General features: G+C 70.2%; 56 protein-coding genes (1 of these 56 running past the window's edge). 16 read left to right on the top strand and 40 right to left on the bottom strand.

Annotated elements, in window-relative coordinates; all coding sequences use genetic code 11:
- A protein-coding gene (locus O9280_RS07940) for a bifunctional TVP38/TMEM64 family protein/FAD-dependent oxidoreductase (protein ID WP_298340944.1) crosses the window boundary here: on the bottom strand, window positions 1-1,415 show its 5' portion. The gene continues 739 nt to the left of window position 1, outside the view; 1,415 of the gene's 2,154 nt are visible here — the first part of the coding sequence; it begins with the start codon at window positions 1,413-1,415; the stop codon falls past the left edge of the window.
- A gap of 106 nt (window positions 1,416-1,521) precedes the next feature.
- Complete coding sequence (locus O9280_RS07935) at window positions 1,522-2,409, bottom strand: AraC family transcriptional regulator (RefSeq protein ID WP_298340942.1); 888 nt, start codon at window positions 2,407-2,409, stop codon at window positions 1,522-1,524.
- 77 nt (window positions 2,410-2,486) lie between these two features.
- Between O9280_RS07935 and O9280_RS07930 the strand changes: the two genes are divergently transcribed.
- The 6 genes from O9280_RS07930 to O9280_RS07905 are packed head-to-tail and all read left to right on the top strand — an operon-like array spanning window position 2,487 to window position 7,757.
- Complete coding sequence (locus O9280_RS07930; protein WP_298340940.1) at window positions 2,487-3,323, top strand: DUF547 domain-containing protein; 837 nt, start codon at window positions 2,487-2,489, stop codon at window positions 3,321-3,323.
- 3 nt (window positions 3,324-3,326) lie between these two features.
- Window positions 3,327-4,475 (top strand): hypothetical protein, encoded by a 1,149-nt coding sequence (locus O9280_RS07925; RefSeq protein WP_298340938.1) that lies wholly within the window; start codon window positions 3,327-3,329, stop codon window positions 4,473-4,475.
- Window positions 4,472-4,771 carry a hypothetical protein gene (locus O9280_RS07920; protein WP_298340936.1) on the top strand — a complete coding sequence of 100 codons (300 nt, stop codon included), beginning with the start codon at window positions 4,472-4,474 and terminating at the stop codon, window positions 4,769-4,771. The genes O9280_RS07925 and O9280_RS07920 overlap by 4 nt, the downstream gene beginning before the upstream one ends.
- An 11-nt stretch (window positions 4,772-4,782) precedes the next feature.
- Window positions 4,783-5,622 (top strand): transporter, encoded by an 840-nt coding sequence (locus tag O9280_RS07915; protein ID WP_298340934.1) that lies wholly within the window; start codon window positions 4,783-4,785, stop codon window positions 5,620-5,622.
- 4 nt (window positions 5,623-5,626) lie between these two features.
- Window positions 5,627-6,394: a glycosyltransferase family 2 protein gene (locus O9280_RS07910; protein WP_298340932.1), complete on the top strand. Its 768-nt coding sequence runs from the start codon at window positions 5,627-5,629 to the stop codon at window positions 6,392-6,394.
- A 37-nt stretch (window positions 6,395-6,431) separates the two neighbouring features.
- Window positions 6,432-7,757, top strand: coding sequence for a hypothetical protein (locus O9280_RS07905; RefSeq protein WP_298340930.1), 1,326 nt, complete (start codon window positions 6,432-6,434; stop codon window positions 7,755-7,757).
- On the opposite strand, the gene O9280_RS07900 is transcribed toward O9280_RS07905, so the two are convergent.
- Window positions 7,699-8,109 carry a hypothetical protein gene (locus O9280_RS07900; protein WP_298340928.1) on the bottom strand — a complete coding sequence of 137 codons (411 nt, stop codon included), beginning with the start codon at window positions 8,107-8,109 and terminating at the stop codon, window positions 7,699-7,701. The two genes, O9280_RS07905 and O9280_RS07900, sit on opposite strands and share 59 nt — an antisense overlap.
- On the opposite strand from O9280_RS07900, the gene O9280_RS07895 reads away from it, so the two are divergent.
- Window positions 8,108-9,022: a rhodanese-like domain-containing protein gene (locus tag O9280_RS07895; protein ID WP_298340926.1), complete on the top strand. Its 915-nt coding sequence runs from the start codon at window positions 8,108-8,110 to the stop codon at window positions 9,020-9,022. The genes O9280_RS07900 and O9280_RS07895 overlap by 2 nt on opposite strands.
- A 33-nt stretch (window positions 9,023-9,055) precedes the next feature.
- Here O9280_RS07895 and O9280_RS07890 read toward each other — a convergent pair whose 3' ends face one another.
- The 3 genes from O9280_RS07890 to O9280_RS07880 are packed head-to-tail and all read right to left on the bottom strand — an operon-like array spanning window position 9,056 to window position 10,498.
- Window positions 9,056-9,544, bottom strand: a complete 489-nt coding sequence (locus O9280_RS07890; RefSeq protein WP_298340924.1) for a YHS domain-containing (seleno)protein — start codon at window positions 9,542-9,544, stop codon at window positions 9,056-9,058.
- A 58-nt stretch (window positions 9,545-9,602) separates the two neighbouring features.
- Window positions 9,603-9,950: a thioredoxin gene (gene trxA, locus O9280_RS07885; protein WP_298340922.1), complete on the bottom strand. Its 348-nt coding sequence runs from the start codon at window positions 9,948-9,950 to the stop codon at window positions 9,603-9,605.
- 2 nt (window positions 9,951-9,952) lie between these two features.
- Entirely contained in the window at window positions 9,953-10,498 is a 546-nt protein-coding gene (locus O9280_RS07880) for a carboxymuconolactone decarboxylase family protein (RefSeq protein ID WP_298340920.1), read from the bottom strand.
- Window positions 10,499-10,584: 86 nt separating this feature from the next.
- Between O9280_RS07880 and O9280_RS07875 the strand changes: the two genes are divergently transcribed.
- Entirely contained in the window at window positions 10,585-11,436 is an 852-nt protein-coding gene (locus O9280_RS07875) for an AraC family transcriptional regulator (RefSeq protein ID WP_298340919.1), read from the top strand.
- Window positions 11,437-11,444: 8 nt separating this feature from the next.
- On the opposite strand, the gene O9280_RS07870 is transcribed toward O9280_RS07875, so the two are convergent.
- Genes O9280_RS07870 through O9280_RS07845 form a run of 6 tightly spaced genes read right to left on the bottom strand, consistent with a single transcriptional unit; the run spans window position 11,445 to window position 14,820 of the window.
- Complete coding sequence (locus tag O9280_RS07870; protein ID WP_297877299.1) at window positions 11,445-11,951, bottom strand: hypothetical protein; 507 nt, start codon at window positions 11,949-11,951, stop codon at window positions 11,445-11,447.
- Window positions 11,870-12,508, bottom strand: coding sequence for a hypothetical protein (locus O9280_RS07865; protein ID WP_298340918.1), 639 nt, complete (start codon window positions 12,506-12,508; stop codon window positions 11,870-11,872). The genes O9280_RS07870 and O9280_RS07865 overlap by 82 nt, the downstream gene beginning before the upstream one ends.
- Window positions 12,505-12,867, bottom strand: a complete 363-nt coding sequence (locus tag O9280_RS07860) for an EAL domain-containing protein (RefSeq protein WP_298340917.1) — start codon at window positions 12,865-12,867, stop codon at window positions 12,505-12,507. Before O9280_RS07860 ends, O9280_RS07865 begins: the two co-directional genes overlap by 4 nt.
- Entirely contained in the window at window positions 12,864-13,631 is a 768-nt protein-coding gene (locus O9280_RS07855) for a DNA-binding domain-containing protein (RefSeq protein ID WP_298340915.1), read from the bottom strand. The genes O9280_RS07860 and O9280_RS07855 overlap by 4 nt, the downstream gene beginning before the upstream one ends.
- The gene (locus O9280_RS07850) at window positions 13,628-14,485 is read right to left on the bottom strand and encodes a DUF692 domain-containing protein (protein ID WP_298340912.1); all 858 of its coding nucleotides are present in this window, start codon (window positions 14,483-14,485) and stop codon (window positions 13,628-13,630) included. Before O9280_RS07850 ends, O9280_RS07855 begins: the two co-directional genes overlap by 4 nt.
- Before the next feature lie 56 nt (window positions 14,486-14,541).
- Window positions 14,542-14,820, bottom strand: a complete 279-nt coding sequence (locus O9280_RS07845; protein WP_298340910.1) for a hypothetical protein — start codon at window positions 14,818-14,820, stop codon at window positions 14,542-14,544.
- 271 nt (window positions 14,821-15,091) lie between these two features.
- On the opposite strand from O9280_RS07845, the gene O9280_RS07840 reads away from it, so the two are divergent.
- Window positions 15,092-16,756 (top strand): NAD(P)/FAD-dependent oxidoreductase, encoded by a 1,665-nt coding sequence (locus O9280_RS07840; RefSeq protein ID WP_298340908.1) that lies wholly within the window; start codon window positions 15,092-15,094, stop codon window positions 16,754-16,756.
- A gap of 61 nt (window positions 16,757-16,817) precedes the next feature.
- Here O9280_RS07840 and O9280_RS07835 read toward each other — a convergent pair whose 3' ends face one another.
- The 5 genes from O9280_RS07835 to O9280_RS07815 form a co-directional block, all read right to left on the bottom strand.
- Window positions 16,818-18,851 (bottom strand): sodium-translocating pyrophosphatase, encoded by a 2,034-nt coding sequence (locus O9280_RS07835; RefSeq protein ID WP_298340906.1) that lies wholly within the window; start codon window positions 18,849-18,851, stop codon window positions 16,818-16,820.
- Between the two features lie 165 nt (window positions 18,852-19,016).
- Entirely contained in the window at window positions 19,017-19,658 is a 642-nt protein-coding gene (locus O9280_RS07830) for a DUF1109 domain-containing protein (protein ID WP_298340904.1), read from the bottom strand.
- The gene (locus O9280_RS07825) at window positions 19,655-20,260 is read right to left on the bottom strand and encodes a sigma-70 family RNA polymerase sigma factor (RefSeq protein ID WP_298340903.1); all 606 of its coding nucleotides are present in this window, start codon (window positions 20,258-20,260) and stop codon (window positions 19,655-19,657) included. The genes O9280_RS07830 and O9280_RS07825 overlap by 4 nt, the downstream gene beginning before the upstream one ends.
- Before the next feature lie 53 nt (window positions 20,261-20,313).
- Window positions 20,314-22,437, bottom strand: coding sequence for an EAL domain-containing protein (locus O9280_RS07820; RefSeq protein ID WP_298340901.1), 2,124 nt, complete (start codon window positions 22,435-22,437; stop codon window positions 20,314-20,316).
- Between the two features lie 80 nt (window positions 22,438-22,517).
- Window positions 22,518-23,771 carry a 6-phosphofructokinase gene (locus tag O9280_RS07815; protein WP_298340899.1) on the bottom strand — a complete coding sequence of 418 codons (1,254 nt, stop codon included), beginning with the start codon at window positions 23,769-23,771 and terminating at the stop codon, window positions 22,518-22,520.
- Between the two features lie 182 nt (window positions 23,772-23,953).
- On the opposite strand from O9280_RS07815, the gene O9280_RS07810 reads away from it, so the two are divergent.
- The 3 genes from O9280_RS07810 (at window position 23,954) to mpl (ending at window position 26,562) form a co-directional block, all read left to right on the top strand.
- Window positions 23,954-24,520 (top strand): adenylate kinase, encoded by a 567-nt coding sequence (locus tag O9280_RS07810; RefSeq protein ID WP_298340897.1) that lies wholly within the window; start codon window positions 23,954-23,956, stop codon window positions 24,518-24,520.
- 178 nt (window positions 24,521-24,698) lie between these two features.
- Window positions 24,699-25,160, top strand: a complete 462-nt coding sequence (locus tag O9280_RS07805; protein ID WP_298340895.1) for a hypothetical protein — start codon at window positions 24,699-24,701, stop codon at window positions 25,158-25,160.
- A gap of 4 nt (window positions 25,161-25,164) precedes the next feature.
- The gene (gene mpl, locus O9280_RS07800) at window positions 25,165-26,562 is read left to right on the top strand and encodes a UDP-N-acetylmuramate:L-alanyl-gamma-D-glutamyl-meso-diaminopimelate ligase (RefSeq protein WP_298340893.1); all 1,398 of its coding nucleotides are present in this window, start codon (window positions 25,165-25,167) and stop codon (window positions 26,560-26,562) included.
- Here mpl and lnt read toward each other — a convergent pair whose 3' ends face one another.
- The 13 genes from lnt to O9280_RS07735 form a co-directional block, all read right to left on the bottom strand.
- A complete protein-coding gene (gene lnt / locus O9280_RS07795; RefSeq protein WP_298340891.1) occupies window positions 26,563-28,995 on the bottom strand; it encodes an apolipoprotein N-acyltransferase in 2,433 nt (810 codons plus the stop codon).
- A complete protein-coding gene (locus tag O9280_RS07790; protein ID WP_298340889.1) occupies window positions 28,995-29,693 on the bottom strand; it encodes a hypothetical protein in 699 nt (232 codons plus the stop codon). The genes lnt and O9280_RS07790 overlap by 1 nt, the downstream gene beginning before the upstream one ends.
- Window positions 29,694-29,710: 17 nt before the next feature.
- Window positions 29,711-30,799, bottom strand: a complete 1,089-nt coding sequence (locus O9280_RS07785; protein WP_298340887.1) for a hypothetical protein — start codon at window positions 30,797-30,799, stop codon at window positions 29,711-29,713.
- 270 nt (window positions 30,800-31,069) lie between these two features.
- Window positions 31,070-32,200: a 3-isopropylmalate dehydrogenase gene (leuB, locus tag O9280_RS07780; protein ID WP_298340885.1), complete on the bottom strand. Its 1,131-nt coding sequence runs from the start codon at window positions 32,198-32,200 to the stop codon at window positions 31,070-31,072.
- Window positions 32,190-32,771: a 3-isopropylmalate dehydratase small subunit gene (gene leuD, locus O9280_RS07775; protein ID WP_298340883.1), complete on the bottom strand. Its 582-nt coding sequence runs from the start codon at window positions 32,769-32,771 to the stop codon at window positions 32,190-32,192. Before leuD ends, leuB begins: the two co-directional genes overlap by 11 nt.
- Window positions 32,768-34,198, bottom strand: coding sequence for a 3-isopropylmalate dehydratase large subunit (gene leuC, locus O9280_RS07770; protein WP_298340881.1), 1,431 nt, complete (start codon window positions 34,196-34,198; stop codon window positions 32,768-32,770). The genes leuD and leuC overlap by 4 nt, the downstream gene beginning before the upstream one ends.
- Window positions 34,195-35,769, bottom strand: a complete 1,575-nt coding sequence (locus O9280_RS07765; RefSeq protein WP_298340879.1) for a 2-isopropylmalate synthase — start codon at window positions 35,767-35,769, stop codon at window positions 34,195-34,197. The genes leuC and O9280_RS07765 overlap by 4 nt, the downstream gene beginning before the upstream one ends.
- A complete protein-coding gene (locus tag O9280_RS07760; protein WP_298340877.1) occupies window positions 35,766-36,908 on the bottom strand; it encodes a threonine dehydratase in 1,143 nt (380 codons plus the stop codon). The genes O9280_RS07765 and O9280_RS07760 overlap by 4 nt, the downstream gene beginning before the upstream one ends.
- Window positions 36,908-37,771, bottom strand: a complete 864-nt coding sequence (locus tag O9280_RS07755) for an aminotransferase class IV (protein ID WP_298340875.1) — start codon at window positions 37,769-37,771, stop codon at window positions 36,908-36,910. Before O9280_RS07755 ends, O9280_RS07760 begins: the two co-directional genes overlap by 1 nt.
- The gene (locus O9280_RS07750) at window positions 37,762-37,998 is read right to left on the bottom strand and encodes an ACT domain-containing protein (RefSeq protein ID WP_298340873.1); all 237 of its coding nucleotides are present in this window, start codon (window positions 37,996-37,998) and stop codon (window positions 37,762-37,764) included. The genes O9280_RS07755 and O9280_RS07750 overlap by 10 nt, the downstream gene beginning before the upstream one ends.
- Complete coding sequence (gene ilvG, locus O9280_RS07745) at window positions 37,982-39,673, bottom strand: acetolactate synthase 2 catalytic subunit (protein WP_298340871.1); 1,692 nt, start codon at window positions 39,671-39,673, stop codon at window positions 37,982-37,984. The genes O9280_RS07750 and ilvG overlap by 17 nt, the downstream gene beginning before the upstream one ends.
- Window positions 39,670-40,719, bottom strand: a complete 1,050-nt coding sequence (gene ilvC / locus O9280_RS07740; protein ID WP_298340869.1) for a ketol-acid reductoisomerase — start codon at window positions 40,717-40,719, stop codon at window positions 39,670-39,672. Before ilvC ends, ilvG begins: the two co-directional genes overlap by 4 nt.
- 75 nt (window positions 40,720-40,794) lie before the next feature.
- The gene (locus O9280_RS07735; protein ID WP_298340867.1) at window positions 40,795-42,399 is read right to left on the bottom strand and encodes a dihydroxy-acid dehydratase; all 1,605 of its coding nucleotides are present in this window, start codon (window positions 42,397-42,399) and stop codon (window positions 40,795-40,797) included.
- A gap of 573 nt (window positions 42,400-42,972) precedes the next feature.
- Here O9280_RS07735 and O9280_RS07730 point away from each other — a divergent pair.
- Complete coding sequence (locus O9280_RS07730) at window positions 42,973-43,572, top strand: LON peptidase substrate-binding domain-containing protein (protein ID WP_298340865.1); 600 nt, start codon at window positions 42,973-42,975, stop codon at window positions 43,570-43,572.
- 4 nt (window positions 43,573-43,576) lie between these two features.
- Here O9280_RS07730 and O9280_RS07725 read toward each other — a convergent pair whose 3' ends face one another.
- Window positions 43,577-45,571, bottom strand: coding sequence for a bifunctional DedA family/phosphatase PAP2 family protein (locus O9280_RS07725; protein ID WP_298340863.1), 1,995 nt, complete (start codon window positions 45,569-45,571; stop codon window positions 43,577-43,579).
- A 122-nt stretch (window positions 45,572-45,693) separates the two neighbouring features.
- Here O9280_RS07725 and O9280_RS07720 point away from each other — a divergent pair, with 122 nt between their 5' ends.
- Together O9280_RS07720 and O9280_RS07715 are read left to right on the top strand one after the other, a co-directional pair.
- Window positions 45,694-46,509, top strand: a complete 816-nt coding sequence (locus O9280_RS07720; RefSeq protein WP_298340861.1) for an NAD(P)-dependent oxidoreductase — start codon at window positions 45,694-45,696, stop codon at window positions 46,507-46,509.
- Between the two features lie 27 nt (window positions 46,510-46,536).
- Window positions 46,537-47,172: an FMN-binding negative transcriptional regulator gene (locus O9280_RS07715; RefSeq protein WP_298340859.1), complete on the top strand. Its 636-nt coding sequence runs from the start codon at window positions 46,537-46,539 to the stop codon at window positions 47,170-47,172.
- A gap of 85 nt (window positions 47,173-47,257) precedes the next feature.
- Here the strand turns inward: O9280_RS07715 and O9280_RS07710 are convergent, their stop codons facing one another.
- The 8 genes from O9280_RS07710 to thiE form a co-directional block, all read right to left on the bottom strand.
- Complete coding sequence (locus O9280_RS07710; protein ID WP_298340857.1) at window positions 47,258-47,833, bottom strand: lipocalin family protein; 576 nt, start codon at window positions 47,831-47,833, stop codon at window positions 47,258-47,260.
- Between the two features lie 31 nt (window positions 47,834-47,864).
- A complete protein-coding gene (locus O9280_RS07705) occupies window positions 47,865-48,638 on the bottom strand; it encodes a hypothetical protein (protein ID WP_298340855.1) in 774 nt (257 codons plus the stop codon).
- A 28-nt stretch (window positions 48,639-48,666) separates the two neighbouring features.
- Entirely contained in the window at window positions 48,667-49,455 is a 789-nt protein-coding gene (locus O9280_RS07700) for a DUF1295 domain-containing protein (protein ID WP_298340853.1), read from the bottom strand.
- Window positions 49,452-50,024 (bottom strand): DUF2878 domain-containing protein, encoded by a 573-nt coding sequence (locus O9280_RS07695; RefSeq protein ID WP_298340851.1) that lies wholly within the window; start codon window positions 50,022-50,024, stop codon window positions 49,452-49,454. The genes O9280_RS07700 and O9280_RS07695 overlap by 4 nt, the downstream gene beginning before the upstream one ends.
- Window positions 50,025-50,243: 219 nt before the next feature.
- Window positions 50,244-51,383: a PLP-dependent aspartate aminotransferase family protein gene (locus O9280_RS07690; RefSeq protein ID WP_298340849.1), complete on the bottom strand. Its 1,140-nt coding sequence runs from the start codon at window positions 51,381-51,383 to the stop codon at window positions 50,244-50,246.
- A complete protein-coding gene (locus O9280_RS07685) occupies window positions 51,373-52,014 on the bottom strand; it encodes an HAD family phosphatase (protein ID WP_298340847.1) in 642 nt (213 codons plus the stop codon). The genes O9280_RS07690 and O9280_RS07685 overlap by 11 nt, the downstream gene beginning before the upstream one ends.
- Window positions 52,011-53,306, bottom strand: coding sequence for a glutamate-1-semialdehyde 2,1-aminomutase (gene hemL / locus O9280_RS07680; protein WP_298340846.1), 1,296 nt, complete (start codon window positions 53,304-53,306; stop codon window positions 52,011-52,013). Before hemL ends, O9280_RS07685 begins: the two co-directional genes overlap by 4 nt.
- 13 nt (window positions 53,307-53,319) lie before the next feature.
- Window positions 53,320-53,976 (bottom strand): thiamine phosphate synthase, encoded by a 657-nt coding sequence (thiE, locus tag O9280_RS07675; RefSeq protein WP_298340844.1) that lies wholly within the window; start codon window positions 53,974-53,976, stop codon window positions 53,320-53,322.
- Window positions 53,977-54,047: 71 nt separating this feature from the next.
- On the opposite strand from thiE, the gene O9280_RS07670 reads away from it, so the two are divergent.
- The gene (locus O9280_RS07670; protein WP_298340842.1) at window positions 54,048-54,230 is read left to right on the top strand and encodes a rubredoxin; all 183 of its coding nucleotides are present in this window, start codon (window positions 54,048-54,050) and stop codon (window positions 54,228-54,230) included.
- Between the two features lie 54 nt (window positions 54,231-54,284).
- On the opposite strand, the gene O9280_RS07665 is transcribed toward O9280_RS07670, so the two are convergent.
- Window positions 54,285-54,752 (bottom strand): DUF192 domain-containing protein, encoded by a 468-nt coding sequence (locus tag O9280_RS07665; protein WP_298340840.1) that lies wholly within the window; start codon window positions 54,750-54,752, stop codon window positions 54,285-54,287.
- Window positions 54,753-55,016 lie beyond the last annotated feature (264 nt).

The following is a 55,016-nucleotide window of genomic DNA, read 5'->3' as shown; positions in this document are numbered from 1 at the left end:
CGCAGGGCTTTGTGGCCGGTGGCGACGTGAAGGCCCTCGTGCGCGAGGCGCTCGGCCAACAGCGCGCCGACCTCGGCGTCCTCGCGCGGCAGCAAGGTCGGCGCCATCTCGACCACGCTCACCGCCGCCCCAAAGCGGGCGAAGCTTTGCGCCAGCTCGCAGCCGATCGGCCCACCGCCCAGCACCAGCAGGCGCTTCGGCAGTTCGTGCAAGGACCAGACGCTGTCGCTGGTCAGCGCCTCGATGCCGTCGAGGCCGAGGAGTTTCGGCACCAGCGGCCGTGCGCCCGTGGCGATGACGATGCTGCGGGCGCTGATGCGTCGGCCGTTGACTTCCACTTCCCACGGGCTGACGAGCTTGGCCTCGCCTTCGATCACGTCCACGCCCAAGCCGGTGTAGCGTTCGACGGAATCGTGCGGTTCCACCTTGGAAACCACGCGCTGCACGCGCTCCATCACCTTGGCGAAATCGAAGTCGGCGGTGAGCGAGTTCAGCCCGTACTTCTCGGCCTCGCGCGCTTCGGCCAGCAGCCGCGCCGAGCGGATCAGCGCCTTCGATGGCACGCAGCCGGTGTTGAGGCAGTCTCCACCCATCTTGTGCTTTTCGATCAGCGCGACCTTGGCCTTCACCGCCGCACCGATGTAGGTGGTGACGAGCCCGGCCGAACCGGCGCCGATGGCGATCAGGTTGTAGTCGAAGGATTTCGGCTTGCGGTGGCCGGCGTAGACGCGGCGGGCTTTGAGCCAGCCCAGAACCGCCTTCAGCAGCAGCGGCAGCGCACCGAGCGCCACCAGTGCGCCCAGCAGGCCGGGCGAGAGGACGTCGCCGAGCGAGCGGATCTGGGCCAGCTGAGTGCCCGCGAGCACGTAGACGATGGTCGCCGGAAGCATGCCGAGTTGGCTCACCCAGTAGAACGTGCGCGTGGGCAGCGAGGTGAGGCCCGAAAGCAGGTTCACCAAAAAGAACGGGAAGGCCGGCACGAGGCGCAGGGTGAGCAGGTAGAAGGCACCGTCGCGGGCGATGCCGGCGTCGATGTCGCGCAGCCGCTCGCCAAAGCGCGCCCGCAGCGCGTCGCGGAAGCCGAAACGCGCGACGAGGAAGGCCAGCGTCGCGCCGATCGAACTCGCGAAGGACACCAGCACGGTGCCTTCGATCAGCCCGAACAGTGCGCCGGACGCCAGCGTCATGACTGCCGCACCGGGGATCGACAGCGCGGCCACCAGTACGTAGGCCAAAAAGAACAGCCCCGCCGCCTGCCACGGGTTCGCGGCCACCGCCGCGCCCAGCGCGTCGGACTGCGTCTTCAGGGCATCGAGGGTGAGGAACTGGTGCGCGCCACTCCACCAAACGCCGAGGACGATCAGGGCGACGACGGCGAGGGCGATCAGCGGGCGGCGGTGGGCAGGCGCGGTCATGCAGGGGCCTTTCGAAAGGGGAGGCGGGCGAGCGTCACGCGGCGACCCGCACAGTCGTCACTGTCCGCATCAGGGCCCTGATCATGCACCACGCGCCGTCCGCAATTCAGCACCGATCGTCCACGGCGGTCGCGTCCGACCCGTCGGCAAAGCGTCGCAGCGCGCGGCGGAAGGCCGCTTCGTTCCGGTAGCCCACCAGCCCAGGCACGGCCGTGCGCGCGACGGCCGGGTCGGCCAGCAGCTGCTGCGCGCGGATCATCCGCAGTTGCATCACGTAGCCCATCGGGCTGTCGCCTACCAGCTGCCTGAATCGCTCCATCAGCGCGCTGCGCGACACCGGCGCGAGCTCGAGCATTGATTCAACGCTCCATGCGCGCCCCGGCTCGCGATGGAGGGCCGAGATCAGCGCACCCAGGCGCTTGTCGTGCGCCGCGGCCAGCACGCCGCGGGTCTCGGTGACGGGGGCGTGGCGGAAGTGCTCGCGCAGGGTCATCGTCACCAGCACGTTCGACAGGCCGTCGAGCAGCAGGCGCGAGCCGGCTTCGGCGGCGTTGGCTTCGTCGACGATCAGCCGCACCAGATGGCTGAAGCGCTCGTTGGCTTCGCTGGCGCGCACGATCAGCGCCGGCGGCAGCAGGCTGAAGAGCGCCTTGCGCCCGGCCTCGGGCACCGACAGCGCACCGCAGAGCAGGGCGGCATTGGCGCCGCTGGCGGGATGCGCGTCGGCCGCGGCCAGCGGGTCGGCGCTGAGGATGTGCCAGTCGCCGTTCGGCACCATCACCAGATCACCGGGCCGCATCGGCAGCGGGCGCGGCAGGTGGGCCATCTGGAGGAAGCAAGTGCCGCGCACCAGCAGGTGGAACTGCGTGGTGGCCACGCCATTGGTGTCGATGCGCCAGCCGCCGCAGACCAGCGGTTGGGCGAACACCTTGGCGGAGAGCTGGTAGGCCCCGAGCAGGTCGGAGAGCAAGTCGATCGGCGGACTTTCGGACATGGGTGCTGGACTTCCGGTGTGCGTTCACGGGGGGCGAGGGGCGGAACCTGAGCGCCTCGTCCGTCGAGGCCTCGTCCATGACCTTGCGTGTGATCCTGCTGGCGGTGGTTGCCGCCGTCTTTGCCCCGTTCGCACTCGGGCAGCCCGCGGTTACACCCGCCGCCACCGTCGACCACGCGCCGTGGACGGCCCTGCTTGCCAAGCACGTGCGCTGGGTGCCGGCGGGCCCGGCGGGCGTGGGCACGGTGGTCGACTACGCCGGCTTCCGTCGCGACCGCGCGGCGCTGCAGCGCTACACCGCGTCGCTGGCCCGCGTGCCGGAAGCCACGTATGCGCGCTGGAACAAGCGCGAGCGTTACGCCTTCCTGATCAACGCCTACAACGCCTACACCGTGGCCCTGATTACCGACGCGCCGGCCGACCTCGAGTCGATCAAGGACCTCGGCAGCCTGCTGCAGTCGCCGTGGAAAAAAGCGGCGTTTCCACTGCTGGGCCAGACCCGCAGCCTCGACGACATCGAGCACGGCCTGCTGCGCGGCGCGCCCGATTTCGACGAGCCGCGCATCCACTTCGCGGTGAACTGCGCCTCGATCGGCTGCCCGGCGCTGCGGCCCGAGGCGTTCACCGCCGCAAAGCTCGAGGCCCAGCTGCAGGACCAGACCCGGCGATTCCTGCGCGACCGCAGCCGCAACCGCTGGAACGCCGACGACGAAGTGCTCGAAGTCTCGTCGATCTTCGACTGGTACAGCGGCGACTTCGAGAAGGGCTTCCTCGGCGCTGATTCGGTCGAGGCCTTCCTTGTGCTGTACGTCGCCGACCTCGGCCTCGACGCGCGGGTGGCGAAGGCGCTCCGCGAAGGCGATGTCGACCTCGACTACACCGACTACGACTGGCGCCTCAACGGCGTGGAGTGACCCATGTCGATCGACGCCACCGTCGTCATCGCGCAGCGCGACGCTGCGCAGGAGCACGTGCTCAGCAGCGTGCTGCGCGCCGGTCCGTTCGGCGTGCGGCGCCTGCGCGGCGACGCTTCGGTGCTGACGCAGCTCGACCAGCTGGCCCCCGGCCTGCGTGGCCGGCTGGTGCTGATCGCCGATTTCGGGCGGCTGGCCGAGGACGGCCTGTGGTGGCCAACCTTCGCGACCGCGCTGCGTGCGCGCCTGCCTTCGGCGGTGGTGCTGCTCACCGACGCCGGCCAGCTCCAGCCCGGCTTCCGCCTGCGGCAGTGGGCGCGGAAGCACGGCGCCCACGACCTGATGGGAGCGATCTCGGTGCAGCGCCTGCACGCGGGCCTCGAGCCGATCCAGGCCCTGCTCACCGCGTGTGGCCTTCAGGTGCTCGACGTCGAACGCGCGCAGGACATGCTGCGCACGCTGGCACCCGCGGAATTCCGGGCCGATGCGCGCGTCGATGCGCGCGGCAGCGCGGCGGTGCACGCCATCTGGCGTCACCTCGAACAGTCGGGCATCGAGCCGCGCTCGCTGGCGCGCCACATGCAATCGCGCGGCGGCGTCGACATCGCCGACCGCACCTACCGCTTGAAGACCTACCCGCAGTGCTTCCGCGGCGACGAAGCCGTGGCTTGGCTGGCCGCGCAGCTCGGCGTCAGCCGCGCGCAGGCGGTCGACGTGGGCGAACTGCTGCGACGGCACGGCGCGTTCGAGCACGTGGCGCTCGACCACGGCTTTCTCGACGAGGGCAAGTTCTACCGCTTCACCGCCGAGCACCCCGAGCTCGACGCGATCGAGCTCGACCTGGTGGCGAAGGAGTGCCGGAACGGCGGTTTTGACGTGCGCGATCGCCTGTGGCGTGCGCAGGCCTACCCGGCGGTATTCCTCGGCAGCGAGGCGCATGCGTGGCTGATGCGCTTCTACGGCCTGAGCGCGGCCGGTGCGCAGGCACTGGGACAGCAGCTGCTGGACACGCACCTGTTCCGCCACGTCGTCGACGAGCACGGCTTCGCGGCGAAGCCGCTGTTCTATCGCTTCACCTCGGATCGCCATCACGCGAACCCGATCCCCACCCCCTCGGCCGAACCGGCCTTCTCCAGGAGTGTTGCGCCATGACTCGACTGTTCTTTTTTCCCCTTGTCCTCGCCGCGTTTGCGGGCCCCGTGCTCGCCTCCGGCACGGTGTCCCAACCCTCGATCCCGCGCGCGACGCCGGCGCAGGACAGCCACGAGCGCGGCCGCGCCGAGTACACGCGCAAGCTCGCCTGCAGCGATTGCCCCGTGCCCGGCGGCGCCACCGACGCCGCGACGGCGAAGCAGCTGGTGATGCGCATCGACGGCGGCGAGTTCGAGCTGTCGCGCGGCGAGCGCCGGCGCATCAAGGCCTTCCTCAACCAGCGCTTCGCGCTGTGAAGGGGCCGACCATGATCCGCCATACCCCCCGATTGAACCGCCTCGCGCTCGCCCTGCTGGTGATGGCGCCCGTTGGTGCACAGGCCGCGAACCCGTGGACGCTGCCCGAGGGCTCCGGCGAACTCACGCTCGGCGTCGGCAGCCAGACCGCCGACCGTTTCTACGCCGGTGACACCGAGCTCGACCTGCCCACCGACCTCGACCTCGATACCACGGCCCTGTCGTGGTCGTACGGCCTCACTGATCGCCTCACGCTCGACCTGCAAACCAGCTACGGCAGCAGCGATTTCCTCGTCGACCCCGGCCTCGCGCCGCAGGGCGGTTTGTCGGGCTTGAACGACACCCGCCTCGGCCTGCGTTGGGCGGCGTGGCGCGACGGTCCCGCCGCGGTGACGCTGCGCGTCGCGGCGATCATCGAGGGCGACTACGAGACCGGTGCGATCACGGCGATTGGCGATGGCGGCAGCGGCTTCGAGCTCGAAGGCCTGGCCGGCTACAGCTTCGACAACGGCTTCGCCATCGCCGGTGGCGCGGGCTATCGCGCGCGCGGCAACGACATCCCGGACGAGTGGTTCGCCGACCTCTCGGCGTCGTATGCGTTCACGGACTTCATGTCGGGCTATGCGGGTTTGCAGTCGGTGCGCTCCGATGGCGATCTGCAGATCGGCGGCCCGGGGTTCAGCCCGGCGCGCTTCCCGGAGGTGCAGGAGGAGTACGACCTCGGCCAAGCTGGGTTGGCCTTCCAGCTCGCGGAATCGTGGTCGCTGTCGGTAGGCGGTGGCGCGAAGTTCGAGGGCAGGAATACGGCGAGGAGCCGCTTCTGGTCGGTGCAGCTCGGCTACCGGTACTGAGCCGGTGGACGCACCGCTGCGCATCGGGGCGGTGCTGCCGGCCCGCGACGAAGCACTCGCCATCACCGGCGTGGTCGAGGGCTTGGCCCGCTGCCGTGACGCCGCGGGACGGCCGCTGTTTTCGGCGATCGCGGTCTGCGACAACGGCTCGAGCGACGACACCGGTGCACTCGCGCGCCGTGCCGGCGCCATCGTCGTGCGCGAGGAGCAGGCGGGCTACGGCATCGCCTGCCAGCGCGCGGTGCAGGCCCTCGGCGAGGTCGACGTGCTGGTGTTTGTGGATGCCGACGGCTCGGTGGTGGAAGCCCAGGCGCGCGCCTTGATTGCTGAAATCGAGGCCGGTGCCGATCTGGTGATCGGTTCGCGCACGTTGGGCCACGCCGAAACCGGCGCGCTGACCCTGCCCCAGCGTTTCGGCAATCGTCTCGCGGTGGCCTTGATCCGCGGAATCTGGGGCGTGCGCTACACCGACCTCGGGCCGTTCCGCGCCATCCGCATGGACGCGTATCGCCGGCTGGCGATGCGCGACGTCGCCTTCGGCTGGACGGTTGAGATGCAGGTGAAAGCCGCCCAGCGCCGGATGGCGGTGCGCGAGGTGGCGGTGGACACGCGCGTGCGCTTGGGGCGTTCGAAAATCAGCGGCACCGTGCGCGGCGTGATCGGCGCGGGCGTCGGCATCCTCGGCATGGTCGCGCGCTGCTGGTGGGAGGAACGCCGCGCGGGGTCAACGCTCACGACGGTGAAAGCGCCGCGCGCGCTGCCGCGCGGATGAGCGCACCCATCGGAGTCGAACGATGCCGGGACGACCGATGGACCACCGGTCTTTGATCGCTCGCGTCGCGCCCACCGCGGCGCTGCTGGCGTGGTGGCTGAGCGCCGTCGCGATGGTGGCGCTGTCGCGCGGCGCGTTGAGCGGCAGCGTGGTCGTGTTTCTCGGGCTGGTGATGGTGGGAAGCACGGCTGCGTGGGCGCTGTCGCGCTGCGTCGCGTGGTCGGCCCCGGCGGTGATGCTGTTCGCGCTGGCCGCGCACGCGCTCGGGGCGTTCGGCCTGCCGCTCTACGAGGACGACCATTTCCGCTACCTGTGGGACGGCTACCGCACCGCGGTGTCGGGCTCGCCGTACGGCGTGGCGCCTGCGGCGTTCTACGGCGACGCGACGCTGCCGCCGCAGATGGCCGCGGTCTTGAGCTCGGTGAACCACGCAGACGTGCCGACCATCTACGGCCCGGCGCTGCAGGCGCTGTTCTTTGCCGCCCATGTGCTTGGCGGCGCGAATGAGCTTCCGCTGCGCCTGCTGGTTGCGGCCCTGCACCTGCTGCTCGTGTGGCGCCTGCTCGCCGACGCGCGGCCGGCGCGCGTGCTGCTGTACGTGGCGCAGCCGCTGGTCTTCAAGGAAGTCGCGCTCACCGGCCACCCGGATGCGCTCGTCGCGCTGGCGCTGCTGCTGGCCTGGCAGTGGCGCGCGGTGGCGTCGCCGTGGGCGAGCGCGGCGGCCTACGCGGTGGCGCTGGCGGTGAAATCCAGCGCGCTGCCCGCGCTCGGCGCGTGGCTGCTGGTGCGGCAGTGGCGCGGCTTGCTGGCCGTGACCGCGCTGCTGGCGGCGATGTACGCACCCTTCCTCGTGGGCAGCGACGGCGGCAGCGACCTCGCCGGCCTGCGCGTGTTCGCCGAGTATTGGCAGTTCAATCCGGGCCTCGTTGCGCTGGTCGCGCCGCTGCTCGGCTGGCCCGCAGCGAAGCTGTGCATGGCCGTGCTCGCCACCGCGCTGATGCTTTGGATCTATCGGCGCGTCGGCGACGGCGCGCCGGAGAGCTGGGTGCCGGTGTTCGGCCTGCTGCTGATCGTCTCGCCGGTGATCAACCCGTGGTACCTGCTGTGGTTCCTGCCGTTCGCCGCGCTCACTCGCCACGCGTGGCCGTGGTGGGCCGCGCTCGGCGTGCTTTTCAGCTACGCCACCGGCTTGAACCTCGCACGCGACGACATGGCCGCCTTCGCCATCGCGCCGTGGGCCCTCGCGGCGCAGTGGGCGCTGGTGGCGGTCGGCCTCGCGCTGTCGTGGGCCGCGGGCGCGCGCGTCAGCGCGAGCGCATCAGCCGCAGCGCCACCGCGCAGCCCAGACCCCACGCGCCGTTGAGCAGCAGCGCGCCGATGATCAGCTTCGGGTCCCAGCCGCCGGCCATCGGCATGCCCTTGAGCGGGAAAACGATGAACAGTGCGACCGCGCTCGGGCCGATGGCACCGGCGACCATCCAGCCCAGCCCCCAGCGCGAGGCGGTGAGCTTTGCCAGCAGCGGCGCCAGCGCGACGGCCCACACGCCGCCCCAGAACGCCAGCGACAGCACTTCCGGGATGCCCAGCGGTGACGTGGCCGCCAGATTGAACGGCGCGCGCGGGCTGATGCCGGCCAGGTACAGCAGGCCGAGCAGGCCCTGGTGGAAGATGAGCGTGGCGATGAAGCCGGCGATGAACCACTTGACGATGCGCATGCCCAACCCCGAAGCGTGTAGGACCCCAGCGGCCCGCGATCGAGCATACGCGCTCGCGTTCGCGGGCTGCGTGCTCGCGCTTGCCGTGGCGGTCGATGCGGCCGCAGCGCCCTCGCGTTTTGTCGACGTCGAAACCGCCCGCGTTCTGGTGGAGGAGAACGCCGCGACCGTGCTCGACACCCGCGGCCTCATCGCCTTCGCCCGCGGCCACATCGACGGCGCCGCGCGCTTCGACTGGTACGACACGCGGGAGGGCGCGGCGACCGGTGGGCGTCTTCCCACCGATCTCGACGCCCTCGCACGGCGTTTCGCCGAAGCGGGCGTCGACGACGCGCGGCCCGTGCTGGTCTGCGGCGACGGCGGCCAGCGCTGGGGCGAAGAAGCGCGGGTGGCGTGGACGCTCGACGTGCTCGGCAAGAACAAAGTGCACTTGCTCGACGGCGGCTGCGCTGCCTGGCGCGAGGCCGGGCACGCATGGTCGGTCGGGCCGGACTTCGCCGCACGCTCGGGCGGGTTCACCGCGCGGCCGCAGTTCCACGCGCGGGCGACGAAAGCTGACGTGCGACGGGCGCTCGCCGACCCGAACATCACTCTCATCGACGTGCGCGCCCGCGATGAATTCGACGGCGCGACGCCCTACGGCGAAGCGCGCGGTGGGCATTTGCCGCGCGCCGTGCATCTGGACTGGCGCACCCTCTCCGATGCCGACGGCAGCGTGCTGCGCGGCGAGGCGCTGCGTTCGCGAATGAACGAGGCGGGCGTACCCGGGGGCCAGCCCGCCATCGTCTACTGCACCGGCGGCGTGCGCTCGGCCTTCGTCACCGAGCTGCTGCGCGAGCACGGCATCGACGCCCGCAACTACGACGGTTCGATGTGGGAGTGGGCCGCCGACGCGGCGCTGCCACTCGAGTGACGGACGCCGCGCCGGTTTCAGGACGTGTGCGGATCAGAGCGCGTTCGGCGCCGTGTCCTTGATGCCCGGCCAATTCTGGTTCGCGTTCTTGATGTTGGTCGGGATGTCTTTCTCCCAAGCCGTGAACACGTCGGCATTGACGTTGAGGTACAGGCGGCCGTCGACGACCTTGAACTGCGTCGGATCGATGTCGAGCTTTTTCTCGAGCGCGGCACCCATGGCGCAGAAGCCACCATAGGCCGGAGCGTAGCGCGCCGGGTCGGCGAGGAACGCATCGCGATTGGCGGCGCTGACGAAGTGGTACGTCGCGCCCTCATGCGTGGCGCTGAAGGCGGCGTTGCCCTTCACCGGGCGGTTCTCGGTCTGATAGGCCACGGCGTCATGGCCATGCAGGATCACGCCCGCATCGACATTGATGGCGGCCGGGGATGCTTCGTCGTAGGCGAAAGCCGGGGCGGCGGCGAAGCCGGCGCCGAGGGCCAGCGCAGTGGCGAGCAGGGAGGTCTTGAGGAAGCGGTTCATCGTTCGTGTTCCTTGGGTTCGTTGCGAAGGGAAAGCAGTGGATTCGTCAGAAGGTGACTCAGGCGCGGGCCATCGCGGACGGCGGCAGCACGCAGCCGACCCAACTGCGCAGCTGGGCCAGCGACTGCAGGCCGACGCGTACATCGCGTACCGACCCGCCGTCGAGCAGCACGAGGGTCGGCACGCTTCGGACGCCGAAGGCGTTCGCAGCGGCAGGCGCTTGGTCGATATCGACCTTGATCACCGCGAGCTGCTCGCCGGTTTCGCTGGCCAGCGCGTCGAGGCTGGGCGCCAGCGAGCGGCAGGGGCCGCACCACGTGGCATGGAAGTCGACCAGCACCGGGCCTCGGCTTTCCGCCAAGGCCGCGGGCAGGTCGCGATCGTCGAGGTGTCGGATCGCGCCCATGGTCAGGCCGCCTGCTGAAGCGGCACGGCCGGGAAATCGACCACGGTGCCGGCCAAGTGGTTGGTGTAGTTGGTCAGGGTGTTCAGCGCGACCAGCGCCACCACGTCGAGCGCCTGCGCCGGGCTGAAGCCGCCGGCGAGGAAGGCTTGGTAATCGACATCGGTCGCGTTGCCGCGGGTCTCGGTGAGCACTCGTGCGAAGCGGGCGAGGGCGGCGTCGGCGGGGCTGGTGCCTTCACCGCGGCGCGCGGCGGCGATGGCCTCACCGTTGAGCCCGGCACCCTTGCCGATGGCGGTGTGCGCGGCGAGGCAGTAACCGCACTCGTTGGCCTGGCCGACGGCGAGCGCGACGATCTCGCGCTGGCGCGGCTCCAGCAGGCTGTCGGCCAGTGCGCCGGACAGGGCGAGGTAGCCGTTCAGCGCGCCCGGCGAGTGGGCGAAAGTGGTGATCAGGTTCGGCAGCATGCCGAGCTTGGCTTTGACGCCGGCCAGGGTTTCGGCGATGGCGGGCGAGGCGTCGGCGGGGTTCAGGGGAGCGATGCGGGTCATGGCGGGTCTCTCGGAAAGGCGTGGGGGAGTCCACGGACGCCACTGTGCCGAGGCCACTGATACGATTGGCGCCTAATCGTCTACTGATGCATACCAAGAGTCTCATGGCCGACCGTCTTGCCCCGTTGCTCGAGCGCTTCCGTCTCTCCGCCTCGGTGTTCCACACCGGCGCGCTGTGCGGGCTGGCCGGCTTCGACGAGGCCGATGGCGTAGGGCACCTCCATTTGGTGAGTGATGGAGAGGCCTTCCTCGCGCCGCGCGCGGGCGGTGAGTTCGAGCCGCTGCCGCGTCCGGCCTTGGTGCTGTTCCCGAAGCCGACGACCCATCGCCTGTTCGTGCCCGAGGACCGCGAGGCCACTTTGCTGTGCGCGACGGTGCGCTTCGGCGGTGGCGCGGGCGACCCGGTGTCGCGCTCATTGCCCTCGCCTCTGGTGATCGACCTCGCCGCCGCACCGGCCCTGCACGGCATCGCGCGCCTGCTGTTCGACGAAGCCTTAGGCGGCCACTGCGGGCGCCAGCAGGCGCTCGATCGCCTGGCCGAGCTGCTGCTGATCCACGTACTGCGGCATGTGCTCGACGCCGGCCTGGTTGAGCGCGGCGCCTTCTCCGGGCTCGGCGACGCGCAGCTGTCGAAAGTGCTGGTGGCCCTGCATGCGCGGCCCGCCGAGCCATGGACCCTGGAGCGGATGGCCGAGGTGGCTGGCATGTCGCGCGCACGCTTTGCAGCGCATTTCCATGCCGTGGTCGGGCAGACGCCGGGCGATTACCTCGCCGGCTATCGGCTGGCGCTGGCCGAGGCGGCGTTGCGCCGCGGCCGGCCGGTCAAGCAGGTCGCGGCCGAGGTTGGTTACGGCAGCGCGTCGGCCCTGGCGCGGGTGTTCCGGACGCGGATGGGCGTCGCGCCAGGCGAACTGCTGCGGGGTGGTGCCGGCGACTGACGTCGCGTTCAGAAGTCGCGTCGCAGCGCGATCGACACGCTGCCGTCGATCCTGCGGCGGGCGCGGTCTAGGAGTGTCCTCGCCTCACGCGAACTGTCGACCCGGCTGGCTTCGAACACCGATTCCCACGCGCCCAAAGGGCGCGTGAGGTGAAGCACTGCGGCTCGACCGGATTCGGCATTCGGGTCATCCGCCGTGGCATCGCGGTCGGAGACGTCGAACCACTCCAGCCGCACACCCCAGCGCCAGGTGCCGGCCGCACGGTCGAGGTGCAGGCTCATCGCGCGGTAGCCGTTGTCGACGACGAGCTGGCGGCGTGGGCCCATCGCGGTTGTGCCGGCCATCGCCTGCAGCGCCAGCGTGGTGCCGCCTGCCCAGCGGCGTTCGATCCGGCCTTGCGCGAAGCGCGTATGCCATGCGTACTGCCCGGATTTCAGCACGCTCGGATCGGCGAAGTTGTCGTACAGCCACAGCCGGCTGCGCCAGCCCTCGGCGTGCTCGTGGCCGAGCAACACGCAGGCCCCGGCGCGGCCGTCGATCTCGCGGAACGGGTTCGTCCACGGCTCCAGGTCGCCTCGACGCCAATCGTGCGCAGCTCCTCGCCGATCCAGGCGTTGCCGGCCGAGGTCGAGAGCCCCCGCGTCGGGGTCCAGCCAAGGCCGCCGCTCTCTCGCGAGATCTCGGGGAAGAACGCGCCAGTGCGCACGCTGCTTCGCCAGGGCCCGTCGGGCAGCGGTTTCCAGCGCAGGAGAAGCTCCGTCGCGTCGACCACGCCGGGGCGATCATCGGCGGCGTGAAGCACCAGCCGCGCGTCGAGCGGCTTCGCTTCGGATTGCCAATCGACCACCAGCACGCTGTGCGCCAACCGGAGGTCGCGCCCGGAGGCGTAGCGCTGCGTGGACGGGCCGCCTTCGGCCCAGGGCTCGCCGCCGCTGGCCGAGACAGCGCGAAGGTCGATGCGCCCCGAGTACGGCAGGTCGGCTAGTGCCGTCGATGCGCCGCTGATGGAGGCGAGCGAGAGGCTGGTATTGAGGACGAACGCACGAACCCTGACCGCGCGCGAGCGGTTCATGCGGCAAGTCCACTGACGAAGGCGCGCACCGCCGAGCGATGGCGCGCCACCCATTCCACCAGTTCGGCGACCGGCATCGGGCGGGCCACGCCGTAGCCCTGGATCTCGTCGCAGCCGAGGGCCGCGAGTCGCTCGGCGGTCGCCGCGTCCTCGACGCCTTCAGCCACCACGGGAAGACCAAGCCGGTGCGCTAGCGCGATCGTCGCCGACACGATGGCCTCGTCCTCGGCGTCCGACGTGAGGTTCTTCACGAAGGAGCGGTCGATCTCCAGCTCGTCGACCGGCAGCCGCTTGAGCTGGGCCATCGAGGCGTGGCCGGGCGAATGACGCAGCGGTTCGCTGGGCGTCGTCGTGCTCACATGGGGTCGGTATCGACGGCGAGCCGCGCCACCCAGCCCTCGTCGATCCACGACAAGAGTGCCGGGGCGGCGACCTCGAGCGGGATCGGCAAGCCCTCGCCGGCGCAGGCTTCCGCCAGCGTGGCGCCGCCCCGGAGGCGCTCGAGCAGCAGGGCTTCGCTGGACGCCATGCTGCGGAAAAAGGTTTGGCCGTCGCGGCGCCAGAAGGCGATGGCGGTGATCGACGCGTCGGTGCCCTCCACGCCGCGCTGCTCCGGTTCGCGCCAGCGTTCGATGGCCGCGGCGTCGACCTGTCCAGTGGCGAGCGCCGGCACCCACGCGAAGCGAAGGCCGGCCCAAGCGGCCACGGGGAGCGCGAGCAAGGCTGTCCGATCGACCGGTTCGGCATCGGCAGCGTCGAAGGCGCGGCGGAGCCCGGCGTCGATGGTCGCCACCCCGGCGGCGGTGGCCAGTTCAGGGTTGCGAGCCCGAAGCCACTCGGGAAAATCGACGCCATAGCGGCCCAGCGAGCGATCGCGCGGTGGATGGGCTTCGACGTAAGCGAGGGCCAGGGCGTCGAAGGCGTCTTCGCCCAGCATCTGCGCGCAGCGCTCGAACACCGACGCCAAGGCCTCGGCCAGCCGTCGCCGATAGGCGTTGGCATAGACCGCGAGCCGCCGCTCGATCGCGAAATGCGGCGTGCCGCGGATGTCGCCCGCCGCCTGCGACCCGCCATCAAGCAGGGCGTCTAGGAAGCGTTGCTGCACGGCCACGAGTGCGCTCACGCGGCAAGCGCCTTGAGGGCATCGGCCCCGATGCGGCGCGCGATGCCCAGTTCGGCTTCGAGATCCTCCAGCGGCGGGATGTGGTCGTCGCGTTCGATCATCGTGGCGCGGCCGCCGGTGCGCGCGACGAACTCGCGGTACAGCGCCCACAGCGGGTCGGCGACCGCCGCATCGTGGGTGTCGATCAGGTAGTCGTCGCGGACGGTATGGCCGGCCAGGTGCACCTGCTGCACGCGATCGAGCGGTACCCCGCCGAGGAAGTCGAGCGCGTCGAAGCCATGGTTCACCGCGCTGACGTGGATGTTGTTGAGGTCGAGCAGCAAGAGGCAATCGGCCTCTTCGCAGAGCGCGTCGAGGAAGGCCCATTCGGGCATCTCGTCGTCTCGGAACACGACGTAGCTGGAGACGTTCTCCAGCACGAGGCGCCGGCCAAGCATGTCCTGCACCTGCCGCACTCGAGGGGCGACGTGGCGCACGGCCTCCGCGGTGTAAGGCAAGGGCAGCAGGTCGTGAGCGTGGATGCCGCCATGGCCGCCCCAGCAGACATGGTCGGAGACCCACAGCGGGTCGACGCGCGCTGCCAGCGCTTTCAGGCGCTTCAGGTAATCGAGGTCGAGCGGGTCGGTGCCGCCGATCGAGAGCGTCACCCCGTGCATCGCCATTGGGTAGTCGGCGCGGATCCGGTCCAGCCACTGAAGGGGCTTTCCGCCGTCGACCATGAAGTTCTCGGAGATGATTTCGAGCCAGTCGACGTCGCGCTTCGATGCGGCGAAGTCGGCGTAGTGCTGCGGGCGCAGGCCCAGGCCGTAACCCGGGGAAGGCTGCAGGAGGTTCGCGTGGCGAGGCGTGCTCATCGTCGTGACCCGTCGCGGCCGCGACCGGCCCGAAGGCCAGTCGCGCCGCAGGGGCCTCAGGCGGCGATGTCGCCGATCGTGCCGTCCTTGTCCAGGCACTCCTTGGCCGTGGTGGCCTTGAAGCCGTGGCCGGCGCACTCCGCATTGCCCTTGCAAGCGTGCTCGGTGGTCTTGCAGTCGTTCTGGCCCTTGCAGGCGGTGATGCCGTAACAGTGGATGGTGTCGCCGGCGGCGACAGCGGCGCCGCTGCTGCCCTGCGGAGCATCGGCGGCGAGGGCGGCGAAGGAGGTGGCGAAGGCGGCGGCGAAAGCGGCGAGCGAGAGCGAGGTCTTCATCGGAAACGTCCTTTGGGCAAGCGGAGGGAGTGGAAGGGGCTGGCCCAGCAAGGGCGCTCCCCAGTGGCGAGGCTCGTGGCGCGATCCCGAAAGGACGGCGTGGTCGATCACCTCACGAATTCACCCTACGTCCACACGGCAACCCCGGTTACACGGCTGGACGAAACAGACGCGATGAGCGACGGCGGGGACGAGATGGACGACGGCGCAGTGACGCCCCGCCCGCCGTGGGATCATGGCGGCCCTCCACGGCCCCACCGCTCCGCGCCCCATGCTTCGACTCACCGACATCACGCTGCCGCTGGACCACGCCGACACCGCGATCAACGACGCGGTGCTGGCGCGTCTGAAGCTGAAGCCCGGCGCGCTGCGTTCGCTGACCGTGGCCAAGCGCAGCTACGACGCCCGCAAGCGCGGCCAGATCCAGTTGATCTACTCGGTGGATGTCGACGTCGCCGATGAGGCGGCGGTGCTGAAGCGCATGGCGGCGGAGACGGAGCCGAACCGCGTCAAGGTGACCCCGACGCCCGACACGACCTACCGCTTCATCGCCAAGCCGGCGCCGAACCAGCCGCTGCGCCCGATCGTCGTCGGCATGGGCCCCTGTGGTTTGTTCGCGGCCTTGGTGCTCGCACAGATGGGTCTCAAGCCCATCGTGCTGGAGCGCGGCAAGCAGGTGCGCGAGCGCACCGTGGACACCTTCGGCCTCTGGCGCAAGAAAGTGCTGAACCCCGAGTCGAACGTGCAGTACGGCGAGGGCGGCGCGGGCACGTTTTCCGACGGCAAGCTCTACAGCCAGATCAGCGACAAGCGCCACTTGGGCCGCAAGGTGCTGGACGAATTCGTGAAGGCCGGTGCGCCCGACGAGATCCTCTACGTCAGCAAGCCGCACATCGGCACCTTCCGCCTGGTGTCGATGGTGGAGCACATGCGGGGCGTCATCGAAGGCCTGGGCGGCGAAATCCGTTTCTCGCAGCGCGTGGATGACCTGCTGATCGACGTGGACGCCGATGGCGTGCGCCACCTGCGCGGCGTGGTGCTGGCGAGTGGCGAAACCCTGCGCGCCGATCACGTCGTGATGGCGCTGGGCCACAGTGCCCGCGACACCTTCGCGATGCTGCACGCGCGCGGCGTCTTCATGGAAGCCAAGCCCTTCTCGATCGGCTTCCGCATCGAGCACCCGCAGTCGGTGATCGACCAGGCGCGCTTCGGTCCGCAGGCCGGCCACCCCATCCTCGGCGCGGCCGACTACAAACTGGTGCACCACTGCAAGAACGGGCGCTCGGTCTACAGCTTCTGCATGTGCCCCGGTGGCACCGTGGTGGCCGCCGCCAGCGAGCCCGGGCGCGTGGTCACCAACGGCATGAGCCAGTACTCGCGCAACGAGCGCAATGCCAACGCCGCGATCGTGGTGGGCATCACGCCCGAGGATTACGCCGAGTTCGACCCCAGCGGCAGCCCGCTGGGCGGCATCGCGCTGCAGCGCCACTGGGAGGAAGTGGCGTTCAAGCTCGGCGGCGAAACCTACGAAGCGCCGGCGCAGAAGGTCGGCGACTTCCTCGCCGGCACGCCGTCGGAAACACTCGGCGCAGTGGTGAACTCGTACACGCCGGGCGTCCGCTTGGGCGATCTCTCCACGGCCCTGCCGCGCTACGCCATCGAGGCCATCCGCGAAGCGCTGCCGGCCTTCGGCAGGCAGATCAAGGGCTTCGACATGTCCGATGCGCTGCTCACCGGTGTCGAAACCCGCACCTCATCGCCGGTCCGCCTCACGCGCGGCGACGACGGCCAGAGCCTCAACACGCGCGGCCTGTTCACTGCGGGCGAAGGCGCGGGCTATGCCGGCGGCATTCTTTCGGCCGGCGTCGATGGCATCCGCGCGGCGGAATGGGTGGCCGAGGCGATGATCGAAACCGGCACCGCGCTGCCGACCTGAAACGAAGAAGCCCCACCTTGCGGTGGGGCTTCGGTGTCGCACCCGCGCGTTCAATGGATCGTCAGAGCAGCGGCACCAGCAGCAGGGCGACGATGTTGATGATCTTGATCAGCGGGTTGATGGCCGGGCCGGCGGTGTCCTTGTAAGGGTCGCCGACGGTGTCGCCGGTCACCGCGGCCTTGTGGGCGTCGCTGCCCTTGCCGCCGTGGTGGCCTTCCTCGATGTACTTCTTGGCGTTGTCCCAGGCGCCGCCGCCGGTGCACATCGAGATCGCCACGAACAGGCCGGTGACGATGGTGCCCATCAGCAAACCGCCGAGCGCCGCCGGGCCGAGGATCACGCCCACGAGGATCGGGATGATCAGCGGCAGCATCGAAGGCACGATCATTTCGCGGATCGCCGACTTCGTCAGCAGGTCCACGGCCTTGTCGTACTGCGGCTTGCCGGTGCCTTCCATGATCCCCGGGATCTCGCGGAACTGGCGGCGCACTTCCTCCACCACCGCACCGGCCGCGCGGCCCACCGCCTGCATGGCGTAGGCGCCGAACAGGTAGGGGATCAGGCCGCCGATCAGCAGGCCGATCAGGACCTCGGGCTTGTCGATCGAGAAGTCGACGACGTCCTGGCCGAACTTCTCGTCCAGCTTGTGCGCGTAGTCGGCGAACAGCACCAGCGCGGCAAGGCCGGCCGAACCGATGGCGTAGCCCTTGGTGACGGCCTTCGTCGTGTTGCCCACGGCGTCGAGCGCGTCCGTCGTCTTGCGGATCTCCTTGTCGAGGCCGCTCATCTCGGCGATGCCACCGGCGTTGTCGGTGATCGGGCCGTAGGCGTCGAGCGCCACGATCACGCCCGCCATCGACAGCATTGACGTCGCGGCGACCGCGATGCCCATCAGGCCGGCCAGCGAGTAGCAGCACCAGATCGCCAGCGCGACGGCCAGCACCGGCGCCGCCGTCGACTTCATCGACACGGCGAGGCCGGCGATGACGTTGGTGCCGTGGCCGGTCACCGAAGCGGCGGCCACGTCACGCACCGGCTTGTACTCGGTGGCGGTGTAGTACTCGGTGATCACCACCATGGCCGCGGTCAGCACCAGGCCGACGATGGCGCAGAGGAAGATCTGCAGCGTGTTGACGGCGATCATCGCGTCGGTGACGAACCAGAAGCCGATGGCCGACAACAGACCCGCGACGATCAGGCCCTTGTAGAGGGCCTTCATGATCTTGCCGTCGCTGCCCACCTTCACGAAGAAGGTGCCGATGATCGAGGCGATGATCGACACCGCGCCGAGCACCAGCGGGTACATCACGCCGGCGAAGCCGTAGGTGCTGAAGGTGATGCCGGCGATCAGCATCGCCGCCACGATCGTCACCGCGTAAGTCTCGAACAGGTCGGCGGCCATGCCGGCACAGTCGCCGACGTTGTCGCCCACGTTGTCGGCGATCACCGCCGGGTTGCGCGGATCGTCCTCCGGGATGCCGGCTTCGACCTTGCCCACGAGGTCGGCGCCGACGTCGGCGCCCTTGGTGAAGATGCCGCCGCCGAGGCGGGCGAAGATCGAGATCAGCGAGCTGCCGAAGGCGAGGCCGATCATCGGCTGCAGGGCCGCCTTGATCGCCGCTTCGTCATTCACCGCTCCGCCGACGAACCAGAAGTAGCCGGCCACGCCGAGCAGGCCGAGGCCCACGACCAACAGGCCGGTGACCGCGCCGCCCTTGAAGCTGACGTTGAGCGCTTCGTTGAGCCCCTTCGTGGCCGCCTGCGTCGTGCGCACGTTGGCGCGCACCGAGACGAACATGCCGATGAAGCCGGCGAGGCCCGAGAGCACGGCGCCGATCGCGAAGCCGATGGCCGTCGACCAGCCCAGCGCCGGCACGAAGCCGATCACCAGGAAGAGCACGACGCCGACGATGGCGATGGTGGTGTATTGCCGCCGCAGGTAGGCGCCGGCGCCTTCCTGGATGGCCGCGGCGATCTGCTGCATTCGTTCATTGCCGGCCGGCTGCGCGAGGATCCAGCGCGCCGACACGATTCCATAAAGGATGGCGACCACGGCACACGACAGTGCGATGGCGATTCCGTACTGCTCCAACATCCTGACCTCCCCAGACTTCGGACTTGAACCCAGACACGATGAGGCGGCCGGACGGCCGCCTTGGGTCGAGTATTGCCGATGGGGGAGCGGGGCGCTATGCCGCCGGGGGTGTCCATCGTGCGGCGACGCCGCACGGCAGCGAGGCTTTCATGCTGCGCTGCCGCATCACCAGCGAAGCCACCGCGTGGCGGTGGCTCGGGTCAGCGTGACGGTGGCGACCAGCGCCAGTCCGTACCAGACCAGGACGTACCCCGGTTGGTCGGCTTGGCAATGGAAGGCGTAGGCGAAGGCCCCGATGGCACCGGCCGCCCAGCCGACGGCGCGAGCCGCGCGGGCCGGCTCGGTCGGTGCGGCGCGACGCAGGGCCCACAGCATGGCCGCGGCCGGTGGCACGGAGAGCAGCGGCACCATCGTCAGGCAGACGAGGATCGTCGGCGAATGGAACAGCGCCAGGCGCTCGCCGGCGGGCGCCGAGACGACCGTCACCACGGTCGCGACCGCCAGCCAAAGCAGCGCGGCCCAACGCAGGCGCTCGGTGGACCGCAGCGAACGCCCGGGAAGCCCCGAGCGATAGGCGGCGACGCCTGCGATCACCGCCAGCAGGGCCAGGGCGCCGATCTTCTGCCAGAACAGCGCGGAGGCGACGGCTTCGGCGAGGTCCGTCCGCGGGCCCAGCACGAGCGCCATCAGCAGGAACGCCGCGACGACTCCGGCGACCAAGGCCAGTGCCGTGTCGCGCAGGGGCTGGGTTTTCGGCAGGGCATCCGGCTGGCGGGCCAACAGGGTGATGAGCTCGTCGGTCTTCATGGGGTGTCGCCTTCCGCGGCGAGGCGCTTGGCCAGCGCCTTCAAGCCGCGATGGATGCCGACTTTCACGGCGGAAATGGAGAGCCCCGTCGTCGCCGCGGCTTCGGCCACGGAGCGTCCCTCGAGTTTCACCAGCTCGATCGGCCGGCGCTGCTTGTCGGGGAGTTGCGCCAGCAGCACGGCGAGATCGGCCCCGGCCTGCGGCTCGGTCGATTCGCTCGCATCGGCGAATTCATGCGTCTCCGCGAGCAGGTCGAGGCTGAGTTCCCGGCCGGGCTGGCGACGCCGCAGCAGGTCGATCAGCTTGTAGCGGGCCACCGCGTACAGCCAAGGCTCGAAGGGCTGGGCGGGGTCGTAGGTGTGCGACTTCAGGTGCAGCGCGATCAGGCATTCCTGCACCACGTCCTCGGTGTCGGCGAGCATGCCCGGCGCCATCCGCTGCAGCTTGGCCGCGGTGAAGCGCCGCAGCAGCACCGCGCACTCCCGAAGCGCTTGCGCGTAGCGGGCTTCGTCGCCTCCGCGGCCCGCGCAGAACAGCACGCCGAGGGCGGTGGCGGTCGATGGTGGGGGCGTCATCGCGAAGGGCAGGGCCAGGGCGGTCACGGGGGCGCTGGAGGGCGGGGCATGCCCCCGGTACGGCCCGGGATGGCGCGCGGTTACACCAGCGTGCGTCGGCGCAGGAAGGACTCGGCGAAGCGCGTCGCATCCGCCGGGCGGCCGAGGTGGTAGCCCTGCAGCAGCGCGCAATCGCGCTGGATCAGGTACTGCGCCTGCGATTCCGTTTCCACGCCTTCCGCCACCACCGTCAGGCCGAAGTGGCGGCCCATCGCCAGGATCGCGTCGACGATCGCGGCATCGTTGGCGTCGGTGCCGAGGTCGCGCACGAAGCCCTTGTCGATCTTCAGGCCGTCTGCCGGCAGGCGCTTCAGGTAGGCCATCGAGGAATAGCCGGTGCCGAAGTCGTCGATGTAGAACCGGATGCCGCGCGCGCGCAGCGTGTTCATGCGTTGGATGGCGCTATCGATGTCGCCGAGCACCACGCCCTCGGTGATCTCGAGCACCAGCATGGAAGGCGGCACTTCGAATTCGTGCAGCGCGGCGAGCAGCCGGTCCTCGAAGCCCTGCTGGCGGAACTGGCGCGGGCTGATGTTGACGCTGATGTACTGCTGCGGCCCGAGCAGGCTTTCCCGGCGCCACGACTGCACCTGCTTGAGCACCGCGCGCAGCACCCAGTCACCGAGGTTGATGATCAGCCCGCTCTCCTCGCACAGCGGGATGAACTGCGCCGGCGACACTGGGCCGCGCGTCGGGTGCGTCCAGCGCACCAGCGCCTCCGCACCGCGCACGCCGCCGTGCGCATCGACGAGGGGCTGGTAGGCGACGTCGAGGCCGCCTTCCACCAGCGCGCGGCGAAGGTCGGTTTCGAGCGCATGGCGCTCCTCCATCGCGGCGAGCAGGTCGCGTTGGAAGAAGTGGATGGTGTTCCGGCCTTCGGTCTTGGCCTGGTACATCGCCGTGTCGGCGTGCTTGATCAGGTTCTCCGGGCTGCCGCCGTCGTCGGGGAACAGCGCCACGCCGATGCTCGCCGACAGCCGGAACACTTCGTCGCGCACGACGATGGGCTCGGCCAGCGCCGCGCGCAGCTTCTCCGCCGCGGTCTGTGCGTTCTGCGCAGCGCGCTCGCGCAACTCGCCGAGCATCGGCAGCACGGCGACGAACTCGTCGCCGCCGAGGCGCGCCACCAGGTCGATCTCGCGCAGGTGCGTCCGCAGCCGACGCGCCACCTCGATCAGCACCGCATCGCCGATGCTGTGCCCGCGCGCATCGTTCAGCGTCTTGAAGTGGTCGAGGTCGATGAACATCATCGCGCCCTGCGTACCGCTGCGCTCCGCCACCGCCAGCTCGTGCGCGAGGCGCTGGAACAGCAGGCGCCGGTTCGGCAGGTTGGTGAGGGCGTCGTGGTTGGCGAGGTGGTCGGCCGCCGCCTCCGCGCGCAGGCGGGCGGCGATGTCGGACTGCAGTTCGGCATTGGTGTCTGCCAAGTCGCGGTAGGCGCCGTGAAGGCTGCTGCGCATGGTTTCCAGCGCGTCGATCACGCGGTCGATCTCGTCGCCGGGGCCCGAGCCGCGCGGCCGCACGCGGAAGCTCGCGGTCTCGTCGCGCAGGTCGAAGCGCTGCGCCGCGTGCGCCAAAGCGGACAGGTGGCGGGTGACGATCTGTCGCACCAGCAGGAGCAGCGCAAGGCTGATCAGCAGGGTGATGCCGCCCTGGGTGACGAGGATGCTGACGGCGCGTTCGAGGGCGCTGCGCTGGACCGCGCCGATATCGAGTTCGACGATGAGCGTGCCGAGGTCGGCGTTTTCGCCGTCGCGCCGGTAGGACAGCGGCAGGCGCTCGATCCGGCCCTCGCCGCTCGCTTCTTCGCCCACGCGCGCCCGCAGGGCGCCGTCCTCGCCGCCCATGCCTCGTTCACGGACTTCCACCGCGGCGACGTAGGGGCGCTGGCGGATGCCGTCGAGCTGCAGCCGCAGCTGGGCGTCGTCGTAGTTCCACAGCGAGAGCGCGATCGGATCGAGGCTGGCGCGGCTGATGCGCTCGATGTCGGCCTCGAGCTCGCGCAGGTCGTCCTGGTAGCCGGCCCAGACCTCGACGCCGGCGACCGCGGTGCTGATCAGCGTGCTGGCCACCACCATCGACGCCAGCAGCCGGCCACCGATGCCGGTGAGCGAGGCGCGGAGGCGCGCGGTGATGCCTGGGTCGCGCTGCGGGGAAGCCGCCATGCGGGTGCATGCTCCAACAACAATGGCCTGAGGATAGCCACGTCCGGGGCCCTGTCCAGCGCCCGGGCGTGCCCGTCAACTCACTTTGACCAAGCCGGCAGCGTTTTCGGCAGCTGCGGCAGCGTGGGGCGAACGAAGGCCGGCAGGCCGTCCTTGCCGTAGGGCGGCGGTGCTTCGCCGCGGATCAGCGGTTCGAGGTAGGTGCGGCAGGCCTCGGTGATGCCGAAGCCGTCCTTGCGGATGAAGGCCTTCGGCATGGTCTTCTCGTGGTTCGCGATCTCCGACAGCGGGTGCGGCACGATCTTCCAGCGGTAGGGCTTGTCGCTGGTGCGCTGGATGGTGGGCATCACGCCGTTCTTGCCGGCCAACGCCAGTTCGACCGCGGCCTTGCCGACCGCCAGCGCCTGCTGCAGATCGGTCTTGCTGGCGAGGTGGCGCGCCGAGCGCTGCAGGTAGTCGGGCACGGTCCAGTGCACCTTCACGCCCAGCTTGTCCTTGCACAGCGCGGCCAGCATCGGGCCGACGCCGCCGAGCTGCGAATGCCCGAACGCGTCCTTGCCGCCGGCTTCCGCCACGAAGCGGCCGTCGGCATGGCGGATGCCTTCCGACACCACCACGACGCAGTAGCCGACCTTCTTCACCACGGCCTGCACCTTGGCCAGGAAGGCGGCCTCGTCGAAGGCGTTCTCGGGGAAGAGGATCAGGTGCGGCGCCTGGCCCTCGCCGCGGCCCGCAAGGCCCGCGGCAGCGGCCAGCCAGCCGGCGTGGCGGCCCATCACTTCGTAGACGAAGACTTTGGTCGAGGTGTCGGCCATGGCGGCCACGTCGAGCGCGGCTTCGGCCACCGAGACGGCCGTGTACTTCGCCGCCGAGCCGAAGCCCGGGCAGCAGTCGGTCACCACGAGGTCGTTGTCGACCGTCTTCGGCACGCCGATGCAGGTGAGGGGATAGCCGAGTTCCGATGCGACCTTCGAGAGCTTCAGCGCCGTGTCGGCCGAGTCGTTGCCGCCGTTGTAGAGGAACCAGCGGATGTCGTGGGCGCGGAAGACGTCGATCAGGCGCTCGTACTGCGCGCGGTCCTGCTCGATGGATTTCAGCTTGAAGCGGCAGCTGCCGAAGGCGCCGCCCGGGGTGTGGGCCAAGGCCTTGATCTCGGCGGCCTTGAGCTTGCGGGTGTCGTAGAGCTCCTCGCGCAGGGCGCCGAGGATGCCGTTCTTGGCCCACAACGCCGGAACCTTGTGGGCGCGGGCGGTGGCGAGGACGGCACTGGCCGTGGCATTGATGACGGCGGTGACGCCGCCCGACTGGGCGTAGAGCAGGTGGCCTTTCGGCATGGGGGCACTCCATGGGGCGGGGCGCGCGTGCTGCGGCCCGGGCCTGCCATTGAAGCGTTTCCTGTTTGACTTCACCACCCGGGGCCGCTAGCGTGACCTCGTCCGCACGGCCTGTCGGCGGCCCTCCGTATCGCGTTGGGGGTGAAGACGGTGCCGTGCGTCATCGTTTATGGAGCCTCTTCATGCGACTCGTCTTCCTCGGCGCCCCGGGTTCGGGCAAGGGCACGCAGGCCACCCGCCTGCGCGAGCACTTCAACATCGCCCACATCTCGACCGGTGACCTGCTTCGCGCCGCCGTCAAGGAAGGCACGCCGCTCGGCCTGCAAGCCAAGGCCGTGATGGACGCCGGCCAGCTGGTCTCCGACGACCTCGTGCTGGGCATGCTCGAAGAGCGCCTCGCCAAGCCGGACACCGCCAAGGGCTTCATCCTCGACGGCTACCCGCGCAACCTCGTCCAGGCGGACGCGCTCGACTCGCTGCTCGGCCGCATCGGCCAGCCGCTCGACGCCGTCGTGAAGTTCGAAGTGCCGAACGAAGTGATCGTCGGCCGCTGCGAGATCCGCTACGCCGCCGAGGGCCGCGCCGACGACCATCCGGAAACCGTCCGCAAGCGCCTCGACGTCTACGCCCAGCAGACCGCGCCGGTCGCGGGCTTCTACCAGTCGCGCGGCCGCTTGGCCGTCGTCGATGGCGTGGGCCCGGTCGACGACGTGTTCCAGCGCATCGTGTCGGCCCTGCCGCAGCGCTGATCCCGCGTCACCGCGACGCAGCGCTGTGGGCGATTCGCGGATTCGTGACGATCTCCCGCTGCTGGCTTGGTTCGGCGCCCGCCTGCTTGTCCTGCGGTCCGGCCCCGAAGACCTGCCGTATTCCCCGGCACTCACGTGGATTGCCATCGCATTGATGGCTTCGACTTATCCGGCTTGGATGATCGTCCTCTCGGAGACGCCACCGGGATCGGTGCCGCCGACCGGTGGGCTGCTCCTCGCTTGGGCGCTTGGGCCGGTTGCCTGCCTGATCGGCGCGTGCGCGCTCGTGCTCCGCGCCTTCGACCGGGCCTCGCGCTTCAACCAGTTCGCACTTGCATTGAGCCTCGTGCACGGGCTCACCATGCTGGTGATGTTCGGCAGCGTGCTGGTGCGCGTGAAGCTCATGGGGCCGGACCCGGTCGAACAGGGATGGCTCGTCGCCGTGGCTTGGTTGTCCGCGTTGCTCCCTCTCGCGGTGACCCTCTGGTACGGGTTGGCGATGTCCCACGTCTGGGCGCGTGCGCTCGATCGCGGTTACGCCGTCGGCCTGTTGATGACCCTCCTGATGAACGTCGCCATGTGGGTCGTCCCCGTAATCCTATTGATCGGCTTCGTCGAAGCCTCAAACCTGTTCAACTGATCCCATGAAGCTCCACATCCTCGGCATCTGCGGCACCTTCATGGGCGGCATCGCCGCCCTGGCGCGCGACCTCGGCCATGCGGTCGAGGGCAGCGACCAGAACGTCTACCCGCCCATGAGCACCCAGCTCGAGCAGCTGGGCATCACGCTGGCCTCGGGCTACACGCCGTCCCACATCAGCGCCGGCGTCGACGAAATCGTCGTCGGCAATGCGCTGTCTCGCGGCAACCCCGCCGTCGAACACGTGCTCGACGCCGGGATGCGCTACGCGTCGGGCGCGCAGTGGCTGTCCGAGCACGTGCTGCGCGGCCGCGAGACGCTGGCCGTCGCCGGCACGCACGGCAAGACCACCACCACCTCGCTGCTGGCCTGGCTGCTTGAATCCGCCGGCCGCGATCCCGGCTTCCTCGTCGGCGGCGTGCCAGAGAACTTCGGCGTGTCTGCGCGTCTCGGCTCGGGCGCTGAGTTCGTCGTCGAAGCCGACGAGTACGACACCGCCTTCTTCGACAAGCGCAGCAAGTTCGTGCACTACCGGCCGACGGTGGCGGTGCTGAACAACCTCGAGTACGACCACGCCGACATCTTCCCGGACCTCGCCGCGATCCAACGCCAGTTCCACCACCTCGTGCGCATCGTGCCGGGGCGTGGGCGGCTGGTCGTCAACGGCGAGGACGCCGCGCTGGCCGAGGTGCTGGCGATGGGCTGCTGGACGCCGGTGGAGCGCTTCGGGATCGTCGATGCCCAAGGCCATCCCGAGGTGGCGACGCCGGGTGGCGCGACGCTCGACTGGACGGCGCGCCTTCTGGCTGCCGATGGTTCGCGCTTCGTCGTCGCGCATCGCGGCATTGAACTCGGCACCATCGAATGGCCGCTGCTCGGCCGCCACAACGTGATGAACGCGCTGGCCGCGCTGGCCGCCGCTGCGGCGGTGGGTTGCGATGCCCAGGCGCTACTGCCCGCGTTCGCCGGTTTCGCCAGCGCCAAGCGTCGCCTCGAGGTGATCGGCACGGCGCGCGGCGTGACCGTCTACGACGATTTCGCCCACCACCCGACCGCGATCCGCACGACGCTCGACGGGCTGCGCGCGAAGGTCGGCAGCGCGCGCGTGATCGCCGCGCTGGAGCCGCGCAGCAATTCGATGCGCCTCGGCGCGCATGCCGATGCGCTGGCGCCCTCGCTCGATCCGGCCGACGCCACGGTGTTCCTGCACCGCCCGAACCTTCCGTGGGATGCCGCGAAGGTCGTTGGCGCCGTGCGCGGTGCCGCGCGCACCGTGCCGGATGTCGACACGATGATCGCCAGCCTCGCCGCTGAGGCGAAGGATGGCGACCACGTGGTGTTCATGTCGAACGGCGGCTTCGAGGACGCGCCGCGACGCTTCCTCGCCGCGCTTCGCGGCTGATCAACCCGCCAGCAGCCGGAACACCAGCGCCGACGGCGCACCGATGTAGTAGAGCCCGCGCAGCAGCCATTCGCCGGCCTCGCGGAGCATCGTCTGCTGCGTGGGCGCGGTGAACCAGGACGCCACGAAGCCGATCACTTCAAGGCCGATCCGCAGCACGGCGGCGAACAGCATCAGGCCCAAGGACCAGGCCACCCACCAGATCGCGAGGCCGGTGAACCACGCCGCCGGTCCGTAGGTGAGCCACTCGCCGAAGAAGCCACCGAACGCGATCACCTGGTGCAGGCGGAAGGCGATCAGGGCGGGAAGCAGCGGGAACAGGCCGAACTTCAGCAGCGCATGGTCCCAGCGCGGGCGGTGGGCTCGCGCGCGCTGCTCGGCAAGTGCAGCGAGGCGTCCCGTCGCGAGTGCGCCGCGCCACGCATCGCCGGCCGCCGAGGGCGAGGCCAGCGCCATCGACCATCGGCGGCCCGAGCCAAGCACCAGATCGAGCCCCGGCGACGGCAGGGGCAGGCGCCAGGCGCGCAGGGCGGCGATCGCGCCGTGCGGAATCTCGATGCGTTCGTTCGGGCGGTCGATGACGACCTGCGCCGATTCGAAGCGCAGTTCGCCGCGCCCCCAACGACGCAGGCCCCAAGCCAGCAGCAGCGGCAGCACGACGAACAGGCCGTAGCCGCGGAGCTGGGCCATGGACGCCACCTGCCAGCCGATGCGCGTGGCCATGTCGTAGGCCAAGGCCAGGAGTCCCATCAACGCCATGGCGCGAAGCGCGATCACCGCGAGCCGCATCGGTGGCGGCATCAGCACGACCGCGAACACCGTGGGGGCCGCCGACGGTCGCAGTGCGCGTGCGCCGAGGGCTGCCAGCCCTCGCCACAAGGCCAATGCGAACAGGAACGCGAGGCCGGCACGCCCCACCCAGTCGCCCCAGCGCACCATCAGGGTCGGTGCGGGATCGCGCGCGAGCAGGAAGCCGGTGAGCACCGCCTGCTGCCCCATCGCGGTATGCACCAGCACCTCGCCCGTCTCGTCGATGACTGCGCTGAAGCCGTTGGTGGTGACGCGGAGCTGCGGCAGGCCGGTTTCTGCGCTGCGGAAGGCCGCTACCGCCAAGTGCAGGCGGGCCCCGAGCGGGGCCTCGGTGAACCATGAATCGTTGGACATCCCGAGAATGGCTTGGGCGCCGAGCCGCGCGCCGTCGATGGCCAGCTGCGAGTGCACGTCGTCGAGGCAGATCAGCGGCATCACGTTCACTTCGCGACCGTCGCCGCTGCGCAGCGGCAGCACGCGTGCGCCATCGCCCGCGCGCCAGCCGCCGGTCCACGGCAGGGCCGAGCGGAGCGCGGGGCCATCGAGCCATTCGGGCACGTGCTCCGTGAGCGGGAACGGGTGGGTCTTGCGGTAGCTGCCGAGCCGGCCGCGGCCGGGTTCGAGGACCACGGCGGCGTTGTACTCGCCCAGCACGTCCTGTTCGTAGGTGCCGAACACGAGCGGCACGCCCATCGCATCGACGAAGCCCTGGATCTCGGCGTCGAAGGCGGCGCCGTCCTCGCTGCGCGGTTGCCCGAAGGTGGTGGGGTAGACCGTTTCCGACCACAGCAGCACGTCGGCGCCATGGTCGCGCAGGGCCGAAGCCGACAGGCCGAAATGCGTGTCGAGCACCTCGCGCACTACGGCATACGCGCCTTGCTCGCGGCGCCGCGCTTCGTAGTCGGTGAGGCTGGCCTGCACCATCGCGACGCGCAGCACGGCGGTATCCGCTGCGGGCGGCACGCGCAATGCCGCCAGCCGCCACGCGCCGTAGCCTGCCACCGCGGCCAGCATCGCCGTGCCGAAGGCGATTGGCAGGCCCCAGGCCCGAAGGCCGTCGCGGCGTCGCGCGATGGCCTGCGCGATCGCTTCGTTGGTGAGCAGCACCACGACGGTGAGGCCGGTGGCGCCGCCGAGGTCCGCGGCCTGCCGCAGCGCATCGGCCGGCTGCAGGCCGTGGCCAAGCGTGTCGCCAAGCAGTTTCGGCCACAGCGCCTCCGTGGCCACCCAGGCGGCGGCGCCTGCGAGTGCGCGCAGCAGCGGTCCGTGTGCGCGGCCGACCGCGTGTCGCACCAGCGCGAAGACGAGGATCTGCGGCTGCAGCAGGGGCGCGCCGAGCAGCAGGACAGCGGCGGCGAGCCCGGTGCCGACGCCGGTGAATTCGCCCACGCCCACGGCGAACCACCAGAGCACCGCGGCGGTGAACAGGACGGTCATCGCGAGGCCCTGCGCCGCGACGCCGCGCCAGGACCGCGCGCGATCGAGCGCCCACAGCCAAGGCACGAGAAGCACCGCGGCGAGCGGCCACGCGGGCTCGATCGCGGCGAAGAGCGCGACCAGCGCGGCGGTGGCGAGGAGGCTCGCGGGGATCGGCCAGCGTGCGCTGGCGTTCGTGGCCGGCATCAAGACTTGCCGGGGCGGACCCAGCGCAGTGGCAGGCCCGGCGGCGCGAACTCCGGCGGCACGACGCGGTTCGCCGGCAGGGCGATCGGGCGTCCTTGCGCATCGCGCAGCACGAGGTCCGGCGAGAACATCAGGATCGGCTCGATGGTTTCGCCTTCATCGGTGGCTTGGTGGTGGCGCACGTAACCGGGCGGCAGTTCGAAATCCGCGGGCACGGCGAGACCTTCGAGCGGCGGGCTGGTGCCCGGCGGGTTGAAGGCCGCGATGCCGGTGCGGATGCCGGCCTCGTTCATCGCCTTGATCAGGTTCGCGGTGGAAGGCACGGGATCGCCGGGGCGGAAATAGCTCGCGAGATCGTCGGGGTCGCCGCTGGGCACGCGCGCTGCGACGTCTGCGGCGGTGGGCGGGATCTCCAGACGGTGTTCGGCGCCGACCACTTCAGGGCGAGCCGGCACCATCGCAGGCGTGGCGGTGGGCGACGGCGCACGGGTGCTTGCATCCACGACGGCATCGCCCGATGGCTCATCGCTTCGCGAGGTCCAGAGCGACACTGCCACCGCCACGGCGACGATGAGCGCGATGCCGGCGGCCCCACGGGCCTCGATTCCGAAGCGTGAGCCGGTTTTGCGAAGAATGCGCACGCCCTCGTCGTCCGCGGAGGACGACGGGGCGTGGCGGCCGGGCGGCGACAGGGCCACGGGGCGTTCGGCGTGCGTCAGGGGCTGGCCGGGTTGTAGACCGACAGCGCCCAACCCATCCGCTCATGGCCGAAGGTGTTCCAGATCGGATTGCGGCCGTTCGTGATGGTCGGGTAGCGCGGTGCACCGGTGCCGGTGCTGCCGCCCCAGAGGCCGGCGCTGACCGTCGGGCCGCTGTAGGTCGGATGCACGTCGTCGGACTGGATGTAGTCGGCACTGGTCGTCGAGGAGACGAAGTGCGTGTTGGCGTCGCGGAGCGTGCCGCGCAGCGCCACGGTGATGCGCTGCAGGTAGGCCGCCTCGGTGTCGCCCGGCACGTAGCGGAGCGCGTCGGAATCGACCTGGCCGTCGCCGTTGCTGTCGAAGTCCGCGCCCATGTACTGGGCGAAGCTGTCGGCGCACTGGAAGCCCTTCTGGCGGGCGTACTCGCACATCCAGTAGTTCATGCGGGTGATGGCCGGCAGGAAGCGGTCGCGCAGGTTCACCGTCTGCCCGGTGGTGGCGTCGCGACACGTGCTCTGCACGTTGTCGGCGTTGTAGCCCGGGTAGTAGAGATTCGAGATGACCTTCAGCCGGGTGTTCGGGCTGGCGTTGGCGTTGATGTAGTCCATCGACGCGGCGACGTAGGTCTTGCAGCTGTTGACCGCGTTGTCGAGCACGGCGTAATTGCAGGTGCCGCTCTGGTTCTTGAAGGCGGTGCGCGCCTGCAGGCCATCGTTGCCGCACATTTCGAACGTGACCACGCGCGTCGAGGCCGCCTGCATCCAGGAGCGCTCGGCGACGATCTTGTTCTCGTAGACATCCCGGGCCACGGCGCCGGACTTGGTGCGGCGGATGCTCTCGATGTCGGCGTTCCAGCGCGCCGAGAGGTACTCGGAATCCACGGTCGGCGCGGCCCAGCGCGCGGCGTTGGAGACGGAGCCGTTGTAGCCGGCGTAGATCGAATCGCCGTAGGCGACGACGCGGTACTTGGCCGTGGTGCCGGCGCGGTCGACGGTCCACGAGACGTTCTGGTTCAGCGTGCTGGCGAGGGTGGGCGCGGCGATCGCGACGAGCGCGAGCGCGGCGGCACACCGCCGCGTGGTGCGGCGAGCGAGATGGTTCATCGATTTTCCCCTGTGGCGTGGTGATCGCCGCGGGGTGTTCCCCGCTGCGTCCGACGGAAACCGGAGGCCGGTTTCACGATGCGGGCGCTGTCATCCCCTGGGGCACCCGGTGCATCGCGAAACGGACGCTAGCGTATGGTCGCTAGGCGCGCAAGCACCTCGCCTCAAGGCGATGACTTTCTCTGCCTTTTCATGCTGCGGCGCGTCAAAGCAATTCGCATTGAATGACGCGGTGCAGCAACGGCCGAACGGGATCGGAACTGTCGCCCCTCAGTCGCGCAGTTCGACAGCGGGAAAGGCGTGTTCGGCTGCGTTCGCCTGTGGAGCGTCTGCCGCGAGTGCGGACAGCACCGCCGAAGTCAGGGCTGCGGTGTTCGCCGTGCCGCCGAGATCGCGCGCGCGCAGGGCAACGTTGCCTTCACCCGCGTCGAGGACGGCACCGACGGCCGACTCGACGGCGTCGGCTTCGCGATGCAGGGACAGCGAATGCCGCAGTAGCATCGCGACGCTCAGAATGGCGGCGATGGGGTTGGCGATGCCCTGGCCCGCGATGTCCGGCGCGCTGCCGTGGATGGGTTCGTACAGCCCGCGCGGGCCGTCGCCGAGCGCGGCCGAGGGCAGCAGGCCCATCGAGCCCGCCAGCATCGCGGCCTCGTCGGTGAGGATGTCGCCGAACAGGTTCTCGGTGACCACCACGTCGTAGTCGCGCGGCCGTGAGATCAGGTGCATCGCCATCGAATCGACCAGCTGGTGCTCGAGCACCACGTCGGGGAACTCCGCGCGGTGCACGCGGGTGACGGTCTCGCGCCACAGCCGCGAGGTCTCGAGCACGTTCGCCTTGTCGACCGAGGTGACCTTGCCGCGGCGGGTGCGCGCCAGCCGGAAGGCATGGCGGGCCACGCGCTCGATTTCCTCGACGGTGTATTCGCACACATCGACAGCGCGATCGGCGTGGCGTTCCTTGCGGCCGAAGTAGCTGCCGCCGGTGAGCTCGCGCACGACCACCAGATCGACGCCCTGCAGCACCTCGGCCTTGATGGCGGAATGCTTCAGCGTCGCCGGATGCGGCTTCACCGGGCGCAGGTTGGCGTACACGTTGAGCTGCTTGCGCAGGGCCAGCAGGCCCTGCTCGGGCCGCACCGGCGCTTTCGGATCACTCCACTTCGGCCCGCCGACGGCGCCGAGCAGCACGGCGTCGGCGCGGTCGCAGGCCTCGGCCGTTGCCGGCGGCAGGGCTTGGCCGGTGGCATCGATGGCGGCACCACCGATCAGCGCTTCCTCGATGCGGAAGGTCTGGCCGAATCGCTGCCCGACGGCCTGCAGGACGGCCACGGCTGCCGCGGTGACCTCTGGGCCGATGCCGTCGCCGGGCAGCACGGTGATGCGGATCTCACGCGGCATGGCGGCGCTCCTCGAAGGCGGTGATGGCGGCGTCCTGGGCCCGCAGGTAGCCCAGCTCGTCGACGCCTTCGAGCAGGCAGGTCTGGGCGAAGGCGTCGATGGGGAACGTCACGTGCTCGCCGTCCGGCCAGTAGACGCGCCGCTTGGCGACATCCACCTGCAGGCGCAGGCCGGGCTGGGCCAGCAGCGTGTCGACCACCGCTTCCGGCAGAACCACGGGCAGCAGGCCGTTCTTCAGCGCGTTGTTGCGGAAGATGTCGGCGATCTCGCTGCTGATGACCACGCGGATGCCGGCGTCCAGCAGGGCCCAGGGTGCGTGCTCGCGCGAGCTGCCGCAGCCGAAGTTGCGGCCCGCCACGAGGATGCGCGCGTCGCGGTGCTCCGGGCGGTTCAGCACGAAGTCGGCGCGCGGCGCGCCCTGCTCGTCGTAGCGCCAGTCGTGGAAGGCGTGGCGGCCGAGGCCTTCGCGCGTCGTGGTGGTCAGGAAGCGCGCGGGGATGATCTGGTCGGTATCGATGTTGGCGCGCGGCAGGCCGACGATCGGCGATTCGAGGGTGCGGAACGGGTTCATGCGGTGGCCTCCTCGGCCATGGCCGGCGGGGTGGCGTAGGCGCGCGGATCGGCGATGCAGCCGGCGATCGCGGCGGCGGCGGCGCTGGCCGGCGAGGCGAGCACGGTGCGCGCGCCCTTGCCCTGGCGTCCTTCGAAGTTGCGGTTGCTGGTGCTCACCGCGAGCTGTCCCGGCTTCACCGTGTCGCCGTTCATGGCGATGCACATCGAGCAGCCCGGCTCGCGCCATTCCGCACCGGCCTCGCGGACAAGGCGATCGATGCCCTCGGCCTCGGCCTCGCGCTTCACTGCATCGGAGCCCGGCACCACGAGCATGCGAACGCGCGGATGCACGCGACGGCCGCGCAGTACGGCGGCCATCTCGCGAAGGTCGGAGAGTCGGCCGTTCGTGCAGCTGCCGACGAACACCACGTCCACCGGCTGGCCGGCCAGCGGCGCGCCGCCTTCGAAGCCCATGTAGGACAGCGCGCCGACCGTCTCCGGCGCGGCCTTGGGCAGGGTAGCGTCCACCGCGACCACCTGTCCGGGATGGGTGCCCCAGGTGAGCGTGGGGCGCACGTCGCCGGCGTCGATGCGGACCTCGGCATCGAAGCGCGCGCCCTCGTCGCTGCGCCACTGGCGCCAGGCCCTGGCCACGGTGTCGAAGCCTTCGCCCTGCGGCACGCGTTCACGGCCGCGCAGCCAATCGATCGTGGTGTCGTCGACGGCGATCAGGCCGGCGCGGGCGCCGGCTTCGATGCTCATGTTGCACACCGTCATGCGCTCCTCCATCGACAGCGCTTCGATGGCCGTGCCGCGGTACTCGATGACCTGCCCGGTGCCGCCGGCGACGCCGATGCGACCGATGATGTGGAGGATCAGGTCCTTCGCGCTGCATCCGGCCGGCAGGCGGCCGTCCACGGTGATCGCAAGCGTCTTCGGCTTGCGCTGCAGCAGGCACTGCGTGGCCATCACGTGGCCGACTTCGCTGCTGCCGATGCCGAAGGCCAGCGAACCAAAGGCGCCGTGCGTTGCGGTGTGGCTGTCGCCGCAGACGATGGTCATGCCCGGTTGGGTCAGGCCCAGCTCAGGGCCGACCACGTGCACGATGCCGCGCTTGCCGCTGTCCCAGTCGAACAGCTCGATGCCTTGCGCTTGGCAGTTCGCGCGCAAGGCCTCCACCTGCGCTTCGGCCTGCGGCGTGATGTAGGCGAGGCGGCCCGAGGCATCGGCCGCCGTCGTCGGCGTGCTGTGGTCCAGCGTGGCCTTGTGGCGTTCCGGGCGGCGCACCTTCAGGCCGCGGGCCGCGAGTTCGGTGAAGGCCTGGGGGCTGGTCACCTCATGCAGCAGGTGCAGGTCGATGTAGAGGATGGCCGGCGCGCGCTCGCTTTCCTCGCGGACGCAATGCGCGTCCCACAGCTTTTCGAACAGGGTGCGCGGCGTGCTCATGCGCGGGCCTCCGAGGCGGCGATGTCGCGGGTCGGCGCCACGGCGGGGCCCGGGCGGCGCGCGATGCGCTGCGCCAAGGCCAGCCACGCGAGGGCGCTGGCTTCGAGGATGTCGGTGCTGGTGGCGCTCGCCGTCAGCTCCTCGCCGTGGTGGCGGGTGCTCAAGCTGGCCTGGCCCTGCGCGTCTTCGCCGCTGCTGACGCTGTGCACGGCGTAGCTCTCGACGTCGACATGCATGCCGCGCGCTTCCGTCAGTGCAGCGAACAGCGCATGCACCGGGCCATCGCCACTGCCGCGCCCGAAGTGCGATTCGCCCTGCGGGTCGCGCAGCTCTATGGCGGCGGCGGGCTGCTCGCCCTGGCCGGCGCCGGTGCTCAGGTGGAAGGCGGTGAGCTGCCAGCCCGCCGCGCTCGCGTCTTCGCCCAGTACCAGCGCTTCGAGATCGGCATCGAAGACTTCCTTCTTCTTCTCGGCCAGCGTCTTGAAGCGGGCGAACAGGCGCTCGGCGGCGGCCTCGTCCAGCGAGAAGCCGAGGAAGCCCAGACGCTCGTTGACCGCGGAGCGGCCACTGTGCCGGCCCAGCACCATCTGCGAGCGCGCCCAGCCCACGGTCTCCGGACGCATGATTTCGTAGGTGTCGCGGTGCTTCAGCATGCCGTGCTGGTGGATACCGCTTTCGTGCGCGAAGGCATTGGCACCGACGATCGCCTTGTTGCGCTGGACCGCCATGCCGGTGATGCGCGTCAGCAGGCGCGAGGTGGGGACCAAACGCGTGGTGTCGATGCCGGTGCGGAAGGGGAAGCGGTCGGCGCGCACGTTGAGCGCCATGACCAGTTCCTCCAGCGCGGCATTGCCGGCGCGCTCGCCGATGCCGTTGATCGTGCATTCCACCTGGCGGGCACCGCCGGCGATCGCCGCCAGCGAGTTGGCGACCGCCAGGCCGAGATCGTTGTGGCAATGCGTCGAGAGGATGGCCTCGTCGCCGATGGCCGCGCGCAGGCGGCGGAACAGGGCCTCGATCTCGGCGGGGGTGGTGTAGCCGACCGTGTCCGGCACGTTCAGCGTGCGGGCGCCGGCCTTCGCCGCGGCACGGAAGACCTCTTCGAGGAATTCCGGCTCGGTGCGGATGGCGTCTTCCGCAGAGAACTCGACGTCGTCCACCAGCCGGCGCGCGTGCTCGACCGCGCGGACGGCCGCGTCGACCACTTCGGCCTGCGAGAAGCCGAGCTTGTGCTGGCGGTGCAGCGGGCTGGTCGCGATGAAGACGTGGATGCGCGGCGCTTCGGCCTGCTCCAGCGCTTTGGCGGAGGCTTCGATGTCGCCGGGACGGCAGCGGGCGAGGCTGCAAACCCCGGTGCCGGTGCCGCGGAGCGCGCGAGCGACGCGGGTGATGCCGTCGGCATCGGCGTCGGAGCTGGCGGCGAAGCCGGCTTCGAGGGTGTCGACGCCGAGCTCGGCCAGGGCGAGCGCGAAGCGCAGTTTCTGGGCGGCGTCCATGCTGCAGCCGGGCGATTGCTCGCCGTCGCGCAGGCTGGTGTCGAAGATGCGGATGCGCTCCGGTGCGGGGCTCATGGCAGGGATCCTTCAGGGGTCTTGGAGAAAGTGGCGGCGATGCCGGGGAGGGGCACCGCCGCCGTCGCCGAACGACCAGGGGTGGCGTTGGCGAAAGCGGTGCCGGTCGTCGGTGCGACCGGCGAAATGGCGGGGCGCGAGGCGGGCGCCTCGGCAGTGAACGGGTCGGCGGCGCGGCGCCGAGGTGGCCGCGGCGGGCGCGGCCGGGTGTCGAGAAGCAGTTGCGCGAACACCGCCGCGTCGATGTTGCCGCCGGAGACAACGGCCACCTTGCGGCGGCTGGCCACGCGACGTCCGGCGGCCAGCGCCAGCGCGCCGGCGCCTTCGGCGACGATGTGTTCTTCCAGCATCAACCGGGCCAGCGTCTCGCGCAGCTCGGCCTCGCGGACGATGATGAGGTCGTCCAGCAAGCGCGAGAGGATTTCGCGGGTCAGCGTTCCGGCTTCGGCGACGCGCGTGCCGTCGGCGAGCGTGGCTTTCGGTGCGATCGGCGAGGCATCGCCCTTCAAGGCTCGGGCCATGGCATCCACGCCCTCCACCTGCGCGCCGATGATGCGTACCCCTTGAGACTTCAGCGCCAGCGCCACGCCGGCCGCAAGGCCGCCGCCGCCAATCGGCACCAGCACCGCTTCGGGCGCGTGCGCGGTGAGTTCGATGCCCAGCGTGCCCTGGCCGGCGATGACGTCCGGATCATCGAAGGCGGAGAGGTAACGGAAGCCGTGCTGCTCGGCCAGCTGCAGCGCGTGGGCCTTGGCTTCGTCGTAGGTCTGGCCGTTCTGGCGCACGGTGGCACCGAGGAAGGCCACGCCCTGCGCCTTCACGACGGGCGCGGTCACTGGCATCACCGTGATGACCGGGACCTTCAGCTCGCGCGCCGCCCAGGCGAGGCCCATCGCGTGGTTGCCGGCCGAGGCGGTGATGACCGTGCGGCGGTCGCCGCGTTCGCGGGCCGCCAGCAGCGCGTTCAACGCGCCGCGCACTTTGTAGGCGCCGGTCCGCTGCAGGTTCTCCAGCTTCAGCCAGCAGCCGAAGCGCTCGGCGTAATGCAGCGGCGTCGGCGGCAGGTAGCGCCGCAGGCGCGCGCTGGCCGCCAGCACGTCGCTGGCGGTCACGTCGGCGCGGGCGGCGTCCAGCGGCATCAGACCCTCGTCAGCCAGTGACGGGCTGCTTCACTGCGGCCACGGACGATGTCGGCATAGCGGGCGGACAGCGCATCGCCGAAGGGCGAGGCGGCGAACACGCGCTCGTCGATGGCCTCGACCCGCGCGATCTCGGCCGAGGTGCCGGTCAGGAACACTTCGTCCGCGGCCTTCAGTTCCTCGATCCGCACCGGGCGCGATTCGGCGCCGGTGAGCTGGATCACGGTGTCGCGGGTGATGCCGGGCAGGGCGTCGCCGTGCTCGACGGCGGTGACGCGACCGTCCTTCACCATGAACACGTTCTCGCCGGTGCACTCCACGACGAAGCCGCCATCGTCGACGAACAGCGCCTCGCCGAAGCCGCGCTGCGTGGCTTCGCGCTTGGCCAGGATCGAGTTCACGTAGTTGCCGCAGAGCTTCAGCGGCGGTAGTGCCTTGGCCGGGTTGCGGCGGAAGGGCGAGACGGTCAGGCGCACGCGGTGCGTGCCCAGATGAGAGGTCCACGGCAGGGTGGCGACCATCAGGCGCTCGCTGAGCTTGTCGACGTCGAGGCCCAGCCCGCCCGCGTTGAACCACAGCAGCGGGCGGATGTAGGCGTCGCGGTGGCCGTTGGCGCGCAGCGTGGCCAGCACGGCGTCGGTGGCCTGCGCGACGTCGAACTTCATGCCGAGCGCCTCGGCGCCCTTGCGCATGCGCTCCAGATGCTCGGGAAGGCGGAACACCGCCGCACCGCCGTCGTCGGTGGCGTAGCTGCGGATGCCCTCGAAGACGCCCGTGCCGTAGTGCAGCGCGTGGCTGGTCAGCGGAACGCTGAAGGCTTCGGCCTCGGCGATCTCGCCGTCGCAGAACTGCATCAGCGACATGGCGCCACCTCCACCGCGAGGCAGTCGTGCAGCTTGTCGAGCTGCGACTTCAGGCCGTGCGCCGAGCGCTCGCTCTCGACCTTCATCGACAGCGTCCACGCTGATGAGCGCGGGTCGGTCTCGGCCTGCATGGACAGCGGCCAGTAGCCGCGGCGCTGTGCGGTGCCCAGCACGCGGGCCAGCGCGCCTTCGCTCTGGCGCAGCTGGACGTCAAGTTGGTAGTGCATGGACGAACTCCTTGGCCTCGTCCGCCGCGGGGGCGTCGAGCATCTCGGTGTTGGATTTGTTGGGCGGCACCAGCGGCCACACGTTGGCCTTCTGGTCGATGGCGACATGCAGGAAGGCCGGGCCCTCGATGGCGAGGAATTCCGCGAGCGTGGCTTCTTGGTCGGCACGGGCGTCCAGGCGCATCGCCGGGATGCGGTAGGCCTGCGCGATCAGCCCGAAATCGGGGTTGTCCGACAGGTCGACCGCCGAATAGCGCTCCTGGAAGAACAGCTCCTGCCACTGCCGGACCATGCCGAGGGCCTGGTTGTCGAGCAGCACGATCTTGATCGGCAGGCGCTCGCGCGCGACGGTGGCCAGCTCCTGGATGTTCATCTGGATGCTGCCGTCGCCGCTGACGCACACGACGGTGGCGCCGGGGTTCGACAGCTGCGCGCCGATCGCCGCCGGCAGGCCGAAGCCCATCGTGCCGAGGCCTGCGCTGCTCAGATGATGCGTCGGGTCCTTGAAGCCCCAGTGCTGCGCCACCCACATCTGGTGCTGGCCCACGTCGCAGGCGACGATCGCGTCCGGCGCCAGCTCCGAGAGCCGCTTCAGCAGGGCCGGGGCGTAGATGTCGGTGCCGGGCGCGTCGTAGCGGGCAGCGTGCTTGTGGGCCCGCTCGGCGCACAGGGCGCGCCAGTCGTCGCAGCGGCTGATGGCGGCGCACAGCGCGTTCAGGCTGTTGTCGATGCGGCCATGCACCGAGACATCCGCGCGCCGCAGCTTGTTGATCTCGCCCAGGTCGGCGTCGAGGTGGATCACCTTCGCGTGCGGGGCGAACTCGGCCAGCTTGCCGGTGGCGCGGTCGTCGAAACGTGCGCCCACGACGATCAGCAAATCGCTCTCCTGCACGGCCAGGTTCGCGGCGCGCGAGCCGTGCATGCCCAGCATGCCGAGGAACTGCGGGTGGTCGAAGGGCAGGGCGCCCAGGCCGCGCAGGGTCAGCACCGTGGGCATCTTCGTGGCCGCGATGAAGCGGCGGAAAGCCTTCGTCGCATCGGCGATGGCGATGCCACCGCCGCCGTAGACCACCGGCTTCTTCGAGCGCGCGATCAGGGCCAGCGCCTCCACCAGCCCCACCGGCACGGCATTCACCACCGGCGGGCTGATCAGCGGCGCGGGCGCCGGCAGGTGGTCGGCCTTCGCCAGCTGTACGTCCTTCGGCAGGTCGATCAGCACCGGGCCGGGGCGACCGCTGCGCGCCAGGTGGAAGGCCTCGTGCAGCACCGCCGGCAACTCATCGACGGAACGCGGCAGGTAGCTGTGCTTCACGATCGGCAGGGTCATGCCGAACACGTCCAGCTCCTGGAACGCGTCGGTGCCCATCAGGTGCGTCGGCACCTGCCCGGTGATGCAGACCATCGGCACCGAATCCAGCAGCGCGTCGGCGATGCCGGTGACGAGGTTCGACGCACCGGGGCCGGAAGTGGCGACGCAGACGCCGACGCGGCCGCTGTGGCGCGCGTAGCCGTTCGCGGCCAGCGCGGCGGCCTGCTCATGGCGCACCAGCACATGGTGCATCGTGCTGCCGAGCAGGGCGTCGTAGAAGGGCATGATGCAGCCGCCCGGGTAGCCGAAGAGGGTGTCGACCCCTTCGGCCTCGAGCGCCTTCACCAGCCACTCGGCTCCGTTCATGCACCGGCCTCGGCGGGGGTCGCCTGCGGGGTGGCCGTCGTCGACGGATTGGCCGGTGCTTCGCCACGCGGCTGCAGCCACGGCATCGCGGCGCGCAGCTTGCGGCCCACGGCCTCGATCGGATGCTCCAGGTCGGCCTGCTTCAGCGCGCGGTAGTTCGGGTTGCCGGCGCGGTACTCGGCGATCCACTCGCGGGCGAAGCGGCCGTCCTGGATCTCGGCCAGCACGCGCTTCATCTGCGTGCGGGTGTGCTCGTCCACCACGTACGGGCCGCGCGTCAGGTCGCCGTACTGGGCGGTCTCGCTGATGAAGCGGTGCATCTGCGTGACCCCGCCTTCGTACAGCAGGTCGACGATCAGCTTCAGCTCGTGCAGGCACTCGTAGTAGGCGATCTCGGGCTGGTAGCCGGCTTCGACCAGCGTCTCCCAGCCGGCCATCACCAGCTTGGTGGCGCCGCCGCACAGCACGGCCTGCTCGCCGAACAGGTCGGTCTCGGTCTCTTCCTTGAAGGTGGTCTTGATCGGCTGCGCGCGACCGCCGCCGATCCCCGAGCAATACGCCAGCGCGATCGTCTCGGCCGAGCCGCTCTGGTCCTGGTGCACGGCGTAAACGCTCGGCACGCCGCGGCCGATCTCGAATTCGCGGCGCACCAGCGCGCCCGGGCCCTTCGGCGCCACCAGCACGACGTCGATGTCGTGGCGCGGGTTGATCTGGCCGTAGTGCACGTTGAAGCCGTGGGCGAACAGCAGGCAGGCGCCGGCCTTCAGGTTCGGCGCGATGTGCTGCTGGTAAAGCTGCGGCTGGACCATGTCGGGCGTCAGCACGGCGACGACATCGGCGGCGCGCACGGCATCGGCGGGTTCGCGCACTTCGAAGCCGTCGGCCTTGGCCTTGGCTTCGGTGGGGCCGCCGGCGCGCAGGCCGACGATGACGCGGACGCCGGAGTCGCGCAGGTTCTTGGCGTGGGCGGTGCCCTGGCTGCCGTAGCCGATGACGGCGACGGTGCGGTGTTCCAGGGCGGCGGGCGTGGTGATGGCGGTGGTCATGGCGGTGTCCTTTGGGAAGCGAGTGGAAGAGCGAGGAGAGAGGAACGAGTGGGAGGCGCTACGGTTTCTAACGGTCTATCCGGTCGTGATCGCTCCGCGGCTGGCGGAGGCGACGCTGCGGGCGTACTTGGCCAGCGCGCCGTGGCGCACGCGCGGTTCGATGCGGGCGGGCTCGCGCGAAGCGAGGTCGGCGTCGGTGCGGATCTCGCGGGCGTCGACGTCGATCACCACGCGGTCGCCGTCGCGCAGCTGCGCGAGCGGGCCGCCACGCGCGGCCTCGGGGCTGATGTGGCCGACCATGAAGCCGTGCGTCGCGCCGCTGAAACGGCCGTCGGTGATCAGTGCGACGTCGTTGCCGAGGCCCTGGCCCACCAGCGCGGCGGTGACGGCCAGCATCTCGCGCATGCCGGGGCCGCCGGCCGGGCCTTCGAAGCGGATGACGACGACGTCGCCCGGCTGGATGGCGCGCGCCTGCACGGCGGCGAAGGCGGCGTCCTCGGAATCGAACACGCGCGCCGGGCCCTCGTGGCGACGGTGCTTGGCCGGCAGCTTGCAGATGCAGCCTTCCGGCGCGAGGTTGCCGTACAGCACCGAGTAGCCGCCGTGCGGCTTCAGCGGCGAGGCGAAGCCCGGCACCACCTCGGTCGGCGTGATGTCACCAGCAGCCGGAGGGTTCGCCATCGCCGCATCCACGGCCGCGAACAGGGTCTGGCCGGTCATGGTCGCCGTGTCGGAGATGCGCCCGGCGGCGCGCAACTCGTCCAGCACGCGCGCCGTGCCGCCCGCGGCATGCAGTTCGACCGCGGTGAAGCGGCCGCCGGGCTTCAGGTCGGCGATCACCGGCGTGCGCGATGCCGCTTCGAATTCCTCCAGCGGGAAGGGCACGCCGGCTTCGTGGGCGATGGCCAGAAGGTGCAGCACGGCATTGGTCGAGCCGGCCGTCGCGGCCACGGTGATCGCGGCATTGCGCAGCGCTTCCGCGGTGATCGCCTCGCGCGGCCGACGACCGGCGCGCCAGGCGTCCATCGCGAACGCGCCGCAGCGGAACGCGGCGTCCTTCTTCGCCGGGTCGGTGGCCGGGATGTCATTGAGGCCCATCGGCGACAGGCCCAGCGTGGTCAGCACCATGGCCATGGTGTTGGCGGTGAACTGGCCGCCGCAGGCGCCGGCGCCCGGGCAGGCGCGGCGCTCGATCTCGCCCAGTTCGGCGTCGTCGATGCGCCCGGCGGCGTGCGCGCCGACCGCTTCGAAGACCTCCTGCACGGTGATCTTCTTCGCCTTGCACACGCCCGGCTGGATCGTGCCGCCGTAGAGCACCACGCCGGGGAGGTCCATGCGGCCCAGCGCCATCGCCGCGGCCGGGATGGTCTTGTCGCAGCCCACCAGCACCACCACCGCGTCGAGGCAGTGGCCGGTCACGGCCAGTTCGATCGAATCGGCGATCACCTCGCGCGAGGGCAGCGAGGCGCGCATGCCGGTGGTGCCCATCGCGATGCCGTCGGTGACGGCGATGGTGTTGAACTCGATCGGCGTGCCGCCCGCGGCTTTGATGCCCTCGCGCGCCGATTGCGCCAGTTCGCGCAGCGTCAGGTTGCAGGGCGAGATGTCCGACCACGTGTGCACCACGCCGACCAGCGGCTTGGCGATATCGGCATCGTTGAGGCCGGTGGCGCGGAGCATCGCGCGGGCCGGGGCGCGGGAGGGGCCGGATTTGATCTGGTCGGAATTCACGGGGCGATGGCGGCTTCGAGGCTTCGGGGAGTTTTCGAAGGCCTGAAACGCGAAACCCCGCTCCGTTGCCGGAGCGGGGTTTTCGTTTCGGACCTTGTTGTTGCGTTGTTGCTAGGTCACGTCGATCCCGCTCCGGTGAAGGGGCTAATAAGAAGGACGACGACAACAACCGCAATAAGTGCGGGGACAACCGCGACAAGCACGACGTCACGGACCGCGGCCGGGAGGGCCGAGGCGGTGCGCGCAGTGAGGGTCGGGGTGTTGAAGTTCATGGACCCGACAAGACCACGGGCTTTTCCACGCTGTCAACACTTTGTCGTGATGTGGACCTCATTCGAGTGAAAACTCGATGCCAAGTCATTGATGGGAAAAGGTCTTGGTTGCCAAAAGAACTGACGGCCTCACCGCAGATTTCGCATTCCGAATCCCGACATGCGCGGGTTGAGCCCTGTGTCACGACCTTGCGGGCCGCGCCGCCACCATCCTTGCGTCGCCCTCACGCCCCGCCCCGACCGGTCCGCCATGGCCCACCACTCTGCCGCCACGCACTCCCTCCCGCTGTTTCCCCTCAAGGCCGTGCTGATGCCCGGTGGCGTGATGGCCCTGCGCGTTTTCGAACCGCGCTACCTCGACATGGTCAAGCGCTGCGCGCGCAAGGGTGAAAGCTTCGGCATCGCCCTGATCGTGGACGGTCCGGAAGTCGGCGGCCCGGCGCACCCTGCCGAGATCGGCACCGAGGCGCGGATCGTCGATTTCCACGTGCAGCCCGGCGGCGTGCTCGGCATCGCCGTGGAGGGCGAGCGCCGGTTCGCCGTCGCCAGCACGGCCGCCCAGGCCGACGGCCTCGTGGTGGCCGAAGTGCGCTGGCTGCCGCCCACGCCTCGCGTCGTGGTCGAGCCGCAGCACGGTTTCCTCGTTGACCTGCTCAAGCGGATGCTGGAGCGCGCCGGCGGCCCGCATGCCTTCGCGGACAACGCCTGCTTCGATGATGCCGGCTGGGTGTCATGCCGACTCGCGGAACTGCTGCCACTGGATACCGACCAGCGCCTCCACCTGCTCGAGGAAGACGACCCCTCGCTGCGCCTCGACGCCTTGCTGCGCTGGCTGCCGCAGCTCGCCTGAAGGGTCAGTTGACCGGGCGCGGCGTGCGCAGGCGCAGCACCTGGCCGTTGTCGCCCACGCGCAGCGAAGCGGTGTCCGCGGCCACCCGGGCGAAGGCGACGCTCTGGTCGTCCTGTGCCGCCCAGTACCTCAGGAATCCGTCCCCGCGAAGGGCGAAGCGCAGCGTCTGGGCCGTGCCCAGCCATAGCGGTTCGTCGCCGCGGCCGAGGGAATAGGGCGCCGGCCACAGGCGCAGTACCTCGCGTTCTTCCGGAGACGCCCCGGTCCGCACCATCAGCAGGGCTTCGGAGTGGCCTTCGTGCGTTGCCGGCATGATCGGCAGCGTCGTCGCCGTGGCGTCGTCGTCCAGCATCATCAGCAGCCCGCGCCAGTCGGCCTGGGGCAAGGGCGTCCATCCTGCCGCGCGGAGCTGTTCGACCAGAGGCGGCAGGTGGCCGGCGTATTGCACGTTGAGGAGCCAAGCGTCGCGACTGCGCAGCTCGTTGCGGCGGGAGGGCAGGTCGAGGTCGGCGTCGCCCCGGATCCAGCGTTCGGCGTCGATCGCCCGGCGCTCGATCGGCGGATCGAAGGCGGCGACGAGGTCGTCCGCCGATCGTGCGGCGTGCCAACCGCCCACCAGCAGCACCATGCCGAAGAAGATCGCCGCGACCGGGCGCACCCAGAACGAGCGCACCACGCGTCGCCGGTAGGCGATGCCCAGCGCGGTGATCCACAGCAACCCAAGGCTGGCGCCGGCGAGCACGTCGGAGAGCCAATGCGCGCCGAGATACAGGCGCGAGAACCCGAGCAGGCCCACGAGCAGCGCGGCGACCACATACGGCCACACGCGGCGCCGGCCCGGCATCTCGCGCGCCACCAGCACCGCGAAGAAGCCGTACACCGTCGTCGCCAGCAGCACGGATTGCGAGGGGAAGGAGAATCCGCTGACCGCCGTGGCCGCTGGCGGCTTCGGCAGGTCGATCAGCCAGCCCAGGGCCCAGGCGAACGCGATCGCGAAGCTCGGTGCCGCGATCCAGTGCCAGGCGGCGATGCGGCGCTTGCGCCAGAACAGCCAAGCGGCGACCGCAGCCACCGCTGGGCCCAGCACGATCGGGTCGCCCAAGGTGGCGAGGAAACCCATCACCGGGTCGGCCAGCGGGTGCCTCAGCCCAAACATCGTCTGGTGGACCACGAGGTCGAAGCGCGAGGGGGCCTCGCCGCCACCCACCGAAATCAGCAGCTGGAAGAAGGCCCAGGCGCCGAACAGCAGCACGACGGCGAACACCAGCAGGGAGGGCGATTCGCGCCGGTTCGGATCGATCAGGGCTTCGGAATAGCGGCCCATCACCGGATGGCGGTGCGACCAGTCGAGCAATCGCACCAGCAGGCCGTGCGCGCGCGGCGCCAGCCAGCGCCACGAATACAGCACCACGGCCCACTGGGCGGCGACGAGCACCAGCACCAGGCCGATGACGATCGCGAGGCGCCCCGCCACCGCGGCCACCAGGTCCAGCGAGGCGCCGAACAGCCAGCCTGGCGCCAGAAAGACGAGGGCCCACAGCAGGGCCGCGACGCCCGTGGCGAAGCCGTACTTCGGTGCCGGCATCCGCACCATGCCGGCGATGGCCGGGATGAAGGGCCGGATGGCGCCGACGAAGCGCCCGATCACGAGGCTCTTCATGCCGTGCCGGCGGAACGCGATGTCGCCGCGCGCCAGCCACTGCGGGTTCTGGGCGAACGGCCAACGGGTCTTCAGCGAATCACCATAGCGGCGCCCCGCGAGGTAGCTCACGCCGTCGCCGCAGAAGGCGCCGAGTGCGGCGCAGACCACCGCATACGTGCCGTCGATATGGCCGAGCCCCACCAGCGTGCCGACCGCGAAAAGCAGCGGCGTCGCCGGGATGGCCACGCCGATGATCAGCAGCGCATCGCCAAACGCGATCAGGAAGATCACCACGCCCGCCGCGAGCGGGTGGCGGGAGATCCAGTCGAGAAGGGCGTCCCAGCGGATGGAGTCCATCCGCCGATTATAGGTGTCGGGGCAAGGCGTCCGGATGACGCTGCTGCGACGCGTCACGCCCAATCCTCTCCGCCCGCGGGACTCGCTACTCTTTAGCGCTCTCCCTTCGGCCGACCGCGCACATGCCCAGCCTCTCCGGCAAGACCCTGCTCATCACCGGCGCCTCCCGCGGCATCGGCCTCGCGATCGCCCTGCGTGCTGCCCGCGACGGCGCGAACGTGGCCATCGCCGCCAAGTCCGCGGTGCCGAACCCGAAGCTGCCCGGCACCATCCACAGCGCCGCCGCCGCGGTCGACGAGGCCGGTGGCCGCGGCCTGGCCATCAAGTGCGACATCCGCGAGGAAGCCGACGTCGAGGCCGCCGTCGCCGCGACGGTCGAGCGCTTCGGCGGGCTCGACATCCTTGTCAACAACGCCAGCGCGATCTGGCTGAAGGGCGCGCTCGAGACCCCGATGAAGCGCTTCGACCTGATGAGCCAAGTCAACAGCCGCGGCAGTTTCCTCTGCGCCCAGAAAGCCCTGCCACATCTGCTGAAGGCGTCGAACCCGCACATCCTCACCCTCGCGCCGCCGCCCACTCTCGACCCGAAGTGGTGGGGCCCGCACACCGGCTACACGCTGGCGAAGATGGGCATGAGCTTCGTCACGCTCGGACTCGCTGCGGAGTTCGGCCCGCAGGGCGTGGCGGTCAACGCGCTGTGGCCGAAGACCGTCATCGCCACGGATGCGCTGAACATGATCCCGGGCATCGATGTCTCCGGCTGCCGAACGCCAGCGATCGTCGCCGACGCCGCGCACGCGGCACTGTGCCGCGAGGCGCGCGGATTCCACGGCCGGTTCCTGATCGACGAGGACGTGCTGCGCGAGGCCGGCGAGACCGACTTCGCGCGCTATGCCGTCGATCCGTCGAAGCCGCTGTCGCCCGATCTCTTCCTCTGACAGCACGCTCGGGAACCGGATCCGCCCATGTACCAACCCGCCCAGTTCGCCGAACACCGGCCCGAGGAATGGCATCGCCTGATCCGCGAGCACCCGCTGGGGATGCTGGTCACCGCGACCGCGGCGGGGCTCGAAGCGGAGCACCTGCCCTTCGTGCTCGAAGCGGAGCGCGGCCCCACCGGCACCCTGCTGGCCCATGTCGCACGCGCCAATCCGGTCTGGCGCGCGGTGGGCGAGGGCGATGCGGTGATGGTCGTGTTCCGCGGCGTCCAGGGCTACATCTCGCCCAGCTGGTACCCGAGCAAGCACGAGCACCACCGCCATGTGCCGACCTGGAACTACGAGGTCGTGCACGTGCATGGCCGCATCCGGGTGCTCGACGACACGAACGCCGTCCGCGGCACGGTGGCGAAGCTCACGCGCCAGAGCGAGGCGGGCGAGCCGGTGCCCTGGAAGATGGGCGATGCGCCGGCCGACTACCTCGCGTCGGAACTCGCCCACATCGTCGCCATCGAGATCGCGATCGAGCGGATCGAAGGCAAGCGCAAGCTCAGCCAGAACCGCGACGAACGCGACTTCCGCAATGTCGTCGAAACCCTCGAGCAGCGCGGCGAACTCGCCTTGGCCGAGGCGATGCGCGGAGCGCGACCGGCGCGCAGCTGACGGTCCTCTCCGTTCCGTGGTCCAACGAAGGGTGGTTGGCGTGCCGGTCATCCAGCACGCCCCGGTGATCGGAACCGACGGAGCGTCAGTCCCCGTTCTCGGTGGGAGGGACTTGCGGAACCGGGCGGAGGGCGTTCCGGTCGACGCCCTGCGCGGCCAGTCGATCCAGCAGGGCCTCGTAACGCGAGGGCTCCATGGTGGGCTCGCGGCCGAACACCCATGCCAGCTTCCGGTTCGGCGTTACCAGCGCGGCGCCCCGGTAATCGTCATCGACATGCACGACCACGAGCTCGGTGGAGAACGGCCAGACGAACTGCACCTTCCAACGGGCGCCGCCGCTGCCCGGGATCACGGTGGATATGCCTCGCCACCGCTTGTCGTCTTCGCCGAAGCGGTCCTTGTAGACGAAGTCGTTGTCGATGCGGCCGTCCGCCCGCAGGCGGTATTCGTCCCGCGTGGCGACCTTCCCCTCCTCGAAGAAGTACGGCACGTGCGCGATGACGTACCACGTCCCCATGAACCTCGGGAGGTCCACGGAGGGGGCGGGGGACAGCGGGGGCATGGGGCGGGGCTCCTTGCCGGCGCAAGCAACCAGCAGCAGGGCGGCGGCGAGCACGATCCATCGGAAAAGGCGCGTCTTTTCTCGCGGCGGATGGTTCATGAGGGGTTCCTGCGTTTTCGGTTGTGGGGGGTCATGCGGGTTGGACGGTGCAGCCAACGAGGGCTTCCCGGGCGGCCGTGTCGAGGGTGGTTTGGTCGGCAGGCGTCGGCTTGGGCGGGAAGTCGATCCTCACCTGCATCGGCGCCTCGCCTGCGTCGTCGCGAAGGTTCGACAGGCCTTCGAACCAGCGCAATCGCTTGGTCTGGCCGTCATAGGCCACCCGGATCGACGGCAGCAGCCATCCAAACCATCCGCCCAACTGGAGGCGGAAGGCCTGGAGGTCGGGCGATCCGGAATCGATCGGCGACACATCGAATTCATAGGCCCGAAGCCGGGACGGGACGAGGAAGCGCATCTCGAGGGTCTTGCCCTGCGTGAGGGGGTCCCAGTAGCCGCGGACCCACTCGTCGAAGCCAGCATCGGCCACGAGGGGGCCCGAAGGCAGAAGTCCCGACGCTTCGCTCCCGCCGGGCGGCGTCCAGCGCACGCGGGTGCCCGAAGCGGTCCGTTCCGCGCCCTCGCGATAGCCGCTGCGGGCGTCCTCGAGTTGGAACGACGGTGCCGAGGGCGTGTCCGCATAGCGGACCCACTTCCGCGCGAAGGCCTGGCCGTCGAGGCAGCGGTACATCACGAGCCGCTCCGCCGGCTCTCCGTTGTCGAAACGGACGATGTGCTGCTCGCGGAACAGGACCTCCCGGCTTTCCAGGTCCCGAGCGGTGGCGATTTCCTGCTGGATCGTCGCGGTCGCCGCGGCCGGCAGCAGCAGGGCGAGGATGGCGAAGGCGACGCGTGTTGTTCTGGTCATGACCTGTGTCTCCACGAGGGGCGCCGGATCAGGAGGCGCGGTGGGTGCGTGGTGGAAGGGGGAAGAAGGCGCTGACTTCCTGCTGGTAACGGCGATAGTCGTCGCCGCGGGTGCGCAGGGCCTGCGCTTCCGTCCAGGGAATGCCACTCACCCGCCAGAGGAAGGCGAACATCAGGAGGGGGCCGACCAGCGCCAGCCAGGCCAAGGGCCCCGTCGCCGCCAGCGCGACGTAGGCGAACCAGTGGACCCACTCGAAGAAGTAGTTGGGGTGCCTGGACCAAGCCCACAGGCCGCGGCGACACGTGCGACCTTTCTGAGCGGGGTCGCGACGATGCGCCGCGAGCTGACGATCGGCCAGCGTTTCGCCAGCGACGGCAATCGCCCACACCGCGGCCGCCGCCCAGATCCAGACGCTGTCGATGCTGCCCGCGCCAGCCGCGGCGGCAACGAAGGGCAGGGAGAACAAAGCGATCACCAGGGCCTGAAGCTGGAAGAAGGCAAACCAGCGCGGCGCGCCGTCCCCGATCGCCGCCCTCATGGTCTGGTAGCGACCGTCCTCGGCCTCCCCGCGCACGCGGTGCCAGAGGAACCGGAACAAGCGGACGCCCCAGAAACCGCCGAAGAGGGCCACGAGGACGCGGGAGGCCAGGCTGCCCTCGCCCAGCAGGCCGGCCATCACCGCCGCGACCGCCATGCCCAGCGCCCAGAACACGTCGACGTAGCCCATGTTCTTCTCCCGCCTTGCGTAGAGGAAAGCAAGGCTCATCCCCGCCGCGGCCAGGCCCCAGATCAACATCACGATGCCGAGGGTGCTCATGCGATGGCCTCCCGCTCGTTCTTCGCCAGGTGCTTGTCGATGCCGTACAGCAGCGGGATCGCCACGCCCCAGCCGATCGCGATGGCGACGAGGCCCTCCACCATGCCGTGGTCGAAGCGCACGGCACCCGCGACCGACGCGGCGCTGGCGTAGGCCAGCGGCCCGCCGAGGACCCCGAGGGCCGCGGCCGCCCAAGGGCGGGAGGCCAAGGCGGCCATGGAGTGCGTCAGCGTCAGCGCGAAGCCCGCCCACAGGGCCAGGATCCAGGGAGGAGCGATGAGCCGGACTTCGCCGGCGGCCGCGTAGGTCAGCAGGCCGCTGGCCCCCAGCGACCCATCGAGGACCAGGCCGACCACGAGGGCGCTCGCGAGGAGGCGGACGTCCCGGCGTCGGGTCGGCGAGAAGTGAAGATGGGCCGCGGCATACAGCACGGCGGCGACGGGTCCGGCCCATGGCCAGCCCTTGCCGGCGCCGATGACGCAGGCCCACCAGACGGCTTGGAAGCCGAGGACGTTGAACACCAGCCACTGCATTGCGAGATCTCCGTCGACACCCGGTTCGTCGGGCACGGAGGCATCGTCGCTGCGGCGGTTCCGGCCTTCGCGATGGGCCGGTGAAGTCCTGCATCAGCGGTGGCGCGGTCTCATCAGCGGTCGACGCGCGCCGGTCGCCATTGGCACCAGCGGCGCCTAGCGCGTGAAGCCGGGGCGAACCCGGGGATGCGCGGCCGCCTGTGCGCGCGGCGCCGCACGCGGACGGTCGACGACTGGGCCGCGCGACCCGTGCGCTCAGCGCAGCGCGTCGATCCCGCGCCGAAGGTCGTCGACGAGATCGTCACCGTGCTCGAGGCCCACGGACAGCCGAAGCAGCCCCGGTGGCGACACCGGGTTCGGCCCCTCGACCGAGGCGCGGTGTTCGATCAGCGATTCCACGCCGCCCAGCGAGGTGGCGTTGGTGAACACTTCGACGGCTCCGGCGAAGGCCAGCGCCGCCTCGCGGCCGCCCTTGAAGGTGACCGACACCATGCCGCCGAAATCCGACATCTGCCGCGCCGCGATGGCGTGGTTGCGGTGGGCGGGAAGGCCGGGCCAGTAGACCGTCTCGACGGCCGGCTGCGCGGCGAGGAATTCGGCCACGCGACGGGCGTTGGCGCAGTGCCAGGCCATGCGCGCCGGCAGCGAGCGCAGGCCGCGAAGCGTCAGCCAGGCCGAGAACGGGGCGAGGATGTTGCCCGTGATGTGCCGGCGATGGGCGGCTTTGTCGAACAGGTCGTCGCGCCTCGCGAACACGAGGGCGCCGCCCATCACGTCGCTGTGGCCGCCCATGTACTTGGTGGTGGAGTGCATCACGAGGTCGGCGCCCAGCGCGATCGGCCGCTGCAGGGCCGGCGTGGCGAACGTGTTGTCCACCGCCAGCAGCGCCCCGTGCTGCTTCGCGATCGCGGAGAGTGCGGCGAGATCGGCGATCCGCAACTGCGGGTTCGACGGCGTCTCGGCCCAGATCATCTTGACGGACGGCGTCATCGCCGCGGCCACCGCGGCTGCGTCGCACTGGTCGACACGACGCACCGTCACGCCGCGCTCGGGCAGGAACTCCGCGCCCAGCGAGCGCAGGCCGGCGTAGCAGTCCTCGGGGATCAGCACGTCGCTGCCGGCCGGCAAGCATTCGAGCGCCGCCGTCATCGCCGCCATGCCCGAGCCATACGCGAGCGCCGCTTCGCCGCCGTCGAGGGCGGCGAGCGCGGTCTCCAGGCGATCCTGCGTCGGATTGCTTTCGCGCTGGTACTCGTAGCCCGCCAGTCGTTCGGCGGCCGGGCCGTGCTTGAACGTGGTCGACAGGTGCAGCGGCGGAGCCACGGCGCCGTTGTGGGCATCGGCTTCGCCGCCCGCGTGGACGGCGAGGGTTGCAAGGTGGAGCTCAGGGCGCATGCACGGGTTCCAGGTCGAAGCCCCGGCGCAGCAGTTCACCGGCGAGTTGCGGGGGCGAGGTGTAGTGGATCGCGTCGAGGCCGGCGCTCTGGGCGCCCCCCACGTTCTCCGTACGGTCGTCGATCATCAGCGCCGACGCCGGGGAAAAACCCAGCGTCGACAGGCAGGCGTAGAAGGCCTGCGGGTCGGGTTTGGTCAGGCCCAGCTGGCCGGTGGTGATCATCCGGGTGCCGAACAGGGGCCGCAGCTCGGGGAAGAGTTTCGGCAACTGCCGCCCAAGCCATTGGCCGTTGTTGGTGAACAGCGCCAGCGTCGTCTGCGGCGCGATGCGTTCGGCCAAGCCCAGCACCTCGCGCCGCAGGCGCATGCTTTGGCGGCGCGCATCGATGAAGGCCTCCATCGGGATGTCGAGGCCATGGCGGCGCCGCACGGCGTCGAGGTAATCCTCGAGCCCGAGTTCGCCGCGGTCGTTCTTCGTCTCCAAACCGCTCTTGAACAGCGCCTCCAACACGGTCGCGGGGGCTGCGCCCACCGAGCGCGCCAGCGCATCGACCCGGCGCTCGCGCTGGTACTCGACGAGCACGTCGTCGAGGTCGAACACCACCAGCTTCGGGCGCGGCCTTGGCGTCATGCGGCCGCGGCGACCTCGCGGAAGGCCGCACGCGCGGCCTCCAGCGTGTGCGCGATCTCGGCGTCGCCGTGCGCGGACGACACGAAGCCGGCCTCGAAGGCCGACGGCGCGAGGTAGACGCCGCGCTTCAGCATGGCGTGGAAGAAACGGTTGAAGCGCGCGGTGTCGGCGGCCTTGGCCTGTTCGAAGCTCGTCACGCGCTCTGCCGTAAAGTACAGCCCGAACATCGCGCAGACATGGCGGGTCGAGAACGCGATGCTGGCCTCGTCGGCGGCGGCCTGGAAGCCGGCCACCAGCGTCTCCGTCGTCTTCGCGAGCCCTTCGTAGAACCCCGGCTGCTGGATGATCTTCAGCGTCGCGAGCCCCGCGGCCATTGCCACCGGATTGCCGCTCAGCGTGCCAGCCTGGTAGATCGGGCCGGCCGGCGCGATCTGCCGCATCAGCTCGGCGCGTCCGCCGTAGGCGCCCACGGGCATGCCGCCGCCGATGATCTTGCCGAAGGTGCTGATGTCGGGCTGCACGCCATACAGCTGCTGTGCACCGCCGAGGGCCACGCGGAAGCCGGTCATCACCTCGTCGAAGATCAGCAGAGCGCCGTGTTTGGTGCAGAGGGCGCGCAGGTGTTCGAGGTAACCCGGCTCCGGCGGGATGCAATTGGCGTTGCCCACCACGGGCTCGACGATCACGCCGGCGATGTCGGTGCCCACTTCGTCGAACAGCGCGGTGGCCGCGGCGAAATCATTGAACGGAAGGGTGAGGGTCAGGTCGGCCAGCGCCTTCGGCACGCCCGGCGAGTTCGGTAGGCCGAAGGTCAGCGCGCCGGAGCCGGCCTTCACGAGGAAGCTGTCGCCGTGGCCGTGGTAGCAGCCCTCGAACTTGACGATGCGGTTGCGGCCCGTGGCGCCGCGCGCGAGGCGGATCGCCGAGAGCGTGGCTTCGGTGCCCGAGTTCACCATGCGCACCATCTCGCAGCTCGGCACGATGGCGGTGATCGCCTCGGCCATCGTCACCTCGAGCGGGTTCGGCACGCCGAAGGAGAGGCCGTCGACCATCACTTCGCGGACGGCGTCGAGCACTTCCTCGCGGGCATGGCCGGCGATCATCGGGCCCCAGCTGCCGATGTAGTCGACATAGCGGTTGCCGTCCACGTCTTCGATCCAGGCGCCTTTGGCGCGCTTGGCGAAGAACGGTTCGCCGCCCACGGACTTGAAGGCGCGTACCGGCGAATTGACGCCGCCGGGCATGAGGTCGAGGGCGCGGGTGTAGAGGGCGTGGCTGGTGTCGGTCTTCATTCGTTGCATCGATTCAGGAAAGGGAGGTGGCGCTCGCCGTTCGCCCGGCGACGGCCGGGGTGCCGTCGAACAAGGCGTTGAAACGGCGCGCCGCGGTCAAAGGCTCGGGCGCATCGAACACCGCGCCAACCACGGCCAGCAGGTCGGCGCCGGCGGCGACGAGAGGCGCGGCATTGTCCGGCGTCAGGCCGCCGATGGCCACTCGCGGGCAACGCAAGGGTGCCGCCGCGCTGAGCAGTTCGGGTGTCGCACGCCGGGTGGTCGTCTTCGTCTGCGTGGGGAAGAAGGCGCCAAAAGCGATGTAGTCGGCGCCGGCCGCGACCGCACGCTCCGCGCGGGCGAGTTCGTCGTAGCAGGAGGCGCCCAGCAGCAGCCGGGGTGCCACTCGGCGGGCTTCCGCCACGTCGCCATCGTCCTCGCCCAGATGTGCGCCGGCCGCGTCGACGTCCAGGGCCAAGCGCCAATCGTCATTGATGACCAGCGGCACGCCCGCCGCATCGCAGAGGGCCTTCAGTGCCCGCGCCTCGTCGAAGCGCCGCATGGCGTCCGCGCGCTTGTTCCGGTACTGCAGCAGCGCCGGCTTGGCCGGCAGCAAGGCGGCGACGCGTTCCAAGAGTCGATCGCTGTCGTCGTCGTCAGGCGTGATGAGGTAGAGGCCGCGCAGCGTCATGGTCGTATCGTACTCGTCAGGACGTGTGCGGCATGGCAGGCTTCCGGCATTCCACGAATCGTCCGGAAGCCATGGCCACCTCTGCCGCCTACACCACTTGGATCTGCGTCGTTTGCGGGTTCATCTATGACGAGGCCGAAGGGCTGCCCTCGGAGGGCATCGCCCCTGGCACGCGTTGGGCCGACATCCCGGAGGATTGGCAATGCCCGGAGTGCGGTGTGTCGAAGGCTGACTTCGAGATGGTCCAGGCCTGACCGTTCCTTCGGGTATCCGAACGCCGAAGCCATTCGACGGGTCGGTCCGTCGGGTCAGGGCTGCCCCGTCTCGGGAATGCCCTCCGAGAAAGTGATCACATCGCCGCGTTCGAGGCCTAGGGCATCGGAGCGTCCGGCATTGAGCTCCAGTACGTACTTGGCCGGCCCGCGGCTCGGGTAGTTCGGGCAGCGGTCGCCCGCGGTGCAGGTCGGCACGCCGCGCTGGATCGACACCAGTTTCCGATCGGCATCGAAGTACAGGATGTCGAGCGGGATCTTGGTGTTCTTCATCCAATAAGCGAGCGGCGCCTCGTTTTCGTGGACGAAGAGCATTCCGTGATCGGCCGCCATCGATTCGCGGAACATCAGGCCCCGCGCGCGCTCGTCGAAATCGTCGGCAAGTTCGACATCGAAGCGCTGTCCGCCCACTTCTACCCAATGTCGGCCGCCCGAGCCGCTGCATGCAGTGGCGCCGAGGACGGCGGCCAGGGCGAAGAGGCTTGTAAGGAGGCGCAGGCGCATGGGTGGTCCCGGTCGATAGGAGCCGTCGATTGTAGGGTGGCGCCCCGTTTCGCCCGATAGGAATGAACGATTCGCCGCGCCTGCGAGTTCGTTCATTCAAGAGGCTTGCAATGCCCCATGCCAGTTGCCTATAGTTCGCGCCCCTTCGCAGGGTGGCTCGGAAACGAGCGGCGCGGCGGAGGGGGGTTGAGAAGAAAGTTTCGCTTTACGGTGTTGACGAACTTCGAAACTGCTGTATAGTGTGCGGCTCCCTCGGGCGAAACG

Origin of the sequence: Silanimonas sp., from assembly GCF_027531545.1 — a bacterium.
Taxonomy (GTDB): Bacteria; Pseudomonadota; Gammaproteobacteria; order Xanthomonadales; family Xanthomonadaceae; genus Silanimonas.
Note: the sequence above shows the minus strand (reverse complement) of the source record. Positions and strands in the feature narration are given on the sequence as shown.

Bases quoted from the DNA above. Each gene is read 5' to 3' on its own strand.
- O9280_RS07935 (WP_298340942.1), bottom strand. From the start codon at position 2,409: ATGTCCGAAAGTCCGCCGATCGACTTGCTCTCCGACCTGCTCGGGGCC.
- O9280_RS07930 (WP_298340940.1), top strand. From the start codon at position 2,487: ATGACCTTGCGTGTGATCCTGCTGGCGGTGGTTGCCGCCGTCTTTGCC.
- O9280_RS07925 (WP_298340938.1), top strand. From the start codon at position 3,327: ATGTCGATCGACGCCACCGTCGTCATCGCGCAGCGCGACGCTGCGCAG.
- O9280_RS07920 (WP_298340936.1), top strand. From the start codon at position 4,472: ATGACTCGACTGTTCTTTTTTCCCCTTGTCCTCGCCGCGTTTGCGGGC.
- O9280_RS07915 (WP_298340934.1), top strand. From the start codon at position 4,783: ATGATCCGCCATACCCCCCGATTGAACCGCCTCGCGCTCGCCCTGCTG.
- O9280_RS07905 (WP_298340930.1), top strand. From the start codon at position 6,432: ATGGACCACCGGTCTTTGATCGCTCGCGTCGCGCCCACCGCGGCGCTG.
- O9280_RS07895 (WP_298340926.1), top strand. From the start codon at position 8,108: ATGCCCAACCCCGAAGCGTGTAGGACCCCAGCGGCCCGCGATCGAGCA.
- O9280_RS07900 (WP_298340928.1), bottom strand. From the start codon at position 8,109: ATGCGCATCGTCAAGTGGTTCATCGCCGGCTTCATCGCCACGCTCATC.
- O9280_RS07890 (WP_298340924.1), bottom strand. From the start codon at position 9,544: ATGAACCGCTTCCTCAAGACCTCCCTGCTCGCCACTGCGCTGGCCCTC.
- trxA (WP_298340922.1), bottom strand. From the start codon at position 9,950: ATGGGCGCGATCCGACACCTCGACGATCGCGACCTGCCCGCGGCCTTG.
- O9280_RS07880 (WP_298340920.1), bottom strand. From the start codon at position 10,498: ATGACCCGCATCGCTCCCCTGAACCCCGCCGACGCCTCGCCCGCCATC.
- O9280_RS07875 (WP_298340919.1), top strand. From the start codon at position 10,585: ATGCATACCAAGAGTCTCATGGCCGACCGTCTTGCCCCGTTGCTCGAG.
- O9280_RS07865 (WP_298340918.1), bottom strand. From the start codon at position 12,508: ATGAACCGCTCGCGCGCGGTCAGGGTTCGTGCGTTCGTCCTCAATACC.
- O9280_RS07850 (WP_298340912.1), bottom strand. From the start codon at position 14,485: ATGAGCACGCCTCGCCACGCGAACCTCCTGCAGCCTTCCCCGGGTTAC.
- O9280_RS07845 (WP_298340910.1), bottom strand. From the start codon at position 14,820: ATGAAGACCTCGCTCTCGCTCGCCGCTTTCGCCGCCGCCTTCGCCACC.
- O9280_RS07840 (WP_298340908.1), top strand. From the start codon at position 15,092: ATGCTTCGACTCACCGACATCACGCTGCCGCTGGACCACGCCGACACC.
- O9280_RS07835 (WP_298340906.1), bottom strand. From the start codon at position 18,851: ATGTTGGAGCAGTACGGAATCGCCATCGCACTGTCGTGTGCCGTGGTC.
- O9280_RS07830 (WP_298340904.1), bottom strand. From the start codon at position 19,658: ATGAAGACCGACGAGCTCATCACCCTGTTGGCCCGCCAGCCGGATGCC.
- O9280_RS07820 (WP_298340901.1), bottom strand. From the start codon at position 22,437: ATGGCGGCTTCCCCGCAGCGCGACCCAGGCATCACCGCGCGCCTCCGC.
- O9280_RS07815 (WP_298340899.1), bottom strand. From the start codon at position 23,771: ATGCCGAAAGGCCACCTGCTCTACGCCCAGTCGGGCGGCGTCACCGCC.
- O9280_RS07810 (WP_298340897.1), top strand. From the start codon at position 23,954: ATGCGACTCGTCTTCCTCGGCGCCCCGGGTTCGGGCAAGGGCACGCAG.
- O9280_RS07805 (WP_298340895.1), top strand. From the start codon at position 24,699: ATGATCGTCCTCTCGGAGACGCCACCGGGATCGGTGCCGCCGACCGGT.
- mpl (WP_298340893.1), top strand. From the start codon at position 25,165: ATGAAGCTCCACATCCTCGGCATCTGCGGCACCTTCATGGGCGGCATC.
- lnt (WP_298340891.1), bottom strand. From the start codon at position 28,995: ATGCCGGCCACGAACGCCAGCGCACGCTGGCCGATCCCCGCGAGCCTC.
- O9280_RS07785 (WP_298340887.1), bottom strand. From the start codon at position 30,799: ATGAACCATCTCGCTCGCCGCACCACGCGGCGGTGTGCCGCCGCGCTC.
- leuB (WP_298340885.1), bottom strand. From the start codon at position 32,200: ATGCCGCGTGAGATCCGCATCACCGTGCTGCCCGGCGACGGCATCGGC.
- leuD (WP_298340883.1), bottom strand. From the start codon at position 32,771: ATGAACCCGTTCCGCACCCTCGAATCGCCGATCGTCGGCCTGCCGCGC.
- leuC (WP_298340881.1), bottom strand. From the start codon at position 34,198: ATGAGCACGCCGCGCACCCTGTTCGAAAAGCTGTGGGACGCGCATTGC.
- O9280_RS07765 (WP_298340879.1), bottom strand. From the start codon at position 35,769: ATGAGCCCCGCACCGGAGCGCATCCGCATCTTCGACACCAGCCTGCGC.
- O9280_RS07760 (WP_298340877.1), bottom strand. From the start codon at position 36,908: ATGCCGCTGGACGCCGCCCGCGCCGACGTGACCGCCAGCGACGTGCTG.
- O9280_RS07755 (WP_298340875.1), bottom strand. From the start codon at position 37,771: ATGTCGCTGATGCAGTTCTGCGACGGCGAGATCGCCGAGGCCGAAGCC.
- O9280_RS07750 (WP_298340873.1), bottom strand. From the start codon at position 37,998: ATGCACTACCAACTTGACGTCCAGCTGCGCCAGAGCGAAGGCGCGCTG.
- ilvG (WP_298340871.1), bottom strand. From the start codon at position 39,673: ATGAACGGAGCCGAGTGGCTGGTGAAGGCGCTCGAGGCCGAAGGGGTC.
- ilvC (WP_298340869.1), bottom strand. From the start codon at position 40,719: ATGACCACCGCCATCACCACGCCCGCCGCCCTGGAACACCGCACCGTC.
- O9280_RS07735 (WP_298340867.1), bottom strand. From the start codon at position 42,399: ATGCTCCGCGCCACCGGCCTCAACGATGCCGATATCGCCAAGCCGCTG.
- O9280_RS07730 (WP_298340865.1), top strand. From the start codon at position 42,973: ATGGCCCACCACTCTGCCGCCACGCACTCCCTCCCGCTGTTTCCCCTC.
- O9280_RS07725 (WP_298340863.1), bottom strand. From the start codon at position 45,571: ATGGACTCCATCCGCTGGGACGCCCTTCTCGACTGGATCTCCCGCCAC.
- O9280_RS07720 (WP_298340861.1), top strand. From the start codon at position 45,694: ATGCCCAGCCTCTCCGGCAAGACCCTGCTCATCACCGGCGCCTCCCGC.
- O9280_RS07715 (WP_298340859.1), top strand. From the start codon at position 46,537: ATGTACCAACCCGCCCAGTTCGCCGAACACCGGCCCGAGGAATGGCAT.
- O9280_RS07710 (WP_298340857.1), bottom strand. From the start codon at position 47,833: ATGAACCATCCGCCGCGAGAAAAGACGCGCCTTTTCCGATGGATCGTG.
- O9280_RS07705 (WP_298340855.1), bottom strand. From the start codon at position 48,638: ATGACCAGAACAACACGCGTCGCCTTCGCCATCCTCGCCCTGCTGCTG.
- O9280_RS07700 (WP_298340853.1), bottom strand. From the start codon at position 49,455: ATGAGCACCCTCGGCATCGTGATGTTGATCTGGGGCCTGGCCGCGGCG.
- O9280_RS07690 (WP_298340849.1), bottom strand. From the start codon at position 51,383: ATGCGCCCTGAGCTCCACCTTGCAACCCTCGCCGTCCACGCGGGCGGC.
- O9280_RS07685 (WP_298340847.1), bottom strand. From the start codon at position 52,014: ATGACGCCAAGGCCGCGCCCGAAGCTGGTGGTGTTCGACCTCGACGAC.
- hemL (WP_298340846.1), bottom strand. From the start codon at position 53,306: ATGAAGACCGACACCAGCCACGCCCTCTACACCCGCGCCCTCGACCTC.
- thiE (WP_298340844.1), bottom strand. From the start codon at position 53,976: ATGACGCTGCGCGGCCTCTACCTCATCACGCCTGACGACGACGACAGC.
- O9280_RS07670 (WP_298340842.1), top strand. From the start codon at position 54,048: ATGGCCACCTCTGCCGCCTACACCACTTGGATCTGCGTCGTTTGCGGG.
- O9280_RS07665 (WP_298340840.1), bottom strand. From the start codon at position 54,752: ATGCGCCTGCGCCTCCTTACAAGCCTCTTCGCCCTGGCCGCCGTCCTC.